The sequence below is a fragment of the Peribacillus sp. RS7 genome (assembly GCF_041956845.1).
Taxonomy (GTDB): Bacteria; Bacillota; Bacilli; order Bacillales; family DSM-1321; genus Peribacillus.
The window spans coordinates 4,151,541-4,209,211 of record NZ_CP168135.1; the positions used below are offsets into that span (position 1 = coordinate 4,151,541).

At 37.5% G+C, this 57,671-nt stretch carries 46 protein-coding genes and 5 pseudogenes (1 of these 51 only partly in view); 37 read left to right on the plus strand and 14 right to left on the minus strand.

Annotated features, from left to right (window positions below):
- The first annotated feature begins 651 nt into the window (after positions 1-651).
- Complete coding sequence (gene sigH, locus ACDZ29_RS20870; RefSeq protein ID WP_289324656.1) at positions 652-1,320, plus strand: RNA polymerase sporulation sigma factor SigH; 669 nt, start codon at positions 652-654, stop codon at positions 1,318-1,320.
- A gap of 269 nt (positions 1,321-1,589) precedes the next feature.
- A pseudogene (locus tag ACDZ29_RS20875) lies at positions 1,590-1,739 on the plus strand (IS110 family transposase); the annotation flags it as partial.
- 617 nt (positions 1,740-2,356) lie between these two features.
- Here the strand turns inward: ACDZ29_RS20875 and ACDZ29_RS20880 are convergent.
- The 3 genes from ACDZ29_RS20880 to ACDZ29_RS20890 form a co-directional block, all read right to left on the minus strand.
- The gene (locus ACDZ29_RS20880; RefSeq protein WP_289324658.1) at positions 2,357-2,650 is read right to left on the minus strand and encodes a putative quinol monooxygenase; all 294 of its coding nucleotides are present in this window, start codon (positions 2,648-2,650) and stop codon (positions 2,357-2,359) included.
- 102 nt (positions 2,651-2,752) lie between these two features.
- Positions 2,753-3,394: a nitroreductase family protein gene (locus tag ACDZ29_RS20885; RefSeq protein WP_375088543.1), complete on the minus strand. Its 642-nt coding sequence runs from the start codon at positions 3,392-3,394 to the stop codon at positions 2,753-2,755.
- A 77-nt stretch (positions 3,395-3,471) separates the two neighbouring features.
- Positions 3,472-3,900 carry a MarR family winged helix-turn-helix transcriptional regulator gene (locus ACDZ29_RS20890; protein WP_056529680.1) on the minus strand — a complete coding sequence of 143 codons (429 nt, stop codon included), beginning with the start codon at positions 3,898-3,900 and terminating at the stop codon, positions 3,472-3,474.
- A 937-nt stretch (positions 3,901-4,837) separates the two neighbouring features.
- On the opposite strand from ACDZ29_RS20890, the gene ACDZ29_RS20895 reads away from it, so the two are divergent.
- The 4 genes and pseudogenes from ACDZ29_RS20895 to ACDZ29_RS20910 all read left to right on the plus strand — a co-directional run.
- Entirely contained in the window at positions 4,838-5,110 is a 273-nt protein-coding gene (locus tag ACDZ29_RS20895; RefSeq protein WP_207441015.1) for an HU family DNA-binding protein, read from the plus strand.
- Between the two features lie 291 nt (positions 5,111-5,401).
- Positions 5,402-6,084 (plus strand): annotated as a pseudogene (locus ACDZ29_RS20900) (transposase); the annotation flags it as partial.
- Between the two features lie 89 nt (positions 6,085-6,173).
- Positions 6,174-6,383, plus strand: coding sequence for a hypothetical protein (locus tag ACDZ29_RS20905; RefSeq protein ID WP_370014651.1), 210 nt, complete (start codon positions 6,174-6,176; stop codon positions 6,381-6,383).
- Positions 6,344-6,481 (plus strand): annotated as a pseudogene (locus ACDZ29_RS20910) (IS3 family transposase); the annotation flags it as partial. The gene ACDZ29_RS20905 and the pseudogene ACDZ29_RS20910, both read left to right, overlap by 40 nt.
- Before the next feature lie 401 nt (positions 6,482-6,882).
- Here ACDZ29_RS20910 and ACDZ29_RS20915 read toward each other — a convergent pair.
- The gene (locus ACDZ29_RS20915) at positions 6,883-7,656 is read right to left on the minus strand and encodes a DeoR/GlpR family DNA-binding transcription regulator (protein WP_370014652.1); all 774 of its coding nucleotides are present in this window, start codon (positions 7,654-7,656) and stop codon (positions 6,883-6,885) included.
- 269 nt (positions 7,657-7,925) lie between these two features.
- Between ACDZ29_RS20915 and ACDZ29_RS20920 the strand changes: the two genes are divergently transcribed.
- From ACDZ29_RS20920 to ACDZ29_RS20950, 7 genes and pseudogenes are all read left to right on the plus strand, one after another.
- Positions 7,926-8,912 carry an ABC transporter substrate-binding protein gene (locus ACDZ29_RS20920; protein WP_375088544.1) on the plus strand — a complete coding sequence of 329 codons (987 nt, stop codon included), beginning with the start codon at positions 7,926-7,928 and terminating at the stop codon, positions 8,910-8,912.
- A 144-nt stretch (positions 8,913-9,056) separates the two neighbouring features.
- Positions 9,057-10,553 (plus strand): sugar ABC transporter ATP-binding protein, encoded by a 1,497-nt coding sequence (locus ACDZ29_RS20925; protein WP_375091185.1) that lies wholly within the window; start codon positions 9,057-9,059, stop codon positions 10,551-10,553.
- 2 nt (positions 10,554-10,555) lie between these two features.
- Complete coding sequence (locus tag ACDZ29_RS20930) at positions 10,556-11,542, plus strand: ABC transporter permease (RefSeq protein ID WP_375088545.1); 987 nt, start codon at positions 10,556-10,558, stop codon at positions 11,540-11,542.
- 30 nt (positions 11,543-11,572) lie between these two features.
- Positions 11,573-15,109, plus strand: a complete 3,537-nt coding sequence (locus ACDZ29_RS20935; protein ID WP_375088546.1) for a GH32 C-terminal domain-containing protein — start codon at positions 11,573-11,575, stop codon at positions 15,107-15,109.
- Between the two features lie 89 nt (positions 15,110-15,198).
- Positions 15,199-15,407: pseudogene (locus ACDZ29_RS20940) on the plus strand (IS110 family transposase); the annotation flags it as partial.
- A gap of 540 nt (positions 15,408-15,947) precedes the next feature.
- Positions 15,948-16,145 carry an IDEAL domain-containing protein gene (locus ACDZ29_RS20945; protein ID WP_289316812.1) on the plus strand — a complete coding sequence of 66 codons (198 nt, stop codon included), beginning with the start codon at positions 15,948-15,950 and terminating at the stop codon, positions 16,143-16,145.
- Between the two features lie 91 nt (positions 16,146-16,236).
- A pseudogene (locus ACDZ29_RS20950) lies at positions 16,237-16,778 on the plus strand (recombinase family protein).
- Positions 16,779-17,041: 263 nt separating this feature from the next.
- On the opposite strand, the gene ACDZ29_RS20955 reads toward ACDZ29_RS20950, so the two are convergent.
- Positions 17,042-17,524, minus strand: coding sequence for a DUF456 domain-containing protein (locus ACDZ29_RS20955; RefSeq protein WP_375088547.1), 483 nt, complete (start codon positions 17,522-17,524; stop codon positions 17,042-17,044).
- Between the two features lie 551 nt (positions 17,525-18,075).
- Here ACDZ29_RS20955 and ACDZ29_RS20960 point away from each other — a divergent pair.
- Both ACDZ29_RS20960 and ACDZ29_RS20965 read left to right on the plus strand, forming a co-directional pair.
- On the plus strand, positions 18,076-18,315 hold the full coding sequence (locus ACDZ29_RS20960; RefSeq protein WP_375088548.1) for a hypothetical protein: 240 nt from the start codon (positions 18,076-18,078) through the stop codon (positions 18,313-18,315).
- Positions 18,316-18,558: 243 nt separating this feature from the next.
- Positions 18,559-18,975, plus strand: a complete 417-nt coding sequence (locus tag ACDZ29_RS20965; protein ID WP_370014657.1) for a hypothetical protein — start codon at positions 18,559-18,561, stop codon at positions 18,973-18,975.
- Positions 18,976-19,308: 333 nt separating this feature from the next.
- Here the strand turns inward: ACDZ29_RS20965 and ACDZ29_RS20970 are convergent, their stop codons facing one another.
- Positions 19,309-20,376: a site-2 protease family protein gene (locus ACDZ29_RS20970; RefSeq protein ID WP_375091186.1), complete on the minus strand. Its 1,068-nt coding sequence runs from the start codon at positions 20,374-20,376 to the stop codon at positions 19,309-19,311.
- Between the two features lie 810 nt (positions 20,377-21,186).
- Here ACDZ29_RS20970 and ACDZ29_RS20975 point away from each other — a divergent pair.
- A complete protein-coding gene (locus ACDZ29_RS20975) occupies positions 21,187-22,170 on the plus strand; it encodes a tRNA dihydrouridine synthase (RefSeq protein WP_375091187.1) in 984 nt (327 codons plus the stop codon).
- A gap of 60 nt (positions 22,171-22,230) precedes the next feature.
- Here ACDZ29_RS20975 and ACDZ29_RS20980 read toward each other — a convergent pair whose 3' ends face one another.
- The 4 genes from ACDZ29_RS20980 to ACDZ29_RS20995 form a co-directional block, all read right to left on the minus strand.
- Positions 22,231-22,491, minus strand: coding sequence for an IS3 family transposase (locus ACDZ29_RS20980; protein WP_375088549.1), 261 nt, complete (start codon positions 22,489-22,491; stop codon positions 22,231-22,233).
- A 369-nt stretch (positions 22,492-22,860) separates the two neighbouring features.
- Positions 22,861-24,183, minus strand: coding sequence for a CitMHS family transporter (locus ACDZ29_RS20985; RefSeq protein ID WP_375088550.1), 1,323 nt, complete (start codon positions 24,181-24,183; stop codon positions 22,861-22,863).
- A 395-nt stretch (positions 24,184-24,578) separates the two neighbouring features.
- Positions 24,579-25,706, minus strand: a complete 1,128-nt coding sequence (locus ACDZ29_RS20990; protein WP_375088551.1) for an AbrB family transcriptional regulator — start codon at positions 25,704-25,706, stop codon at positions 24,579-24,581.
- A gap of 47 nt (positions 25,707-25,753) precedes the next feature.
- Complete coding sequence (locus tag ACDZ29_RS20995) at positions 25,754-26,614, minus strand: LysR family transcriptional regulator (RefSeq protein WP_144478282.1); 861 nt, start codon at positions 26,612-26,614, stop codon at positions 25,754-25,756.
- Between the two features lie 268 nt (positions 26,615-26,882).
- On the opposite strand from ACDZ29_RS20995, the gene tcuA reads away from it, so the two are divergent.
- Positions 26,883-28,394, plus strand: coding sequence for an FAD-dependent tricarballylate dehydrogenase TcuA (gene tcuA / locus ACDZ29_RS21000; RefSeq protein ID WP_375088552.1), 1,512 nt, complete (start codon positions 26,883-26,885; stop codon positions 28,392-28,394).
- A gap of 651 nt (positions 28,395-29,045) precedes the next feature.
- On the opposite strand, the gene ACDZ29_RS21005 is transcribed toward tcuA, so the two are convergent.
- Both ACDZ29_RS21005 and ACDZ29_RS21010 read right to left on the minus strand, forming a co-directional pair.
- A complete protein-coding gene (locus ACDZ29_RS21005) occupies positions 29,046-29,192 on the minus strand; it encodes a hypothetical protein (protein WP_169803979.1) in 147 nt (48 codons plus the stop codon).
- A 58-nt stretch (positions 29,193-29,250) separates the two neighbouring features.
- Positions 29,251-30,378: a 2-methylaconitate cis-trans isomerase PrpF family protein gene (locus ACDZ29_RS21010; RefSeq protein ID WP_375088553.1), complete on the minus strand. Its 1,128-nt coding sequence runs from the start codon at positions 30,376-30,378 to the stop codon at positions 29,251-29,253.
- A gap of 148 nt (positions 30,379-30,526) precedes the next feature.
- Here ACDZ29_RS21010 and ACDZ29_RS21015 point away from each other — a divergent pair, with 148 nt between their 5' ends.
- Together ACDZ29_RS21015 and ACDZ29_RS21020 are read left to right on the plus strand one after the other, a co-directional pair.
- Positions 30,527-31,390, plus strand: coding sequence for a LysR family transcriptional regulator (locus ACDZ29_RS21015; protein ID WP_034313052.1), 864 nt, complete (start codon positions 30,527-30,529; stop codon positions 31,388-31,390).
- A 241-nt stretch (positions 31,391-31,631) separates the two neighbouring features.
- Positions 31,632-32,942, plus strand: coding sequence for a CitMHS family transporter (locus ACDZ29_RS21020; protein ID WP_375091188.1), 1,311 nt, complete (start codon positions 31,632-31,634; stop codon positions 32,940-32,942).
- A gap of 94 nt (positions 32,943-33,036) precedes the next feature.
- Here the strand turns inward: ACDZ29_RS21020 and yyaC are convergent, their stop codons facing one another.
- Positions 33,037-33,609, minus strand: a complete 573-nt coding sequence (yyaC, locus tag ACDZ29_RS21025) for a spore protease YyaC (RefSeq protein WP_375088554.1) — start codon at positions 33,607-33,609, stop codon at positions 33,037-33,039.
- A gap of 563 nt (positions 33,610-34,172) precedes the next feature.
- On the opposite strand from yyaC, the gene ACDZ29_RS21030 reads away from it, so the two are divergent.
- The 4 genes from ACDZ29_RS21030 (at position 34,173) to ACDZ29_RS21045 (ending at position 38,325) form a co-directional block, all read left to right on the plus strand.
- Positions 34,173-35,618, plus strand: coding sequence for an alkaline phosphatase PhoX (locus ACDZ29_RS21030; protein WP_375088555.1), 1,446 nt, complete (start codon positions 34,173-34,175; stop codon positions 35,616-35,618).
- A 57-nt stretch (positions 35,619-35,675) separates the two neighbouring features.
- The gene (tatA, locus tag ACDZ29_RS21035; RefSeq protein ID WP_289324668.1) at positions 35,676-35,903 is read left to right on the plus strand and encodes a twin-arginine translocase TatA/TatE family subunit; all 228 of its coding nucleotides are present in this window, start codon (positions 35,676-35,678) and stop codon (positions 35,901-35,903) included.
- A 47-nt stretch (positions 35,904-35,950) separates the two neighbouring features.
- Positions 35,951-36,931 (plus strand): bifunctional metallophosphatase/5'-nucleotidase, encoded by a 981-nt coding sequence (locus ACDZ29_RS21040; protein ID WP_375088556.1) that lies wholly within the window; start codon positions 35,951-35,953, stop codon positions 36,929-36,931.
- A 1,166-nt stretch (positions 36,932-38,097) separates the two neighbouring features.
- Positions 38,098-38,325 carry a hypothetical protein gene (locus tag ACDZ29_RS21045; RefSeq protein WP_289316792.1) on the plus strand — a complete coding sequence of 76 codons (228 nt, stop codon included), beginning with the start codon at positions 38,098-38,100 and terminating at the stop codon, positions 38,323-38,325.
- A 573-nt stretch (positions 38,326-38,898) separates the two neighbouring features.
- On the opposite strand, the gene ACDZ29_RS21050 is transcribed toward ACDZ29_RS21045, so the two are convergent.
- The gene (locus tag ACDZ29_RS21050) at positions 38,899-39,657 is read right to left on the minus strand and encodes a GTP cyclohydrolase II (RefSeq protein ID WP_375088557.1); all 759 of its coding nucleotides are present in this window, start codon (positions 39,655-39,657) and stop codon (positions 38,899-38,901) included.
- 659 nt (positions 39,658-40,316) lie between these two features.
- Between ACDZ29_RS21050 and ACDZ29_RS21055 the strand changes: the two genes are divergently transcribed.
- The 14 genes from ACDZ29_RS21055 to rhaB all read left to right on the plus strand — a co-directional run.
- A complete protein-coding gene (locus ACDZ29_RS21055) occupies positions 40,317-42,386 on the plus strand; it encodes a bifunctional aldolase/short-chain dehydrogenase (RefSeq protein WP_375088558.1) in 2,070 nt (689 codons plus the stop codon).
- 190 nt (positions 42,387-42,576) lie between these two features.
- Positions 42,577-43,830, plus strand: a complete 1,254-nt coding sequence (rhaA, locus tag ACDZ29_RS21060; protein ID WP_375088559.1) for an L-rhamnose isomerase — start codon at positions 42,577-42,579, stop codon at positions 43,828-43,830.
- A 934-nt stretch (positions 43,831-44,764) separates the two neighbouring features.
- Positions 44,765-45,802, plus strand: coding sequence for an autoinducer 2 ABC transporter substrate-binding protein (locus tag ACDZ29_RS21065; RefSeq protein ID WP_375088560.1), 1,038 nt, complete (start codon positions 44,765-44,767; stop codon positions 45,800-45,802).
- Entirely contained in the window at positions 45,792-47,663 is a 1,872-nt protein-coding gene (locus ACDZ29_RS21070; protein ID WP_375088561.1) for a sensor histidine kinase, read from the plus strand. Before ACDZ29_RS21065 ends, ACDZ29_RS21070 begins: the two co-directional genes overlap by 11 nt.
- Positions 47,629-48,945: a response regulator gene (locus tag ACDZ29_RS21075; protein ID WP_375088562.1), complete on the plus strand. Its 1,317-nt coding sequence runs from the start codon at positions 47,629-47,631 to the stop codon at positions 48,943-48,945. Before ACDZ29_RS21070 ends, ACDZ29_RS21075 begins: the two co-directional genes overlap by 35 nt.
- 32 nt (positions 48,946-48,977) lie before the next feature.
- Positions 48,978-49,241 (plus strand): helix-turn-helix domain-containing protein, encoded by a 264-nt coding sequence (locus tag ACDZ29_RS21080; RefSeq protein WP_375091189.1) that lies wholly within the window; start codon positions 48,978-48,980, stop codon positions 49,239-49,241.
- Positions 49,242-49,432: 191 nt separating this feature from the next.
- A complete protein-coding gene (gene rpe, locus ACDZ29_RS21085; RefSeq protein WP_375088563.1) occupies positions 49,433-50,122 on the plus strand; it encodes a ribulose-phosphate 3-epimerase in 690 nt (229 codons plus the stop codon).
- Complete coding sequence (gene rbsK, locus ACDZ29_RS21090) at positions 50,119-51,087, plus strand: ribokinase (protein WP_375088564.1); 969 nt, start codon at positions 50,119-50,121, stop codon at positions 51,085-51,087. Before rpe ends, rbsK begins: the two co-directional genes overlap by 4 nt.
- A gap of 23 nt (positions 51,088-51,110) precedes the next feature.
- On the plus strand, positions 51,111-52,658 hold the full coding sequence (locus ACDZ29_RS21095; protein ID WP_375088565.1) for a sugar ABC transporter ATP-binding protein: 1,548 nt from the start codon (positions 51,111-51,113) through the stop codon (positions 52,656-52,658).
- Positions 52,655-53,638, plus strand: a complete 984-nt coding sequence (locus ACDZ29_RS21100) for an ABC transporter permease (RefSeq protein WP_098373089.1) — start codon at positions 52,655-52,657, stop codon at positions 53,636-53,638. The genes ACDZ29_RS21095 and ACDZ29_RS21100 overlap by 4 nt, the downstream gene beginning before the upstream one ends.
- 15 nt (positions 53,639-53,653) lie before the next feature.
- Positions 53,654-54,628 carry an ABC transporter permease gene (locus ACDZ29_RS21105; protein ID WP_375088566.1) on the plus strand — a complete coding sequence of 325 codons (975 nt, stop codon included), beginning with the start codon at positions 53,654-53,656 and terminating at the stop codon, positions 54,626-54,628.
- A 66-nt stretch (positions 54,629-54,694) separates the two neighbouring features.
- Positions 54,695-55,732, plus strand: coding sequence for an autoinducer 2 ABC transporter substrate-binding protein (locus ACDZ29_RS21110; RefSeq protein WP_098373087.1), 1,038 nt, complete (start codon positions 54,695-54,697; stop codon positions 55,730-55,732).
- A 94-nt stretch (positions 55,733-55,826) separates the two neighbouring features.
- A complete protein-coding gene (locus ACDZ29_RS21115; RefSeq protein WP_375091190.1) occupies positions 55,827-57,491 on the plus strand; it encodes a ribulokinase in 1,665 nt (554 codons plus the stop codon).
- Positions 57,491-57,671, plus strand: the 5' end (the start) of a protein-coding gene (rhaB, locus tag ACDZ29_RS21120) for a rhamnulokinase (protein WP_375088567.1). 1,277 nt of this gene lie beyond the right edge of the window; only the first 181 of its 1,458 coding nucleotides appear in the window; the start codon lies at positions 57,491-57,493; its stop codon lies beyond the right edge, outside the window. The genes ACDZ29_RS21115 and rhaB overlap by 1 nt, the downstream gene beginning before the upstream one ends.

Consider the following 57,671-nt stretch of genomic DNA (forward strand, 5'->3'; position numbering starts at 1 on the left):
GGAGGTTAGTTCGAGAAGCGTAGTGTATTCCAACTGTGACACAAAAAAAGGAAACGAATTAAAAACACCACATATAATACTATTGAAGGAGTTGATAACTATGGAACTTGTTGTCGGACTACTATCTTTTGTTGGTGAAATAACAACGGCGTGGGCAATTTCAGCTTGGAGTTATTACCAAGAAAAACTTGGCAACAATTAATTCCTTCTTCATAAGGACTAATCAATTTGGTTAGTCCTTATTATTTTTCAAGGGAGCAGTTTGTGTTCACCGTTTATACTACGCGGTAAAGACTTTTAATCGATAATTACTTTCTTCTTGTAAAAAATAAGATAATAATTAATAAGAATGCAACTCCATTAAACTGCCCGTTATTGAATAAGGTCACTTATATTTTACCATAAAATTCAAGTTGTTAGTTTTTTATCCTTAGAGCAACGATCTTTTAGAAAACAGCCTAAAAAAAGGTGTAAACGGTTCCTTCAAACTAAACGAAGGTGTATAGGAATGTAGTTAATTGTCGAAATAATCTAATATCATCAGAGGTTGCTATAGGTTATTATTAAATAAACTGGTAATTTATCGCATATAAAATGGTCGTCTGTTTAAACAACAAGGCTCAACTGAATGCAGCCGCTGGAGGGATTTGAGTGAGTATAGCTATCGAAGTAAAGCCGTCATTCCTATGTGCTAATTTAGAAGATGGAGTATTAATAGAAAAAGTCCGACAAGGAAATATGGAGGCATTAGAAGTTCTCTTGAAGAAATACCAATCATTTGTAAAGGTTAAGGCTAACAAGTACTTCCTAATTGGGGCAGATAAAGAAGATATTATCCAAGAGGGGATGATAGGATTGTTCAAAGCCATTAGGGATTATAATGGCGAGAAACAATCTTATTTTAAAGCGTTTGCAGAACTATGTATCACGAGGCAAATTATTACAGCCATCAAGGCAGCTACTCGTCAAAAACATACTCCGTTAAATTCTTCTATTTCGCTTGATATGCCTATATATGAAGAAAATCCGGGCCATACTCTTATGGAAGTAACGACAGACACCGTTATTTCTGATCCCGTTGCGATATTGATTGATAAAGAATCTGCTGATGATTTGGAATTAAAATTATCTGAGGTTCTAAGTCCGTTAGAAAAGAAGGTTTTGGCTTTTTACTTAGAGGACCTTACCTATATAGAAATGTCTAATAAATTAAATACTCACGCCAAGTCTATAGATAATGCGTTGCAGAGAGTGAAGAGAAAATTGGAGAGTTTATTGGAACTTAGAAATAGCCAAGCAATAGAAGGTCACCTTCGATAGATAAAAGAGTCGTCTTTTTTTAACGTCTTTTACAAAGGGTACAGTTTATTTTACTGGTTGACCTTTTTTTAATAGAATCTATTATATCAGTAGCCAGGGTAGGACGTACGGGTGCGTGGGGCTTGATCCCGTGAACTAAACTGTCCGCCCCCTACTTGTAGAAACATGTTTGAGGCTGGTTGGGAGGCAGATCTCGTATAACAAGCGAAGCTATGACACTACATGGAGGACTAGGGGTAAATGGTTAATAAGTAGAGGAAGTAAAGATAATGAATCCAGTTGTTGATCTGGATGTGGCAAAAGGAGAGAGTCAAGTACAGGCATTCTTAGATCAATCTAAACCGTATGGGAAGAGCTTTTCAATGAAGCATATCAAAGAGGAGTTAGAGCATTTTTTAGAATTTCTAAAAGAAATTGAAGGTGTGCCTTTCGGGCGTCCGAAAGCTCAAGTAACGGAAGAGTTTAAAGAAGTCTATGATTTATGGAAAGTAGGAGAGATGACAGCTGTTAAAGCCATGTCGGAATTAGGGGTTAAAAAGACGTCTTTTTATAAACTAGTTAAAGAGTATGAAAATGACTTTAAAAAGATTATTTTATAATAGAAGAAAATCGTCAAAAAATTAGCCGGCCATCCCTAGATATTTCGCTTCATGGTGGATGATACCCATCCTGGGTGAATGAAGCATATACACTTTCAGCCCTCCTTTTAGAATTCGCATGAACATCAAAATAATTAACAACAAAAATCAAAAAGTGTCAAACAACGAAATCTCCAATTTAATGGAGAAGCAAAATAAAGAAGAACCGAGAAATACAACATTGGCGGATGCTTTGGAAAACTGAATTCGATAAATAAATGGAACTATTTGCATTCCTCTTTCCATGGAAATTGTCACACAGATTATGTACGCCGAATAAGCGCGTGATGTTCGAGAAAATGGAATAGAAATAAACAAGAGTTGCAGCTTGTTTTACCGAAGCAGCAACTCTTTGTTTTATAAGATGGGATATAGGAAATCCCATACATTTTAACTCATTATTTTAATGGTTGTCCTTCAAATGCGTTAACATTTAAAGGTGAAGAGAGGAATTCTTTAGCTTTACCAACAAACGAGGTGAAGTGCTCACTTGAATTATGGCTTTCAACCGCTAGATGATCTTGCCAAACTTCAACCATTGTAAATTCATTGTCTTTTTCTGTAGCTTTGTGAAGAGTGTAAGAAACATTTCCACTTTCCGCTCTTGAAGCTACGATTAGCGGTTGAATCTCCTCTAGAAATGCATCTTGTTTTGCTGGATTAATATTGAATACGGCATGAATGATAATCATTAAACGTCATCCTCTCTTTTGTTAAGCATAATAAACTTAATATATAATTATAGTAAAAATAACATACTCGGTTGAAATTTAATGAATGGATTCTTTATTACATTACTTCCATTGTGCGACTTTATCAATTGGAAGACGAACTGATTGATGGCCATTATCTGCTGCTTTACCGATTGAAATTAGCATAACTGGTACGTATCGATCTTTATCTAATCCAAAAGCTTCTGCGATTTGGTCTTTTTCATAGCCACCGATTGGATTTGTATCATAGCCATAAGCACGAGCGGCAAGCATTAGTTGCATGGATACAAGACCACCATCAACTAGAACGACCTCTTTCATTTCTTCACTAGTGATTTTTTCGAAATATCCAGCAAATGAGGCTAATATGTTTTCTTTTACTTCTAAAGGCATAAGCCCTAAATCTACAGCTTTACCGTAGATTTCTTCGCCGTTATCAAAATTGTTCATATCACCAAATACGGCAATTACTGCGGAAGATGTTTCGACTTGATTTTGGTTAAAGCGAGCAAGAGGTGCAAGTGTTGCTTTTCCCTCAGGACTATCAATTACAAGGAAGCGCCATGGTTGCATATTAACTGAAGAAGGAGCAAGTGTCGCTAAGGTAAGTATTTCCTCCATTTCTTCCCTACTGATTGTTACGGATTTGTCGTAATTTTTTATGGAGCGGCGTCCAGTGACAATTTCTTTGAAATCATTTGTTAATTGTGCTGTAGTAGTCATAGTTGTTAGTCTCCTCTTTTTAACTTTAGTAGTTTAATTTATAGTTATTCTCATTTCAAATTGTAACGAATCAAGTGTTAGACTTGGCTTATATTTTTTTGAATGCGTGTCAGCATATCTGTTAACTCTTGACGTTCTTCTTCTTTAAAATCTTTAAGCATCAAAGTGACAAAACGAGCCTTTTCAGCTTGGTAGAGAATAATTTGTTTGCGACCATGATCTGAAAGACAGACAAGAGTAAATCGATTATCCTCCGGATCTTTGCGTCTTAAAATCATCCCAGTCGCTTCAAGTTGTTTTAAATGCCGGGTAATCGCTGCACCGTCAATGTTAACCTCTTTTTGAAGTGCTGTTTGACTAATTTCATCAACTTGATAAAGCTGATATAAGATATCATGTCTTGATTGACTAATGCCGGTACAACTTTCAAATTTTGAACTTATCTGTTTGTTAAGGCAGTTCATTATATATAAAATAAAAGATTCATTAGAACATGAATTCGTCAAGAAACACCCTCTTTTCATACGTTAGACAAAATAATTGATAGCTCAATAGTTGATGTGTCAATTAATATACTATACCCTAAATAATAAAGCAAGTATTTTAGTACTGCAACTTTTGCTTAAATATGATCTAGACCAAAATGTTGCTCTATCTCCTTTTTGATTAGGCAATCTTTTCAAGAAAGCTCAGTAAACCTTTGGAGCTTTTAGCCAAGGTATAAGTATAATAAAACTGCCCTTAAATAAAGTGGAAAAGTTCATCTGAGAGTCTTAGACCAAGACTATTCTTCGATTTATGTGCCATAATACAGAAAGTGAAGGAGCGAATGCTCCATCACTTTCTGTATGCTACTTCAATCAATTAAATTTCATTGAGTATGATGCCTGTAAATGATATTCAAGTTCTTTGTATGTTATGTGTGTGGAGATTTAAATCTAATGGTCTAAGTGCACTGAATGGGCTCCTATCATCAATAAATCCAGCTAGACATAAAACAGAAGGGTTAAGTTTAGAACCATACTTTTCACATCTCATCATACATAAGGAAACACATGGGGATAAAGTATTCGTACCAATAGATTTAAAGAGAATTTGGAATCGTTTATAGCAATGAAAAAAAGCAACCGTTTGGATATAAAACGGTTGCTTTTTTATAAACTGTGGTCTAGGAGTATTATAATAGTCGTTTCGGGATTCCTTCGCAGGATGCAATAATGAATATGAATTGAATTTACAGGTCCAAGTACGGAAGTTCAACATTTGTGGTTTGCTCTGTTTACTATGCTCAATATAAGGTTACAGAAAAGTGAGCTCATTTTAGTTTACATAATACTGATTATTAACAGTCAGTCCAGTTTCTTTCCTTCCTTGAAGTGGAAAACAAAGGGGATATATGTTATGTTTGGGTCTATAGTATATTTATAAAATTGAGGTGTCTAAATGAATAAAACTGAATTAGTGAAAGCTGTATCAACACAAGCTGAACTGACACAAAAAGATGCTGCAAAAGCAGTTGATGCGTTATTTGAAACGATTTCTAACACCCTTGCTAAGGAAGAAAAAATCCAATTAATTGGATTTGGTACGTTTGAAGTACGTGAACGTGCAGCAAGAACTGGCCGAAACCCACAAACTGGTGAAGAAATAAGCATTGCTGCTTCTAAAGTTCCAGCTTTTAAACCAGGTAAGGAATTAAAAGAAGCCGTTAAATAAATATATATATTTATAATAGTGTGAAAATACTCTGGAGATGAGTCCCCAGAGTATTTTCTATTTAAACGTTGGTTATTGAAATAGTAGAAAGCTAGAGCAGCATACCGACAATCTACACCAGTAACTTGATGGATAGACTTACACCCTGCAATGGGAAAAGAGTTTTTAGGCGTGTGGATTTGATATAAAGTCGAAGGTTTTACAGCAGAAAATTGAGGTGAAAAAATAGCGAGAGGACTAGAACATCAAATGCTATTGCAAGATTTTAATAAAAGTAACGGAACAAATTAGGATATATATTCAGAGGTTTCTTTATCGATGTTAAAGCAATATCCTACCTCAGAGGCGATATTAACAGCCGGAGAAAGTAAACTAGCAGAGAGAGTTATGGAGTTCTGTCCTAGCCGATCTGGTCACTGGGCGTGGGGGAAAGCCAAAAACTAATGGAATCAGCATCTAGAAAATCCATTCCAAAAAAACGTGTATGAAAGTCACGTAATCAATCTTTGTATGTATATGGAGTTGCTTTTTCATTATCAGGGAAACCTTTCTGATTTAGAAGATCGAATAGTGGCCCTGGCAAATGAACTGGAAGAATATAAGATCATCCAATCGATTCCCGGTATCGGAGAAAAAATCGCAGACACGATTATCTCTGAAATTGGTGAAATCGATCGGTTTAATCATCCGAAAAAACTGGTTGCCTTCTCTGGAGTAGATCCAAGTGTTCACTCATTGGGTAAGTTTACGGCAACCATTAAAAAAGAGGTTCGAGCAGACTACGTCATTCTCTGTATCTTGCCGTACTATGCGGCATAAGAAGTTCAAGGAACAAAAAGCTTAAAGCATTCTATGATAAGAAAAAAACAGAAGGAAAACCTGCCAAAGTGTCAATCGTTGCCTGTATGAATAAGTTGCTTCATTGGATTTACGCTCATTTAAAGAGAAAAGAAACATTCCTAGATTTAGCCTAATTAACGGTTTTGTGAAACGGAGGAAAATCCTTTCAAAAGGGTTTTGGAGGGTTATTTGGCATGGTCAAAAATAGTATATCATAAGGGAAATGGAAATTTTAGAGAAAGATATTGACATCATATTAGCTGGTTTAGTTGAGATTCGGAGCTGCCATTTGTTGGCTTTTTTACTTAATGAACTAAATGGGCAGGTTAATGGAGTAACAAAACAGGATATTGGGAAAATTATGGAAGGTTTAATTTATGAAAAAGGAGGAAGTATTTGGTACACCCAAAAACAGCAGAGCAAGCTTATATAGCTATTCAGGAGTATATAGACTTCTACAATACCGATCGCTTCCAAGAAAGATTTAACGGCCTTTCCCCGATTGAATACCAGGAAAAGGCCGCAGCTTGAACTACTCTTTTTTTATTGTCTACTTGACAGGGTTGTGTGCAGACGTTTTCTTTTTTATTTAACAAACCATTCTACTGATAGGAAGATATTAAATTTATCCCTTTTTTAATAATGAATTGGAATTCTGTAATTCACTTAATCCTTGTCTGTAATTCCTCTTATGAGTAACTTGTTAAACACTCCAGCCGAAGGTAGAACAAATTGTGCAAGTTTATTTTTCTTTTGGATAGAAATATTTAGAAAATGACTATTTTCTTTTGTAAAATCCTTATTCTAAATTTATGCCGTTATGATAAATGATTCGATATAAAAATGAATTTTTTTCAATTTCAATCACTGTCTAAGGGTCAATCGTCAGTCACTTCTTAGATTAAGGAGTGTTTTTTTTCTGTTAAATAGCTTCAAGGTCGAGTATGAACAGAAATAACCTCAACCCCAAGGTCTTCCAATGATTTTTTAAAGGAAGGGTGGAGTCGATCATCCACAATAAATTTGTCAATTTCATGCAAGTCTGCAACCTTTGCAAAAGAGACCTTTCCCATTTTGCTAGAGTCGCTTAATAGGAAAACTTGCTGTGCATTCTGGATCATCAATTTTTTTATCCTAGCTTCAATTAAATTTGGTGTTGTCAAACCTTCAGTTAAATGAACACCATTTATTGCCACAAAAGCTTTGTCCACACGGATCATTTCCAAGTTGTTTTCAGCAAATGATCCTACCGATGCAAGCGTTTCATTTCGCAGGCTTCCGCCTAAAAACAATATTTCTATACCTGCAGTGGGTTTGAAATTTCTCATAATCAGTATGGAATTGGTGACTATTGTTAACTGGGAAAACTGTTGAAGATCTTCGAGGATTGGCAGAGTAGTTGTTCCAGCATCTAAAAGAATTGTATCTCCATCGTCTATAAATTCAACAGCTTTTTTTGCAATGGCTTTTTTTTCTTGTACATATTCAACTTCTTTATCCATAATCTTTGGTTCAAAATTAACAGCTTGTAAAGAAACAGCTCCCCCATGAGTTCTTTGAATCTGGTTAGTTGTTTGAAGTTCTTTCAAATCTCTTCGAATCGTTGATTGCGATACTTTTAGAAAATCACTTAAATCTTGGACTGAGGCTCTAGAATAGTTAGTAATAAAATCAATAATTTTTAATTTTCTCTCTTCACTGTACAAAAAAATCTACCTCCATCACAGTGTACATCGTAATTGTACACGATTAAGCAGAGCAATACATTATTTTTAAAAGAATTCTAAATTTTTAGAAAACATTGACAATTATTTAAGATTCTCATAAAATGGTCATATATAATCATAGTTGGTCAAAAAAAATCATAAATGATCAATTATGAAAGCGATTCCAAATGTATAGTGGGGAGGTGATACATTTTTTAACTAAGAATCTAACTCAATAACAGGCGAAATTCAAAAAACAGGAGGATTTTATGAAAACTTATCTAAAATCGTCATTTATTCTGATTATCATGTTGTTTCTGGTTGTTTTGACTGCTTGTAGCGTAATTGATACAGGATCAGATTCACAATCAAACAGTGCGAGAGGTGTTGAAAAAAATAAAAGTGACCAAAAATTAAAAATAGGGTTAACACTAGGAACGCTCTCTAATCCTTTCTTTGTTTCTATGTCAAAAGGAGCGAAAGAAGCGACAAAAGAAATGGGGGCTGAGTTAATTACGGTGAGTGCAGACTATGATTTGGCGAAGCAAACTTCTCAAATTGAAGATTTCATTACAAAAGAAGTTGATTTAATTCTTTTAAATGCAGTCGATTCAAAAGGAATTGCTGCGGCAGTACAACAAGCCAAATCAGCGGGTATCCCGGTTATTGCAGTTGATGTAGCTGCAGAAGGCGGAGTGGACAGTGTCGTTACATCTGACAATTACCAAGCAGGCAAAATTGCAGGTGAGTATATGATCAAACAATTAAAAGGGAAAGGAAATATAGCAATAATTGAAGGACCACCGGTATCTGCAGTTACTGATCGTATAAATGGTTTTGAAGAAGCGATTAAGAAATCAGAGATTAAGGTGATTGCTAAACAAAATGGAGAAGGAAATAGAGAAAAAGCGTTATCTGCAACAGAAAATATCTTGCAAGCACATTCGAAAGGCTCTATTGATGCAATTTTTGCTATTAATGATCCTGAAGCACTTGGAGTAAAGATTGCTCAAGAACAAGCAGAACGTGAGAAGGAATTTTTTATAGTGGGTGTAGATGGTGCTCCAGAAGCAGTCGAAGCTTTAAAAGAGAAAAAAAGTTTTACAGCTACTTCTGCACAGCATCCAGATGAGATGATGAGAAAAGCATTGGAAATTGGGAAAAATGTGTTGGATGGAAAGAAAGTAGACAAGTTAGTCAAAGTTCCTGTTGAATTAGTTACTCAAGAGAATGTGAACAACTATAAAGGTTGGTAATGAGATGCTGAATAAGATCTTCCTTAGAAGATCTTATCTTTTTTAAGAAATTAATTCATTAAGGGGGACAATAATGTGAACAGTGTACAATTAATTGAGAATGATGTTGTTTCGGTATCTGACTCTCCCACTCCCATTCTCAAAATGAAAGGGACCAGTAAGACATTTTCAGGAGTTACTGTTTTAAAAAATATTAATCTTGAACTCTATAAGGGGGAAGTTCATGCATTAATGGGGGAGAATGGAGCAGGGAAATCTACACTTATTAAAATATTATCAGGTATCTATCAGCCTGATGCAAATGGTGGCAGCATCATATATAAGAATAATTCTGTCACTTGGAGTGGTCCAGTGGAAGCGAAGAAACAAGGAATTAGTGTGATTCACCAAGAACTGAAGCTATCTCCAAATTTGACAATAAGTGAAAATATTTTAATGGGTACTAAATTTCCTGAAAATAAATTTGGCATGGTTAAATGGGATGATGTTTATCATAAAGCAAAAGAAATTTTACATTCAATGGGATCTGAATTAAATCCCAAAACGATAGTAGCCACATTAAGTGTGGCACAGCAACAAGTTGTAGAAATTGCTCGTGCTCTTTCATATAAGGCAGACGTGTTAATTATGGATGAGCCGACCGCGTCGTTAACTGATAAAGAAATTGAAAAGTTATTTGAGATAATTGAGGATTTAAAAAAGAAAGGTGTTGCTATTGTTTATATCTCTCATCGAATGGATGAAATTTTTCGAATTTCAAACAGGTATACCGTTCTAAGAGATGGCGAGTGGATAAATAGTGGACCAATCAAGGAAACAAATCCTGAGCATCTTGTAAAGTTAATGGTCGGAAGGGAATTAAACTCCCTTTTTAAGAGGCACACAAAAGTAGCTACTTCTCGTGTCGATGACACGAAGCCCGCCCTCGAAATAAATGGAATATCTGATAAAAGGGTTGTGAAAAATGTTTCGTTTAAAATATATCCTGGAGAAATTGTAGGACTTGCTGGTCTCGTAGGGGCAGGTAGAACCGAATTAATTCGAACTATCTTTGGAGCTTCTCAAAAAACAGGTGGTGAAATTCTGGTTAATGGAGAAAAAGTGAATATTACCTCTCCGAATGATGCAATCCGACATGGAATTGCCCATGTGCCGGAAAGTCGAAAGGAGCAAGGATTGTTTCTGAACATGAGTGTCAAAGAAAATATTATTATGAATGAATTAAAAAAATTTCGCAAAGCTGGTAAATTGAACTGGAAAGAAATTGGTCAAAAAGCAGATTACCTTATAAAAGAATTAGGAGTAAAGGTTTCTTCGTCTGAACAGCTTGTTGCCAATTTAAGCGGTGGAAACCAGCAAAAGGTTGTCATCGCACGGTGGCTCTCGATTGGTCCAAAGGTGCTACTTCTCGATGAACCAACTAGAGGTGTGGACATTGGGGCAAAAACAGAGATTCATAAAATTGTATCAAAGTTAGCTGAAGCTGGATTGGCAGTGTTAGTAGTTTCCTCCGAGCTGCCTGAAATTTTGGGAATTAGTGATCGAATTCTGGTAATGCATGAAGGTAAATTACAAAGGCATTTAACAAGGCAAGAAGCAACACAAGAAAAAATCATGTTTTTTGCTACAGGGGGGCAATGAAAATGAAAGCGAATACAACGGTTGTGACCACTGATAAAGCCCGATATGGAAAGGAAGCTCTACAAATTTGGAATCGCTTAGGAATGCTCATTATTTTAGTATTATTATGTGTTGTGCTGGCTTTTACTGCACCAAATTTCCTGGAGATGTCGAACTTGTTAAATGTACTTAAACAAGTGTCCATAAATGGTGTACTGGCAGCTGGAATGACGCTTGTCATTTTAACAGGCGGAATTGATTTATCTGTAGGTGCCATTGTTGCTTTATCAGGTGTTGTTTCCGTAATGATTTCCCAAGCGGGAGTACATCCGTTGGTGTCAATCTCTGCAGGACTTTTAGTGGGGGCTTTCTTTGGACTTGTAAATGGATTTTTTACAGCAAAAACTAAATTGCCAGCCTTTATTGTCACCCTTGGAAGTTTCACATATGTAAGAGGGCTTGCATACGTGATTAGCGGTGGCTACCCTATTGTTGTGGAGTCAGATTTGTTTAAATTTTTAGGAGCTGGTCGGCTGTTTTTAATCCCCACTCCTATCTATATCATGGTTATTGTGTATATTGGTATGTTCTTTGTCTTGAAATATACTATGTTTGGTCGTCATGTATTCGCAATTGGTGGAAGTGAGGAAGCGGCACGTCTTACAGGTATTAAAGTAGAGCGTACTTTAATGAAAGTTTATTCGTTAAGCGGGCTATTAGCGGGTCTTGCGGGTGTTGTTCTGGCAGGTCGATTATTTTCTGGACAGCCAACAGCAGGTTTAGGGTATGAACTTGATGCTATTGCCGCAGTAATATTAGGCGGCACGAGTTTAACGGGTGGTGTTGGGAGAATACAAGGGACCATTATAGGAGTTTTAATAATGGGTGTAATAAGCAATGGACTAACGTTAATGGATGTTGGATATTACTGGCAACTTGTTGTTAAAGGCGGTGTGATCATTGCTGCTGTTCTTATTGACCGATTAAGAAGCCAGTCTCAATCATTATAAAGTAAAACAAATTGCAAAGGTGTGAGGCCGTTGAAAAAAGCAATAGAAAAACTTTTAGCATGTGGTGTAATTTGTACTCTAGCATTAATCCTAGTTGTTCCGACATTTGCAGCCGATTCAAACTATTATAATGAAAGTAACCGAAATCAATTTCATTTTTCACCTGAAGCAAGTTGGATGAATGACCCGAATGGGATGGTCTATTATGATGGGGAATACCACCTTTTTTATCAAAACGATCCTTATAGTTCTAAATGGGGTCCTATGCATTGGGGACATGCGGTCAGTAAAGACTTAGTTCACTGGGAGCATTTGCCTGTTGCTCTGTATCCAGATGAAAATGGAATGATATTCTCAGGAAGCGCAGTGATTGATTATAACAATACTGCAGGATTTGGAAAAGAAGCAATGGTGGCGATTTTTACTCATGCTGATGGGGCAAAGCAAGTGCAAAGTCTTGCTTATAGCAATGATAAAGGAAGAACATGGAAAAAATATGAAGGGAACCCGGTTATGCCGAATCCTCCTATTTCAGATTGGCGGGATCCAAAGGTTTTTTGGCATGATCAATCAAAAAAGTGGGTGATGACGCTTGCAGCGAAAAACGATGTTATGATTTACACTTCACCCAATTTAAAGGACTGGAGCTACGGGAGTTCATTTGGTGTTGATCCTACATCGGTGCAAGCCACAAGCCTAGATAAGGATGGATCAGTGTTATCCAAACAAACAGGCAGTGACTTTGTTTATGAAGCGGATATAAGTGTACGAGAAAAAAATGGTCGAAAAGGTTCCGGGGAACTGGTCTTTCGTTCTGATTCTACCTTAAAAAATGCTTATCTTGCTGGATTGGATGCCAAATCCGGGAAAGTGACTTTAAGCAAATTGGTTGATGGAAAGAAAATCGTCCTTCAGGAAAAGAAAATTAAAGTGAGGGATGAAGACTCAACTAAGTTGAGAGTGGAAACTAAAAAGGATTTCATAAAACTTTCTATAGGAAACAACCCGGTTATAAAAATAACGGATAATTCGTATGAAAGTGGGAATTTTGGCTTATATAATAGAAATGCTGTTTCTGTTTTTAGGAATGTTTTCTTTAAAAATGCGACAAACTTTAAAACAAATATCCTTAGCTGGAAAGCTATAGATGGAAAATGGGAAAGTACGTTGGAAGGGAAGGTAGGGAATTCTAAAACAAACGGTAATTACGTATCTTCACAGGTTGGTGATCAATTTGGATATAGAGCGAACGTTATACTAAATGGGAAAAGTGCGAGAGGTGGACTTCTTTTCAGAGCTGACAAAAACGGTGAAAATGGATACATTGCCCAATTGGATGCTGGGAAGGGTAAGGTTAGTCTTTTAAAAATTGAAAACGATAGACCTACTATCTTAGCTGAAAAATCCATAAGTATTGATTCAAATCAAGTGTATGATGTTTCTGTTTATACTAATGGCAGCAAGATAAAGGTATTGATAGATAATAAAGAAATCATAGAACAGGTTGATACAACGTATGAGAGCGGGCATTTTGGTTTAACTGTCAGTAATTCAAATGTAACCTTTCAAGACGTGAATAAAGAAAATTACATTGTGGCAAAGGAACAAAATATTGCTAATCCTGATTTCGAGTCAGGAAGTCTAGAGGGATGGAACGTACTTGACGGTGATGCTTTTGGGGCAGCAAATGTTACAAAAGCTACTTCTTATTGGGGTGGTTCATTCGGACAACAGAATAAATATCATTTATGGGGATATACAGCAGAAAAAGGTGATGATGCAACCGGTTCGATTCGATCTTCCCATTTTACACTGGGGGGAAGCGGCGAAATTAATTTCTTGATAGGTGGGGGATATGATAAAAACCTTTATGTAGCGCTCGTCCGCGCCTCTGATAATAAGGAATTAATTCGTGCAGAAAACACCAAGTGGGCGGAGGATGAAAAGTATCGCCGTGTGACATGGGATGCTTCAAAATATATTGGAGAGACCGTCTATATGAAAGTGGTGGACAATAAAACTGGAGGTTGGGGACACATTAATGTGGACGATTTTCATGTATACAATCAGGGGTCACTGCCTATTGTTGTTGACAATGATCCAACTAAGACTGATACACCATTCGTAGGTAAGCAAAAGGGCTTGATTAAAGAATGGGACTTTATAAATGGTGAATGGACAGAAGGGACACAAGGATCTTATAGCGGAGTGTGGGAATGTCCAGAATTAATTCAGGTGCCGGTTGAAGGGAATCCGAATAAGAAAAAGTGGGTGTTGTCTGTAAGTATAAATGATGGAGCAGCAGCCGGGGGTTCAGGAATGCAATACTTTGTGGGTGACTTTGATGGAAAAAAATTCACGAATAATAATTCGTCAGACAAGGTTCTATGGACGGATTATGGGGCAGACTTTTATGCAGGTGTGACATGGAGTAATACTGGGAATGAAGGCAACCCATTATGGTTGGGATGGATGAGTAACTGGCAATATGCGAACGACACCCCAACTTCCCCATGGAGAAGCTCAACCACTGTTCCACGTGAATTATCGTTAGTGCAGACAAAGAAGGGGTTACAATTGAAACAAACACCTGTACAACAATTATTAACCTTACGAGATAAAGGTCTTAAGTTAAGCAACCAATCTATTATCCCTGGTGAAAATCTATTGAAAAATATTAAGGGAGATACGTTAGAAATCGAAGCGGAATTTTCAGCAAATAAAGCAAGTGAAGTTGGATTTAAAGTAAGAAATGGTAATGGACAATATACGACCATTGGATACAACCCTAGCAATGAAACAGTGTTTATTGACCGAACCCATTCAGGATATGATTTTGGTCCAAATGTTAAAAAAATACATGAAGCCCCCGTACAAAATACAAATGGAAAAGTGAAATTGAAAGTTCTTCTAGATCGTTCGTCCATCGAAGTGTTTGTTAATGAAGGGAAACAAGTGATAACTGATCAAATTTTCTCATCACCAGAGAATCAGGGTGTCGAACTTTATAGTCTTGGCGGTACTGCTCATTTACACTCTCTTGATATGTATACATTAAAAAGTATATGGGGAAGCAGTCCGATTGTTTCCAATCTATCTGGATGGACTACAATCAATGGTGAATGGGGAGACACTAGGGAAGGGAAACAAGGCCGCAGCGATGCTGACAGCTTTATAGTTGCCTCTCAAACCGCAAGTGATTTCACATACAAAACCGAGGTGAAGGTATTAAACGAGGGAGCTGGAGCTCTTTTATTCCGAGCAGATGAAAAAGCCGAAAATGGTTATATAGCTACAGTGGATGTACGTAATGATATATTGAAATTGTTTAAAATTGTAGATGGGAAGATTGAAGTTCTACAGGAAGAACATATGGTACTTAATCCTAATCAAACATACAAATTAAAAGTTACAGCAAAAGGCAGTATCATCCAAACTTATTTGGATGATAATCTGATCCTAGAAAAGTCTGATACGACTTTTAACAATGGGCGTGTAGGGTTAAATGTATGGAATTCAACTACTGTCTTTAATCATCTTTCTTTAGAGACACAAAATAAAAAATGATAAGTAAGGGCTGTTGGCATAGCCAGCAGCTCTTTTATCATGGAATATAAGCATTAGTACCGTTGATATAAGTACACGTTCACTAAGGGCGGCGTTTTACCAGACTACGTCATTCTCTGTATCTTGCCGTACTATGCGGCATAAGAAGTTCAAGGAACATAAAGCTTAAAGAATTCTATGATAAGAAAAAATCAGAAGGAAGACCGGCCAAAGTGTCAATCGTTGCCTGTATGAATAAGTTCTTCATTGGATTTACGCTCTATTAAAGAGAAAAGAAACGTTCCTAGATTTAGCCTAATTAACGGTTTTGTGAAACAGAGAAAAATCCTTCCAAAAGGGTTTTGGAGGGGTATTTGGCGTGGCCAAAAATAGTATATCATAAGGGAAATGAAAATTTTAGAGAAAGATATTGACATCCTATTAGCTGGTTTAGTTCAAGAAGGAGTATAAAAAAAGCCTGTATCAATGATTACTCGGTAATCTAAGATACAGGCTTTATATTTAGGCAACTAATTGTTCTTATATATATTTAAAGAATATAGGCTTTTCAACTGGATAATTGGAAAGTAACAACCAGAAGTATCAGCCTACCGGGATGTAGGCTTTATTTGTACTTTGTAATTCTAACACAACTACACAATTGTACAATTACACAAATTCATATTTTCTTCTTAATATTATAGATAGTCATTCTTGTTACCTGTTTTTTCAATTATATTTTTCACTTACTCATTTTCATTGAGCAAACGGATTATTTCATTGGAACTACTCGTTTAATTATTTGAATAATCTGAAAACTTTTGGTATAATAGAAAAAAGGTTAAGGAGTTGGTTTCCTATGGAAAAGAATTTGGCTAATACACCACCACAACCTGAAATAAACGTCAAGGATTCTGAATTTGCTGAAATGGTGATAAACAAAGCCCTTCTTGATTTCCGAAAAGAGCAAATCCGAAAAGAGATTGACCAGTCATTACAGGATCAAAACAAAGAAGAATTCCTACGATTAACAGAGGAATTGAAAAACATTTCTTGAAATGTTGTTTATAAAATGAACTTAACATATTTGTAACTTTAAGAAGTACGCCAAAACGCCAATCCCATATCTATAAGGGATTGGCGTTTGAGTGTTAATTGGATATGCACGTGTGTCGACGGGATTACAAAATTTACATTTACAGATGGACTTACGCAATATGGCTGTTCCAAAATTTTTCATGATAAAATGAGTGGGGCAAAAAGACAGCGTTCTGGTTTAGAGGAAGCACTTCAGTATGCACGTGAAGGCGATACGATTGTAGTTTGGCGATAGGATCGATTAGGACGCAATATGCAAGATTTAATTCAAATTGTGAATAACTTAAATGAACGTGGTGTGGGCTTCCACAGTCTACAAGAAAATTTAACAATGGAAAAAAGCAATGCCACTGGTCAATTGATGTTTCATTTATTTGCGGAATTTGAACGTAATTTAATTGAGGAACGTTCGGCTGCCGGACTAGCTGCAGCTAGAGCACGTGGTCGTCTTGGTGGACGTCCTGAAAAATTTGGACCGAAAGATATTGAAATGATGAAGTCCCTAATTGAAAATGGTACACCGATTAAAGACGTCGCAGAAAAATGGGGCGTATCTCGAACAACGATTTATCGATATTTAGAAAAGCAGTAATAATGAAGAAACCCTGCTAATCTTCTCTTATGAAGGTAGCTGGGTTTTAAAGTTGCATGTGTAAAATGGCACTTAAAATAAGTGCAAATTATCGCCTAAAGTGACATCCTTTCAATCTACTTATCTCACTAATAGTTCCTTTTCCTCCATCACTTTTTTCTCTTATTATCTTGTACCGGATAAGTCAATCCGGACTTCTGTTCATAGAAAAAGCTGACTGTTGAAAGTCAGCTTTTTCCTAATTTGAAGCCGTTGATAAGTAATTAAAAAATTACCGCTAAAATAAAAAAAACGATCATCAATAATTGAATTAATACTTTGGCTAAACTGCCGCCTAAAAAACCGATTATAGTAGCAAACCCAACTTTAGTAGCCTTCCTTATATCTTTTTGAATGATTAATTCCGAAAGGAGGACTGCTAAAAATGGTACGAGAATTATTCCAAAAGGAGGGAAGACAAATGACCCAACAATCGTGGCAATAGCTGCTATTGTCTCGGATTTTTTTGACCCCCCATACTTTTTAACGAAATAACTATTTGCGATAATGTCGGCCGCGATTAATACACCGCTCAACACAACCATACTGATCCAGAACCATAAGGATAACTCATCAGAATCAATGAGGAATTGATAAACTGCAAATCCTCCCCAAATGGCAACAACCGAGGGAATAATAGGATAGACAATTCCTACAAAACTTAAAGCAAATAAGACGATTGTTAATCCCCACCATAAAATATCCAATAAAACTCCACCTTTTCATACTTACTTATCATATATCTACTAAATTATATTTCTATTTAGGGACAAAAACCATTTATTCTTTTTTTGTATATAAAAAGAAGCAGACTTAATACTTCAACTTCAACCTTTTTTAAACAAAAGCACTTACCAGTTTTTATTGAAACAAAATTGACAGGGAAGGGGTCGTGGGTTCGAATCCCTCACAGGTCATCAACTAACAAAGGCTCAAATCCTTGATATAACAAGGATTTGGGTCTTTTTTTGTTTTTAAAGATATAGTTCATTATGTATTATTTACTCAATTGGTGGCGGATAGAGAAGGATTAAAACGTATTACAGGACAATTATTTGTAATAATTAATATTTCAAGGAACTGTAGGTAAAGCCTTTTGCTTATTCTGCTCACGATGGATGTTAAAAATAAGACCGTATTTTTGGCTTTTCTAAGGTCCATAATCATATTCTTAGGTAGACTCCACTTTATTATAATGTGTTGGATTACCTTTACTACCAAATACCATGCACGGGAATACTTCTTGGAAGCTCTGAACATGACGCATGAAGACTATGCAAAATATTGGCAAACGATGAAAGACTTCAGAGATAAATTTTCAGCTCACAGAGAGAGTGGTTACAACGAACCTGTCCACTACTTTGATATTGCGCATAATGTAGCACTTCATTACGTTTCTTGGCTTGAAAAGTATAATACAATGCCTTCACTTGAAATGATGGTAGAACAATATCAAGAAGAATTAAAACCAATGATGGTAAGCTTTAAAGCGAAATAAGTAGAAGGAGGAAAGTATGGAAGAGTAATTAAAAGCAAATTCCTTTCCTATTAGGGGTTCTTTTAGGGGATTAATCACACCTCTCGTAGGACTTACCCTCCACTTCAGTATATATAGTAAATATTTCCTTTGTTTTTAACTGTGTGATTTTAATATCTCAACAGTTTATTATATTGATAATGGAAGAATAACTTAATCTACAACTATAATGAAGTAAGTCTTTAAAAGGGAAGTGATAGTTAAATGCTTTATATAAGCGATATCGAAAAGATAATTAATAACACATTAAATGAGCACAATTTGGATATTATTTATGAATTTGACAATAATCTAAGTGCACCTATGAGTTATAACGTATCGACCAATACTATAAAATTCAATTACCTTCAAGTTAACGGTTATAAAGGGAAAATTAGAATTAAAGAGACAGAGGAAGACTTTGTTAAAATTATTCTTTATCGTATGATTGGTTATTATTTAGATTTTAAGAAAAACAAACATGATTTAAGGATTTTAATGTATGGTCACGAAGAAGAAAAAGAAAAGCTAAAATCTGAAATAGAAACTAATGCTTGGGATTATGGGAGAACATTAATACCTGAACAACTATTGGAGTCATATGATAAAGTTCGTGATTTAGATAAAATGCTAATAAATTAATGTACTCTAAGAAAATGGAGACCCGACTTTAAAACAAGAAAAAGAAGCCTCCTTGGAGAATCTCTCTGGAGCTGACTTTTGAGTTTGACTTGCCAAATGTAAAGAAATATCAATTTACTACTATACCAACAAAAATAAAGCAACAAATTTATATATTAAATCGGTGCTAATACTTATGCGAATTCTCTTGTTGTACTCGAAAACTGAACCCGTTAAACACAAGCGGTCTCTTTTATGTGTACACAATCAATATTAATGATTTACAATGCCTAAACAACAATAAATCGTATAAGTTAAAAGGGGACCATCATAATAGGTCCCCTTAGTAATAAATTAAGGCAAAAACGTTTTGTATTGTTCCATTAAATCACCAGCATAAAAGCTTGTTAACATTAAGAAAATTGCGAGTCCAATATATAATGAGAACCAGATGATTTTTGTTTTTAGACTCGATGAGTAATAAGATTGTTCTTTATCCCTGATTTCTGTTTGTTCTTGCACTTCTTTAAAGAAAGTTGCAACCGTTCGTTCATACGTGCCTATATTTTCAAAATCGGTCGGTCCGTACTGATATTCATTCGAATTAGCAGCATCAACTAATGACTTATATATATTTTCTTTTAACTCGTTCACTTGGCTTTCTTTTAGCTTATTATCTTCTAGGAGTGGGATATGCCAAGTCTTCGTTTTGTTTAGCTTCTGACTTAGTTGATTTAATTCCACATTCCAAATATTAAACAGGCGAATTTTTTCTTCTTCTGTCGCACCTGCATATTCCTCTAGCTGCTCTAAACCAAATTGATTGAATTCGATTACGCTATCTCTTTGATTTCTAGTTATCTCGCTGCGGAATTCTTTCCACCACTTTGTAATACCTAATAACAAGAAAAGAATTAAAAATGGATTTGGATGGAAGAACATATATACGACCATTCCGATAATCCCTAATACCCAAATCTTAGTAGAGATGACTCCTACTATACGTCCTCCATCTAGAGGATGTACAGGCATTAGATTAAATAGATTAATCATTGCCCCCAGTGTAATAACCAATAGCCAAAACGGATTTTCGGTCATAATAAATAGGGGAATGGCTGGTAGAAAAGCTAATGTACCTAATAAAGGACCTCCGAAGGCAAGATAAGCTTCTTGATTTGCGTTCTTTGGTTCTTCTTTGAGGGAAATTAAAGCTCCAACAAACGGTATAAAAATAGCATTAGATGTTTTGATTCCTTTTCTCTTAGCAGCAAGTAAATGACCCATTTCATGGATGTAAATTAAATAGATAAGAGCTACAGCGAATTTCCAACCGTAAACCAGTGCATACGCTCCTAATGAGATAAAAATAGAAATCAACGAACCTACTTTTGCTATTTTTAATAATGCAAACAACCATTTCATTTTCCCAAGAAAAAATAAACCGATTGCCCCAAGACTTAACCAACCTTTATTCGATTTAGTTTGTTTCAAATATGTACCTCCTAGAGATAATGGGAATTCAGATAATCCTAGTTATTCAACTAAGTATTTCTATCTGATGTCCTGATTGATTTTACTTCAACTTGCTAATATCCTTATTATATCGTAATCGTTGAAATTCTTGCGTAACCTATCATCATTGAAAACAACCCCTTTTTTTCGTAATGTAGCACTTGCAGCGGTGTACGAATATTTATCAGGATGATTTATTAATCAAAAATTATCTCCCGAGCACCCCATGTGTTGCCAAATAGACTCTGGACATGTAGAAGTCGTGACGGATTTGGAATTGAAGATGTCTAATTAAGATGTCTAATAAAAAAACGCTCTTGTTAGTTAAAATAAACATTTGCCAGTCCGACCCTGATTTCGTTAAAAAATACTTTTGCGATTTCGGGGTCTTTATCCTTTTAACCCCTTGTCAATCCAGTTTTCTTCCAATTTTCTTTTCAGTCTTTTTAGCAAACCTTTATTTTAACTCGAACAGTGGAATGCTGGTTGATGGGGTGGATTTCAGCAGGAGATATTTTGGTTGTGGTACAGAGTTTGTGAAGTTATAATAAATATTTCCGATACAAACCCCGATTTCGTGAAAATAAACATTTTTGATCAGTTTGATAAAATGCGTTTAAGCATGGTATAAGTGTAAAAGAAGCAGGTACATTTTGCTTTTTTAATTTTGGGATAAGGGGTTGGCCTGGTATCCCATTATGAGAGGATTTGAATTTGAATATGATAGATAATTTTTGGCGTGATTTACCACGACCTTTTTTTATACTGGCACCAATGGAAGAAGTGACGGATGTTGTTTTTCGCCATGTAGTGAGTGAAGCAGCCAGACCTGATGTGTTTTTTACAGAGTTTACAAACACGGAGAGTTATTGTCACCCAGAGGGCATCCATAGTGTGCGTGGGCGTTTGACTTTTACAGAGGATGAACAACCAATTGTAGCTCATATATGGGGGGATAAGCCTGAATACTTTCGGCAAATGAGTATTGGTATGGCGAAACTAGGCTATCGGGGTGTGGATATCAATATGGGCTGTCCTGTACCTAATGTGGCACAGAATGGGAAGGGAAGTGGCCTTATCCGTCGTCCAGAAGTTGCGGCAGAAATAATACAAGCAGCAAAAGCAGGAGGATTGCCCGTAAGTGTAAAGACAAGGATTGGTTACACGGATGTAGACGAATGGCACGACTGGCTAACACACATATTGAAACAAGACATTGTTAATCTTTCCATTCATCTGCGTACAAGAAAGGAAATGAGCAAAGTAGATGCTCATTGGGAACTAATCCCGGAGATTAAGAAACTTCGTGACCAGGTGGCACCAGATACACTCTTGACGATCAATGGGGATATTCCTGACCGTCAAACTGGCTTAAAACTCGCTCATCAATACGGTATTGATGGGATTATGATTGGGCGTGGTATTTTCAATAATCCATTTGCCTTTGAAAAGCAGCCGAAAGATCATAGTAGTAAGGAATTGCTTGATCTCTTAAGGTTGCATCTGGATCTCCATGATAAATATTCAAAATTAGGGCTACGCCCGTTCAAGGCTCTTCATCGCTTTTTTAAGATATATGTCCGTGGGTTTCGAGGGGCAAGTGAATTAAGAAATCAATTAATGAGCACAGAGTCAACAGATGAAGTGCGTGCATTGCTCGATAACTTTGGGTCAAAGAATCTTGATGGAATGGGTGAACAGTAGAAGTGTCCCAATTCAAGGTAAAAGCGAAGTAGGACGTTAAACTGGTGTGACCCCAAAAAGTTAGAGTTTATACAAAGCAGTTAATTGGCTGGTGTGAAGGCGGTATTGAACCGGACTCATTCCCGCCAATTTTTGCTTTATATGTTTGTTATTATAGTAATCTATATTAGGTTGGACTGTAATTGACAACACAAGGGGTGTTGGTGATTCTTGATCGAGTAGCTGTAAAAGATTTTTTATTTCTTCATGCTCAATATCCCCTATTGATACTTCAATTTTTTCTTCACTAAAAATTTCTTTAGGAATTAAAAATAGTAACAAGAGCAATTGGTCATAAGCATCAAAGAACCAATTTTACCTTTTGCGTATTCATTCGTACGATCCCAAAGCTTCTCCATTAATTTATTTAAAACCTCCATAGGTAGTAACCCCAAACATTATCAGATGCAACATCTATTTAGGCTATTTTACTTAAGAGCGGTTTAATTTCATCTTCTTCTTCATTGTCTTTCAAATGGGATATTAGAGAGTGACATGTGAAGAATATGTATTTTTCTGTTAATGATATCAGCCATCGAGTTTTTCTTTCAAGAGTTGTTAGTTCAATTGGTCAAAAGTCCTTAGTAGTCTCTTTTGGAAAGGATCCTGCGGTTATTTCCTTGCAAAAAAGTATACAAGGACTTTTATAATTTACATAAAAGAAATAGCACCACTAATTATAGCTAATACGGTTAAGATTAACGATGTCAAGATGGCCCATTTGTATGCGAATTTCTGATATTCGCCAAGGTCTTTATCAACCATACCAACTAATAGAATGGTTGATGCAACAAGTGGACTCATTAAATGAGCGGGTTGTCCCAATATAGAAGCCCGAGCAATTTCTAACGGACTAATACCATAGGCTGAAGCTGCTTCTGCAAGAATAGGGAGAACTCCAAAATAATAGGCATCATTCGATAAAACGAAAGTGAATGGCATACTCGTAATGCCAACAATGACAGGGAAAAACTGTCCTAATGAAGCAGGTATTATCGCAACCAGTCCATTAGCAATAGCATCGACCATTTTTGTACCGGAAAAGATTCCTGCAAATACTCCAGCCGCAAAGACTAATAGAACAACAATTAGAGCATTTCCAGAATGTGCTAAGATACGTCTTTTTTGCATTTCCAGATTAGGGTAGTTAATCATTAAAGCAATAGCGAAACCGACCAAAAATAAAATAGGGGAAGGTACCAATCCCATAATAAGAATGACCATAATGCCTACCACAATTAATAAGTTAACCCACAAAAAACCTGGACGTTTAATGTCAATATGAGGAAATGCTTCAGTGGCTTCATTTTCTACAGTAGCAGCTATTTCATTTTTCAACTCTTCTATGTGTATTACACCCAGTCGTTTACGTTCTTTTTTCCCTAAAATAAATGCGACGAAAATAACCCAAATAGCACCACCGATCATGGTAGGAATAAGTGGAACAAAAAATTCAGATGCATCAAGTCCCAATACTGCTATTGCTCGGGTAGCAGGTCCACCCCAGGGGGTCATACCACTCATAACACTTAAAGCTAGCATGGCTACTGTGGCTAAAACCAATGGATTCATACCGATTCGTTTATAAAGTGGATACATAGCTGAAACAGTAATGATATACGTTGTTGTACCGTCTCCATCTAGGGCCACGAGTAGTGCAAGAATTGTGGTACCTATCGAAATTTTGACAGGATCTCCCTTGACAACTTCTAATAACTTTTTGATAAGTGGGTCAAATAAGCCCGTGTCTATCATAATACCAAAAAACAATATGGCGAATAATAATAGAGCTGCAGAAGGAGCGACTAGCTTAATGCCATCCATCATCATCGTGCCAATTTTACTTCCAAAACCACCAACTACTGCAAAAACGATCGGAACTAAAGTTAAAGCAACAATGGGTGATAAACGTTTGGACATAATTAAATAGGTAAAAACGGTAACCATGGAGATGCCTAAAATTGTAAGAAACATTATTAAATCCCCTCCTAAATTTTGAATGCGCTTTCAATTGATTTCTGGATGACTAAGAAATAATTTAGTGACTCTTCAGAAAAATTAACTGGTAGATTAATAAGTTTTACACTAGTCTTATGCGCTTTTCTTTATTAAAGGTAATACAGAGAGAACAATAAGTTAAATACATATTTTTTTTGTATTGGTATCAAAATAATTTATTCTTTAAAAAAGAATGGGGAGGAGAGCAAATAAAGCCATAGGATAAGTGATTCAATAACGAAATTTTTTTAATATTTAATGCTACTTTTAGTATCAAAAAAGAAGGTCATCATCTAAATATTGTGGATGATAACCTTCTTTTCTTTATAAATCAGACTTTTCAGTGTCCTTGAGCAAAGCTTCCTCCTTTTTTATTTAACATTTAGTTTTACATTACTGTTCTTGTCTTTTTTTCTTAAACTTAATTTTAATACCAATTTTAGTAATGGAGGCACTGCGGCATAAATAAAAGCCATCCGAAATAGTTGATAGCTGGTAACAGTGGATACATCAGCATTTACTTCTTGTGCGATGATTCCCATTTGATCCATTCCACCAGGGGCTAAACTTAAAAAACCCGTAATAGTCGATAAATCATAATACTGGGTCAGTAGAAAACTAAAAAACATTGTTGCGCAGATCAAAATTAGTCCGTTCATCAAAGCGAATAATAAGGTTTTTCTTTTGTTGTCAAGTTGTTCCGGTTTTAATAGTAAACCGATATGACCGCCAACCATAAATTGAGATATATCAAGAAGTGAAAGAGGAAGTGGTGGTCCCTGCAAACCAAAAAGGCCTATTGCAGCAGCAACGATTACTGGTCCTAAAAAGTAAGGAGCTGGTAATTTAAATATTTTACCTATTCTTGCTGCAAGAAAACAAATAAGCGCGAACAGAAAGATAAGAGGAAATAAATCACTCCACTCTGGAATAACGTTATCCATTATTTTAGATGAGTCATTAGTACTTTTCGCTGCAAAAATGGGACTGAAAATTAAAAGGGGAACTAAGAAAACAACCATTATCACTCTTGTAACATGGAAAAAGGTTACTGTAGTAATATCAATACCTTTCATTTCTTCTGCAAACACAACGATTTGTGACAAACCTCCAGGAATACTACTCGTTAAGGAGGTAGGATAGTCAATGCCGGAACATTTTGACATAACAAAAGCCGAACATGCACACACAAGGACAATTAAGGTTGTAAGGATCAACATTGAGGGAAGGTGACTAATCATATCAGACAGTGAGCTCTTGGTAAAGGAGATGCCTATTGAATAACCTACAATAATTAATCCAGTATTTCTCATCGAAACGGGCCAAATTAATTTAACGTTTTTGAAACGTGATGCAATTAATAGGGCTATCATAGGACCTAGAAGCCAGGGGATTGGCAACCTGATAAGAGAGAAAAGGCCGCCTCCAATAAGAGCAGTTAGAAGTGCAGCTGAAAATTGGGTTGTCTTGCTTGCATTATTTAAATCCCACTTTTTCATATCCATTCTCTTCCTTTGTATTAGTTTTACTTCGTTTCGTCTTGTTTCTATTGCTTAGAATCATTAAGAAAATCAATAAATGCTTTTACTTGTGCCAAATCCATAGTCACATCCCGATAAAAAACCCAAGTTTCTCTAAGCAAATAGCTATTATCGCTTAATACAATGGGGAAAGTATACAGTGGTTCATCATTTTTAATACAGATTTCTGGTAAAATGGCATATCCTAAACCATTAAGAACCAGTTCTTTACATGTTTCAATCCGATCTACCTCCATTGAAATCTTAGGTGGTACCGCAAATGTTTCCTGCCACCAGTTTTCAATAGTATTCCTTAACGATTGGTCTGTCTGATAATTAACTCTAGGAAGAAAAGGAAGTTCTTTTAATTCAATTTTTTTACTGGAGGCAATACAAATCTTTTCTTCTTGAAATAACACTTTATTTTCCTGCCATTTGTAAGGACCTCTAACTATCCCGAGGTGTGCTTCTTCTTTTTGAAGCATTTGATGAATTTGAGAACTCCATCCAGTTTTCAAACTGATTTCAACCTCTGGATATAGGGTTAGAAATTCTTTTAATAATACTGGTAGTTTATATCGGGCAAACAAGCCAGATACACCCAATCGCAAAGTTCCTTTTACTTTTTTATCCAAATTTGAAATGTGTTCTTTTGCAGCTCCTAATTGCTTACGCATATTTTTCGAATATTGAACGAGGTATTCCCCTTCAACTGTAAACTCGACACCTCTTTTGCCTCTAGAGATTAAATTTGTTTTGAACTCTTTTTCCAGCTGTTTTATACGATAGGATAAAGCTGGCTGAGAAATAAATAGTCGTTGTGCTGCCTTTGTTATATTTCTTTCTTCGTAAAGAGTAATTAATATAAGCCAGTCTTTCTCATCCATAAAATTTTTCTCCTTTAACCATAAAAAATATTTATGGGTAATTATAAATAATGATAATTTATTTGATTTCTAAAAGTATAATACAACTAATGAAAAAAGAAATCTATCTTTTTATGTAAATCAATAGACTCACTATAGTTTTGCGTTTCCAGTATTCTTTCATAAAATTTTTCTATGGCAATGAATAAAAAAACAATATTATTTTTATTCATTATTTTCACTTATTATTTACATGAAGAGTTATCACTACTTAACAGGAGGGGTAAAAATGTCAAATACACAAAATTATGATGTAGTTGTAGTAGGGGCAGGAAACGCAGCTTTATGTGCCGCAATCTCAGCAAAAGAGGGAGGTGCTAGAGTTCTTGTATTAGAACGGGGACCAGTGGAAAAGCGTGGAGGGAACTCTTTCTTCACGGATGGAGCCATTCGTGTTGCATACAATAATTTAGACGCAATCAGAAATATAATACCTGAATTAACAGATGAAGAATCCGAGTTAATTGTAATGCCTGAATACACGGAATCCGATTTTTACAATGATCTAATGCGAGTAACAGGTGGACAAAGTAATCCTGAGTTAGCAAAACAGCTGGTTTCTAGATCGTATGAAACAATAGCGTGGATGCGTGATCAGGGAATAAAATTTGAATTGAATTATGAAAATCAATCTTTCGTACAAGATGGCAAGCGCAATTTCTGGGGAGGACTGCCTATCAAAACGGAGGATAAAGGCGTTGGCTTAATGAGACAGCTCTTTGCGCGTACAGAAGAAATTGGCATCGACATTTGGTACGATTCACGTGCTGTGGAGCTTGTATCAGAGCATAACACAATAACCGGTGTCGTTGTTGAGAAGGATCATACAATGGTAACTGTTCAGACATCCGGTGTGATTTTGGCTTGTGGCGGCTTTGAAGCCAATAAGAAAATGAGAAGTGAAAATATTGGTGAAGAATGGGAAGCGGCTATTGTTCGTGGAACCGAGTTCAACACTGGAGACGGCATTTCCATGGCTATGGCAGTCGGGGCTCAAAAATTTGGGCAGTGGTCTGGATGTCATTCTATTGGGACAGATTATAATGCGCCAAAAGTAGGGGACTTCACGAAGCCGGGAGATATTTTTAAAAAGCATTCTTATCCGTACAGCGTCATGTTTAATAATGAAGGGAAACGGTTTGTTGATGAAGGAGCAGATTTGCGAAATTACACCTATGCCAAATACGGCCGTGAGGTATTAAAACAGCCTGGACATGTGGCATATCAAATTTATGATGCACAGGTACGCCCGATGCTGCGTAAAGAATATGACCTTGAAGAAGCGACTATTTATAAGGCAGATACGCTTGAAGAGCTGGCTAGTTTACTGCCGGTCAATCAAACACAATTTCTGAAAACGATCGAAGAGTATAACAGTGCCGTACAAGATGGCGAGTATAGACCCGCAGAGAAAGATGGCAAAGGAACGAAGGGAATTACCCCTCCTAAATCCAATTGGGCCCTTCGAATTGAGCAAGGGCCATTCTATGCTTTCCCTGTAACGTGCGGAATCACCTTCTCGTTCGGTGGCTTGCGTGTAGATACAACGGGTCATGTGTTAGACAAAGAAGAACAACCGATAAAAGGTCTCTTTGCGGCTGGTGAAATGATTGGGGGGATTTTTTATGAAAACTATCCTGGTGGATCCGGGTTAATGTCTGGAGCTGTCTTTGGAAAATTAGCTGGTTCATCCGCAGCCCGCTATACTCAAGAAAAGGTTGAAACGATCAATAATCACTGAGTCTTTTCCTTGAATGGTTTATTAGATAAGAATGTGTCCAAAAAATAATAGAGATACGTGAAGTAGAAGAATGAAAAATAGCCAAGGCTTAAAAAAGTCCTTGGCTGTTTGGTATTTTAACATATTAAAAGTCTTTATGCTTTGACTAAAACTCATATCATATAGGTATATAAAAGGTCAAATTTAGTAACAGTTTATCTATTGGAGTTTTTTCAGGTGGAGTGATTGTATAGCTTTAAGCGTCCTGATGGCCAAACAATAAGATTCTTCATTACTAGCTTTTCGAGTTCAGCACCAGCTTGAATGGATCAGATGGGCATAAACGAGTATGAAGTCAGTTCTAACTTATCAAGATTTACCAGTTATATTGCTATTTATCACTCCGATGCTAAAATTCAGCATGAAAAAGGGTTTTGGATTTGTATATTGGTATTTTTCTCTAAACAAGATGATAGATAGCAATTAGCTTTTTTTAAATACTATAGTAACCATAAAAATCTGGTTTCAGTATCTGTACCCTAATTTGTATAGGGATTTTAGCTTATCTGGGGAAATTCACTTATATTATATTCTCAATCCTAGTTTATTATTAAATTTGAAGACATGGTTTAGGTGAAATACATTAGAGTTTGGGCTCTTTTGAAGTCTCACTTATACAAAACAAGGATCATTGAAGTAAACAATTTCGGAAAGAATTTTAGTGCCTTTCATATTTTTGAATAGTTCTTTCGCTTCTTTTTCTGTGTCAAATTCAAATATTTTAATATTTTCTTTTAAAAAGACAGTGATGACCCACATTTGACAAGCCCCCAAGTGATAGAAAATTTTTTTGCTGTAATTTGCAGATCAATTCGAATCAAGCTAATTGAGAGGAAAGCTCGTAATTTTTTTTCGTGTACACGTATCCCTCCAAAATGATTCTTGCTGTGCGTACCACTTTAATAGCACGTATGTGTCCTGCCAAGAAATCAACCTTTGTTTCCATTATCCCCGCAGGATGGGCTAATCGGAAAATTTCGTGTTTAATGTTCACCATCTCAGATAAAACCGTTTCCTGTAAGTAAGCCCCTGCTGTAGCACAGATGGCTCCTGTAATAGCAAGCGCTTGATGAGGCTTTTGCATCGACATCATTCGGATCATCAAATCCATCTCTGACGCTTTTCTTTCCGATCCGTTTAGATCGACGTAATCCATAGGAGGAGCAATTAGGGTCATTTTAGGTACAGCAGGAGATTTGACAGTAGCTGATTTCTTATCGGAAAATTGACACATTTCAGCTGCAATTGACCGAATTTCTTCCAGTTCATTTAATTTTTCCTGTGAATAATCAGTGGGTAATTCGGTTCCGCTTAGACCAATATCCTGTGCCTTTACAAAAACGAGTGGATTGGCAACATCAATAATTGAAACTTGAATTAGTCGATCCTTGGTCTTAATCATGTCAATCGGATTTCCTGTAGGGAAAAGTTTTCCTGTAACTGCTCCTTCTGCACGAGTAAAAGAAAGATAAATAGGTGATCCTTTACCAGGCACCCCAGGTATTGAGCAGCATCCTTCTGATTTCACTTGTCCATTTTCAACCTCTACTTCTGCAATAATCAATTTTTGTGTATTCACGTTAAAAATTTTCACCGTTGTAACAGGTTCTTTTACAGGGACTAATCCTTGCTCAATTGCGTAAGGTCCTACAGCAGATGAAATATTTCCACAATTTCCTTTAAAATCAACCATTTGATTATCGATGCTGATCTGAGCAAATGTATATTCCACATCGAATTCGGGTGAATCTGATTTTTTAATAATCGCTGCTTTACTTGTCAATGAATTCGCTCCTCCAAGACCATCAATCTGTCTCCGATCCGGACTGCCCATCACGTCAAGTAAGAAACCTTCCCAGTGTGAGTGATTCGAAGGCATATGTTCAAAGTTAAGGAACACACCTTTACTTGTCCCGCCGCGCATTACAACTACTGGTACTTTCATTGTATAACCACCTTTTCTCAACCAATATTTATAGCACTACCGGTTCCTTTGAAAATATAGTATGATAAGTTCATTCATAAGTAAAATACATATTTTTTTAGTAAAAATGATAAAAAAACTTATAATCCAAAAAGTGGGAGATGGTTAAGTGGACGAAAAAGATTGGATTGCGATAAGGGTACTATATGAAGAAAAAAACATTAGCCGTGCCGCAGAGCGTTTATATATATCGCAGCCGGCGTTAACGTACCGGCTTAAAAATTTAGAAAAAGAATTTAGCACGAACCTATTTTTCAAAATAAAAGGAGGCATTGAGTTCACTTCAGAAGGGATACATTTAGCGGGCTATGCGGAAGAAATGGTGAAAAAGTTGCAAAAAACGAAAGATTATATGCTGAATATGAAAAATGAGGTAAGGGGAACGTTAAGGCTTGGCGTTTCCAGCAACTTTGCCCAATATAAACTACCAGAAATATTGAAAAAGTTTTCAACACAATATCCTCATGTACAATTTAATGTGAATACAGGCTGGAGTACTGAAATCATGCATCTTCTGGATTCCTCTAGTGTTCAATTAGGCATTCTGCGTGGAAACTATGAATGGTATGGAATCAAATCGTTACTGCATAAAGAAAGACTTTGTTTAATTTCTAAGAAAGAGGTAGACTTGGATAATTTGCCAGAACTTCCATTCATAAATTATAAAACCGACAGTTCTTTAAAAAACTTAATAAATGGCTGGTGGCATGATAGATTCCCGGAGCCACCATTTGTAACTATGGAAACAGATCGGCAGGAGACGTGCAAAGAGATGGTCAAAAATGATCTTGGTGTTTCTATTCTGCCAGAAATATGCCTGCAGCCTTCAGATAACTTGCATACATACGGGTTATCCTACAAAAATGGGAAGCCGGTGTTAAGAAATACCTGGTTAATGTATAACCAGGATTCATTAAAACTCTCTACCGTGAAAAACTTTATTGATTTCTTGAATAAAAATTCCAATCTTTAACGAAAAAGCACAATGAAATTATTGACAATTTCATTGTGCTTTTTTGATTTCTTAATTTAATATAAAATGGATTATAAGTTTTTTTTTCGAAAAAGTACAAAAAATATGTATTTCACTTATTTAATGATATGAATTATTCTAAAAATAGAAAACGAAGCAACAGAGAAACAGAAAATAATATGTAACTATTCAAACTTTTTATCTGATTTGTAAGCGGTTTCTTTAATAGGAGGGGATTCATATTCTAACGTTACTTGGAATTTCAATGGTCGTTGTCTTTACTTATTTAATCATGTCTAAACGGTTATCACCTGTTACTTCTCTTGTAGTCATTCCAATTATCTTTGCATTAATTGGCGGATTTGGTCCAGAGCTTGGAGATATGATGCTCGATGGAATAAAGGTTGTCGCACCTTCAGCCGCTTTGCTATTGTTCGCTATTTTGTTTTTTGGAGTTCTGATTGACGCTGGATTATTTGATCCACTTATTAAAACTATGTTGAAAATCGTAAAAGGGGATCCGGTTAAAATAGCGATAGGAACAGCAGTAATCGCAATGACCGTTGCCTTAGATGGTGATGGTACCACGACTCATATGATTACGATTTCCGCTATGCTGCCTCTTTACTTACGACTTGGTATGAATCCACTTATTCTTGCCACTATTTCTATGCTGGCTGTCAGTATTATGAGTGGTATGACTCCTTGGGGAGGACCTGCAACTAGAGCAATAGCATCTTTAGGTCTGGATGCAAATGAATTCTTTGTCCCGATTATCCCAACACTATTCTCAGGAATAGCAGCTATTCTTTTTACCGCTTATGTACTTGGTAAAAAAGAGCGCAAAAGGCTTGGCGTTGTTTATATCAAATCTGCACCTGAAATGAAAGGGGCTCTTGCTGAAGCAGCGGTAGCTTCCGCCATACAAGACGATTTAAAGCGCCCTAAATTAATATGGGTCAATCTTTTGTTGACGCTCACAGTCATGGTTGTTCTTGTAATGGGCTTAGTACCGATACCGGTGTTGTTTCTAATCGGGTTTGTGCTTGCTTCGATCATTAATTACCCTAATTTAGAACAGCAAAAAGAGCGAATCGTGTCACATGCTGGAAACGCTATAACCGTTGTCACATTAGTATTTGCGGCTGGTATTTTCACAGGGATCTTTTCCGGAACCAAAATGGTAGACGCCATTGCAAATTCATTAGTGGCCATCATTCCGGATTCTTTAGGCTCTTTTTTACCAATGGTCGTTGCGTTCACAAGTATGCCATTTACGTTCGTTTTATCCAATGATGCTTACTACTTTGGTGTTTTGCCAATTCTTGCCGAAGCAGGAGAAGCTTATGGGGTGAGTCCTTTAGAAATTGCTAGAGCTTCCGTACTGGGCCAGCCTGTACATTTCTTAAGTCCACTCGTGGCCTCGACTCTATTACTGGTAGGGATGGTAAAGACAGATATCGGGGAACTACAGCGGTATGCATTTAAATGGGCTCTAATTTGTTCATTAGTCCTTATCATTGTTGCTATCTTGACAGGGGCTATTATTTAAGTATAACGTTATCTAATAAATTCTTCGAACTTAAACAAATTAGGGCTGTGCCAAAACCAATTATTATTAGTGGTTTTTGGGACAGCCCATTCTTTTAATAAGGTCTAGATGTCTCGCCGGTCGCTTGAGTAATGATTTTTACGATTTTATTCGCCAGGTTCATAACCGTGTATAGACGAGTATCATTTAAAAATTGTATTGTTGGCAGCGGATCTATATAATTGACCATTCCTATAATATGATAGTCTCCCACTTCAGGTAATACTTTTTTTAAAGCTTTCCCCGGGACAAGAGGTCCATCCTTCAAGAAAACATAACCGACCTGGTTTTGATCCCCTAAACAAGCATCCACACTAAAAATAAGAGGCTTTTTGAATTGTTTTTTAATTTCTTTCAACGTGTCTTTTAAATTAAATGCATGAACGGGATTTTCCAAGGTACCGTAAACACGATAAGGCACCGTATGTTCTTTAAGCATCGTCCCGACTAAAGGGCCCAATGAATCCCCAACTGATCGGTCTGAACCAATGCACAGAAAGATTACATCTTCATTTTGGCATCCTGAAGATTGAATAATCTCTTTGACTTTTAATGCTAAACTGTTTATTTCTTCGCCTTTTGGTTCCACAGAACAAATCTGCTCCCTCTTTTTGTAAATTAGACTCATTTTGATTCCACTTTATTCTATTATACGAATTAAAAAGATATCATGCATGTAAATATGAGCATATGCTTGAGACTGATGGCTATTTTAAAATTATTAGTATTTAACACTTTGAAAAATGGCAGTAATTCAAAATATGCCCTTTAATTTATTTGGCGATGAAGTGGGAGTAGGTTTACAACTAGAATTTTTCTAGATCAATTATATAGCATGTCTTTAACCGATTCCTTTTTCAAAAATTCATTAGATTTGGGTAGAACTAGTTTGTCAAAGTGTATCTCTTATATTTACAAACTATTAATAAGCTTTAATAATCTGCATCGGTCTTTTTATGACAAAATCCTTAGTTTTTCTCCAATTTGGACTCATACCACCTATTTTATGTGAAAATTTGGTTATAACCATCTTCTTTATTCATATAAACCGTGACTTTTGGTTTATTTTTCATGCGAAGGAATAAAATCACATGGGATTAACAGAGCATTTAAAAAGGTCTGTTAATTTTGAGGGTAGAGTTTGCTATTAGGAATATAGCATTCCTCAAAAAAAATTTGGAGGTAATGTTGATGATATCTAGCAATAGCGGTTTAAACAGACGTAATTTCTTAAAAGTCGGCGGAATGAGTACTTTAGCATTAACACTTGGTTCAACGGGGCTATTTTCTCTTGCAGGAACTACAAAAGGATTTGCAGCGAAATCTAACAATCCAACAAGCGGATTTGGTGGATATGGCCCACTAGTAAAGGATCCAAATGGAGTTCTTGATCTACCAAGGGGATTTCATTACAAAATGCTTTCACGAACTGGTGATATCATGCCTAATGGTGACCTTGTCCCTTCTGCTCACGATGGAATGGCTGCCTATAAAGGAGAGAAGGGTACAACCATTCTTGTAAGAAACCATGAAAATGGAACAAATTCAGATTACCCTGTAAACGGAAAAAAACCTTGGAGCGCTGGTGCTGCCGGCGGCACAACCACGTTAATCGTTGGACAAAATAACAAAGTCATTGATCAGTATGTATCAAGTTCAGGTACAATCCGTAACTGTGCGGGTGGAGCTACGACTTGGGGTACTTGGTTAACAATGGAAGAAACTCGTGATATGGGACATGGCTTTGTATTTGAAGTAAATCCGCTTGATCCTGAAAACGAAATGTCAAGAACACCGATCCGTGATATGGGTTATTTCTCCCATGAAGCTGGGCATGTCGACCCTTCAACAGGAATTTGGTATTTAACGGAAGACGCAAGTCCAAGCTTCTTGTACCGTTTTACACCACATGACCGAAGCCAAAAGCTAGGTTCCCTTCAAAAGGGCGGTACCCTTGAAGCAGCAGCGATTGATGAATTACCAGCTGCAGCTGCAAGTCAATTTAGTACTAGACAAAAATTCGGGATCGTTTGGAAAAAATTAAATCCTGAAATCGCACAGCAAGATGCTAAGGATAAAGGCTGTATTCAGTTTAGCCGCTTAGAAGGGGCTTATTTTTCAGAAGGTACTTTATGGTTTGATGATACAAGTGCAGGTTCAGCACGCCTTGGCCGGGTTTATCGCTACACGCCAGCGACAAACACCTTAGAACTATTCTATGAGTCTACTGATAAAAATGATTTAGAAGCACCAGATAACATTACAATCACACCTTGGGGAGATCTTTGGATCGCCGAAGATGGTGGCGGTAATGACCGTATTGTTGGATTAACTCCTGACGGAAAAATTTATACTTTCGCTGAAAATATGATGAATGGTTCTGAATTTGCTGGCCCTACATTTTCTCCAGATGGAAATACTTTCTTTGTAAATATGCAAACACCAGGTATCACCTTTGCGATTTGGGGACCATTTGCACGCAGAAATTCTACCCGTAGACGAGCTATGAACCAGGCTCTACCGCCAGCTAGTCTTGCTCCTGTTGTTTCGGATAAACTTACTGCATTCGCAGAAGAACAAGGCATGTCTTTATTAGAAGCAGCAGCTTTAGAACGTCATGGTATGCCAATTTTATAAGTAATGATCACATTTTTTTAGTACTAACAAACCATCATTGGATAGGAGGTGAGACGTTTGTTATCTAGCATTGGCATTCCTGGCCTAATTCTCATTCTAGTCATTGCGTTAATCATTTTTGGTCCTTCTAAATTACCAGAAATTGGAAAGGCTTTTGGAAACACTTTAAAAGAATTTAAAAAAGCAACAAATGATGTGATTAGCAATGACAAAGAAGAAAAAACTAACTCTGAAGAAAAAAATAAACTAGTAGCTCTTGAAAAATCCGAAAAGACTGGAAACTAAATAACTTGTTTTACAATTTAATAGAGTCATTGCTTGGAGGAAATAGTATGAATAAAATGAAAAATGATTTATTGACGGGCTGCTTTTCGCTGGCGATGGCTGCCGCTTTCGTCGCAATGCCCGTTATGGCAGATGCGGAGGAAAAGCTCAAGGAGGGGGAGAAGTTTGAACTCACCATTCTCCAGACGAATGACTTTCATGGTCATTTGGATGACATCGTCACGCTGGATGATGGAACCGTTCATCACAATTCTATTGCGAAGTATGCCACCATCATTGAAAATGTGCGCAATGAAGAGGAGAATGTGCTTCTTGTTGATGGCGGGGATGTCTTCCTACGCGGCGAGTTTCAAGCGGGGCAAGGTGAGTTGGAGACGTCTCTTTTGAAAGCTTTGAACTATGATGCGATGGCTCTCGGAAACAACGACTTCCGCGTTTACCCTGCCGGAGAGGGCACACCGGACAGCCGTTATGAACAGTTAAAGGATTACCACCGCAACGTGAATTTCCCCATCCTTACTGGTAATGTCATTGTCAGGGAAACAGGAAAGTACATACAGAATGTAAAGCCTTGGAAGAGTTATACCTTCACTGGCGTAAAAGTCGGCATGATCGGCCTTACTTCGATGAAGCCGGAAATTCGCGGTTGGGATGATGTAGCAGATCTCGATTTCATCGAACCGGTTGAAGCGTTGAATGCGTTGCTTCCTGAAGTGAGTGAAAAGTCGGACATTAACATTGTCCTTTCGCATGCCGGAAACCCTGAAGACCATAAGCTGACTCAGGTTCCCGGAGTTTCGGCGGTAATCGGCGCAGATACACACAAGGTCATCAAAACTCCCGAATACGAATTCAACGGAGAGGTGATGGTGCCAATTACTCAAGCCGGCGGAGAACAAGAACATTATTTGGGCCGCCTGGATTTGGCTTTTGAAGTCGTTGACGGCAAAATGACGTTGGTCGAATCCGATGGATTCCTCTACGACGTCACAAATGTTCCGGCAGATCCGAGATACAAGCGATTATAGACGATTATCGTGCAGAGTTGAATGCGCAATAATCCAAATGATGTCTTCATAATTGAGGTATGGACAGAGCGAGGTTATTCGCTTTGTCGTTTCTTTATTAATTATGAAATAAGAATGCAAGGGGTTGTCCAGAAAGTCAGTGAAAACTAACTGACTGGCGGCCTTTTTATTTCTGCTCTTTTCCCGCCCTTTCCACGGTCGAGCGTCGAGCTTAGTGTAGATTTTATCTGTGTCCTTTAGCTTAATTCCGCTACTTAATTAACAAGGTTCGTTAGTTTTTTTATGCCATTTATAGAAATTGCGAAGGATTTTAATTAAATACCATGAAAATAAACTTCTGTAACTGATAAAAAAGACAATACCAAAGAAGACCCATTCCATTCCGTAAATAATGGAACCAATAAAAATACCCTTAACTAATGAATCACTATAGGATTTTATTCATCTACAAAAGTTCCTAAATAATCGCAGAGAAAAATAATTTATTCCTTTTTGATTTGTGTAGACGGTGCAGCCTTTTTTATTTGCTGAAAATCGATTGAAATAGTACTAATGAGTTCATTGACCAAGTTTCATTCATATAGAGATAACCTGATTTTAAACAATTCTCGATATTCATTAACAACCAAGTATATTTTGCCCGCTGATGGTCATTATAAATAAAGAAGAAGGGGCTAGTGATTACGTATGATTCACATCATATAGTAAATGAGGTGTCGGTTAAAGACGTTTAACTTAACTACTGGAAGCTTCATTAAAAAATCGATTCGAGCAAGGAGATGGTTCTCTTGCACGTAAAAGCAGAAAACTCATTCAATAATTGTCATTTATGCTTTGAAAGTTGATAATACTTTTAAGATATAGGGGATGGTTGCTTTGGATGGTAAACTCTAGTCAGATACCAGTATTTACTCTAATGTAGATGAGGTGTTTATCGCAGAGAATTTATGCTGATTCGAAATGAAGCAAACCCCTTTTTCAGACAGGGTGCAACTTTCCGTTGCATCCTGTTTTTATGTATTTTCTTTTCTTGTTATCACTAGGGTGAGCCATTTTATGTTATAAAAAGAACACAATAAGGAAAAGCATATGTGTAACAAGATGATAAAAAAATAATACACTAATATCGGAGAAGGCATAAATCAAACAAGAAGGATGGGATCCTGATGGTTGATGAAAATAAACAAAAAAACAAACGGGAACAATGGAAAAAGCAATTTATGAATAATCTGAAGAAGGAAGCTGTCAAAAATATCATAGCAGGAATGGGAGACCTAGCAAGATTAGATGCTAAAGTCAATAATACTTACACTGTATACATCAAGGATGGAAGGATGATAAAGCAACCTACAAATGGGAAGCGTGTTGTCATTAATGGAAAAGTACAAAATTAACAGAGAAGAGTTAGGAAAAACATTAAGGATTTCTTTATTAATTTAACTCAAGCTCCTCTTCAATTAAAAGATTTCTACAATCCAATTTTTAATAAAGAAATAATGACAAGGAATCACTGCGATGGCTGGACCACCACAATTGTTATAGGGATGATTCCCATTCCTGAGCAGCATAAGCAAATAAGGAAGGTAAGGTCATCAAACTTGTAGCTATTTGGACATAGGGTATATAACAACAACATATAATATGATATAAAAAGAGGAGGGATATGCCCTCTTTTTTTTTAATTCATCCAAAAATTTGCGATTGAATTAAATGACATTGTGAGGAACTCTGTATTAGATATGTCTTTATGGAATAAATTTCTTCTTCAACAACTAGTTTGGTCGAATCGAAAATCTTTTCTTACTTTTTATCAAATAATCTTTTACACATTTGATTTCCATGACAAATGATTTTTTTAAAGGATATTTACAGGATAATACATTCAACAATTCTTGTGGTTCCCCTGGTTATTCCAACAATTCGGATTCGTATAAACCTATTCAGGGGTATAACCAATTTCAAATCAGTCATTCATTTTTAATATCTTTTAAATGACCGGAACGTACGACTTTAGTTTTTAAATATTTTTCATTAAACTCGGAAATATCTCCCCATAACGGAACTCTGCCTGCAACATTGGCACCTGAGTTTTGAAGGGCTTCTAATTTTCTCGGATTGTTGGTGATAAGAGTCACTGGATTAGAACGCAGGTTTTTTAACACTCGAATGGCGTCATCATAGTTACGTGCATCATCCACAAATCCAAGCTCCAAATTCGCTTCCACCGTATCCAAGCCTTTTTCTTGCAGAACATAAGCCATGGCTTTACTAAATAATCCGATGCCTCTTCCTTCGTGATTCGCTAAATAAAATAAAGCACCAGATCCATGAGTCGCAATCATTTTCATAGCCTGCTTTAATTGAAAGCCACAATCACAGCGTTTGCTGCCAAATATATCCCCAGTATGACAAATACTATGCATACGGATAAGGGCATCGGAGGAGCTTTGAAAATCTCCATACAGTAACACACTTGATTGCTGCATTTCCGCTAAGTTTGAAGAGGCTAAAGTTTCAATGATGTTTTCTATATTATAAGTGCCGTCACCACAAAAATGACCTGCCATATTCTCACATCGTAACCAGCAATACCATTGGAATATAATTGTTTCGCCCTCTAAGTTAACTGGTAATTTGATGGGGCCGACTAAATAAATGGATGTTTCATCACTTTTAATAACGTTAATTTTATCTTCTAATATCATCGCCACTTTTTCATTAATCATATAAACTTCCTCCCGAAACTTCTAATACTAGGATAACGTTTACTAGTTCATTTCATATTGTACCCAATCCACTCTTTTGTGAATCTTTGATAAATAGAAACAAAAGCTCCAAATGTACAAAAACGAAAGACAACAGCAAAAGGTTAACTCCATCTTTGGTGTGAAACCCCATGTCCATTTCTTATTTGAACAGTAACTCATATAACCTCAATAAAGCCACAGCACCGATTTTTCAAATGGAATTCGATTAAAAACACTGTATCCCTTAATTTCAGTAAAAAGGATTGAGAGGCATTATTGCATCATCGATGGTATTTGGGTTAGCAAGAAGTTTGTCTGCAGCTGCCTGTTTACCCGGGAAAATGATGTCTTTCCGTAGGAAATGTCCTGAGAAGTCTTTGGGAAGTTTTGCATCTGTCTTTTTCTAAGATGGAAGGGACATGGTGTTTACATTCATGGTCATTTGTTGTTCTTACGTTTATTTTACCTTGCAGAATGATTTGGATTGTCGAAAATGCGGATACATCCTTTGTCTTTCACGCTCAATGATTTTAATTTTTTTTGTAAAATTGGAACGATTAAAAAAACTTCTTCAAATGGAAACAAAAGTGTTATACAATAAAACAAAGATAAATAAAGATAAACGGGGGTAAAACAAATTGGTTAATAATTTATGGGATGATAAAGAGGCCTCAAAAGTAACATCTGGAGTAGAAGAACTGGTTTATCGGTCTAATTTAATCGGTACAGATCGAGCCGTCTGCAACTGGGGAGGCGGCAATACATCCATGAAAACAATGGAAAAAGATTTTCGTGGCCGGGAAATTGAAGTCATGTGGGTTAAAGGAAGCGGTTCCGACCTTGCGACAATGAAAGCGGGCAATTTTACAGGTTTGAATCTAGCGGATATTCACCCTTTAATCGAGCGTGATGAAATGCCTGATGCAGATATGGTTGAATATTTGTCACACTGCATGATCGACAGTAAGCATCCACGTATGTCGATTGAAACTTTACTTCATGCCTTCCTTCCCTTTAAACATGTTGACCATACACATCCAGATGCAATTATTAGTCTTTGCTGTGCAGACAATGGAAAAGAAGTCGCCAATGAAATTTTCGGTGATCGTTTTGTCTGGGTACCATATGAGCGCCCTGGCTTCACTTTGTCTAAAATGATTGCAAAAGGTGTGAAAAATAACCCGCAAGCCGAGCTTGTTTTAATGGAAAAACACGGATTGGTTACTTGGGGTGAAACATCGAAAGAAGCCTATGAAAAAACCATTTCGATCATAACGGAAGCAGAAGAGTTTATTAAAAGCCGCCAGCATGAAGAAGATGCATTTGGTGGACAGGCATTTGACTCTTTACCTGAAGCAGGGCGCAAAAAGGTACTTGCTTCGATTATGCCGGTTATCCGCGGTGCTGTGGGCGAGGAGAAAAAAATGCTTTTAACCTTTGATGATGGATATGATGTCCTGCAATTTTTGAACAGCAAAAATGCGGCAGCCTTATCACAAGTCGGTGCCGCTTGCCCGGATCACCTTGTACATACAAAAATGAAGCCGCTTTACATTAACTGGGATCCTCAAAATGAACGGACTGAATCCTTGGTGGAAAAAGTTAAAGCGGGTATTCAACAATATAAGGAAGAATATAAGCAATACTTCGAGCGCAATAAAAACGAAGGAGATGTGATGTTTGAGGCGGCACCACGAGTTATTTTGATTCCAGGTGTCGGAATGGTCAACACAGGCAGAAACGTAGCCATGGCAAACGTGAGCGGAGCACTTTACCATCGAGCGATTTCGGTTATGAAAGGGGCAACAGCACTTGGCGAGTTCGTATCTCTCAGTGAAAATGAGTCATATAACGTTGAATACTGGCCACTCGAGCTTTATAAATTGTCTCTTTCGCCGGCAGAAGCCGAGTTCTCACGCAAAGTAGCCTTCATTACAGGCGGGGCGGGCGGTATTGGCAGCGCAACAGCACGGCGTTTAGTTTCTGAAGGTGCCCATGTAGTTCTAGCTGATTTAAATATTGAAGGTGCTGAAAAAGTTGCGGATGAAATCAATAAAGAATACAGGGAAATACGTGCTGCAGCTTTTAAAATGGATGTCATCAGTGAAGAGCAGGTACAGGCTGCCTTTGAGAAATCAGCTCTTACATTTGGCGGAATTGATATTATCGTCAACAATGCCGGCCTTGCCACATCCAGTCCGTTTGATGAAACAACCTTAAAAGAATGGAACCTAAACATGAATGTACTGGGGACAGGCTATTTCCTTGTAGCACGTGAAGCTTTTAAGCAAATGAAACAACAGGGAACAGGAGGAAATATGGTATTTGTCGGATCGAAAAACTCTGTTTACGCTGGAAAAAATGCTTCTGCTTACAGTTCAGTCAAAGCACTTGAAACACATCTAGCACGTTGCATTGCAGTGGAAGGCGGGGATTTCGGAATCCGTGTTAATTCTGTTTTGCCAGACGCCGTATTACAGGGATCTTCCATTTGGGGATCGGGTTGGCGTCAAGAGCGTGCCGCTGCATACGGAATAGAGCCAGACCAGCTTGAAGATCACTACAAAAAACGTACGACATTGCTAGTAAATATATTCCCGGAAGACATTGCTGAGTCCATAGCGTTTTTCGCTTCATCAAAATCAGACAAAACAACGGGTTGCATGGTCACTGTAGACGGCGGTGTACCTGGAGCTTTTAATCGCTGAATAGGTTTTGGCTGTTTTCTTGGATTTTGTTGCTTTAAGTGGAGGGTTTGTCAGAGGTGAAATCAATCTATCCAAAAATAATAGATTAAGTATGTACTGCCCATTGTGATAAGTGAAGAATATATGATAAGGAAAAGGTAGTAGGAATCATGGAGTGAACTATTCAATCCGTTAAAAAGGATGGGACGATATGACAATTAAAGAACAGTACGAAGCGGCGAAACAAGCGTATGCGAATTGGGGAATTGATGTGGATGCGGCACTCGAAACTCTGAAAAAAGTGCCTATTTCGATTCATTGCTGGCAGGGCGATGATATTGGTGGATTTGAGTTGAACAAAAGTGAATTATCGGGCGGAATTGATGTGACGGGCAATTATCCAGGAAAAGCCACTACGCCGGAAGAGCTACGCATGGATCTTGAAAAAGCGTTATCGCTTATACCGGGGAAACATCGGGTCAATTTGCATGCCATTTATGCGGAAACAAATGGAGAAGCAGTCGAACGCGATCAGCTTGAGCCAAAGCACTTCGAAAACTGGTTGAATTGGGCTAAAGCAAACGGTCTTGGTTTGGATTTTAACCCGACACTGTTTTCCCATGAAAAAGCAGCAGACGGCTTGACACTTTCTCATCCAGATGAAGAAATACGTGAATTCTGGATTGATCATTGCATCGCCAGCCGAAAAATCGGAGAGTACTTTGGTCGTGAACTCGGCATGCCCTGCTTAACAAATATATGGATTCCAGACGGCTACAAAGATATTCCGAGCGACCGTTTGACACCGAGAAAGAGATTAAAAGAATCCCTTGATCGAATTTTTACAGCAGAAGTGGATGAAACATGTAATTGGGATGCAGTGGAAAGTAAAGTATTCGGTATCGGTTCCGAGTCATATGTCGTGGGATCGCATGAATTCTACCTTGGCTACGCACTGAAAAATAACAAAATTTGCTTAGTGGATACAGGTCATTATCATCCGACTGAAACTGTATCGAACAAAATTTCTTCGATGCTATTATACGCTGATAAACTGGCACTTCATGTTTCGCGCCCGGTTCGATGGGACAGTGACCACGTCGTAATTTTAGACGATGAGCTTCGTGAAATTGCGCTTGAAATTGTTCGCAATGATGCATTAAACCAGGTGATCATTGGTCTTGATTTCTTTGATGCCAGCATCAACCGTGTTGCTGCCTGGACGATTGGTACGCGTAATATGATTAAAGCCCTCTTATATGCCTTACTTGTACCGAACGATCATTTGAAAGAACTGCAAGAAAAAGGGGATTTTACTGAGCGACTGGCATTAATGGAGGAATTTAAAACCTATCCATTTGGTGCAATTTGGGATTATTATTGTGAGAAAATGAATGTGCCGGTAAAGGAAAGATGGCTGACGCAAGTGAAAGAATATGAACGTGATGTTTTAGCAAAGCGTTAAATTAACGGGTTATCCTGAATCCGCAAACCGATGTGTGACTAATTCCGCTGAATTATATCGGGTCTATCGATTCGTCCCGGGTGAATGGTCTGGAATTTCCGAAGTATAACGATGAAATGGAGAAAAAGTAAAAAAGTTTTTGTTTAAATTAGAAAATTAATATAGTTAAAAGGAAAACTTATGAGAAAGGTAATTCCTTTATAAAATATACCTATAACGATCTATGACACAGGTCTTTCTATGGGTATATTTTATTTTTTTGATTGCACGTAAATGAATAGACATGAAAGCTAGTCAATTTGTACTCGAAATGTTAAATCCGGAATGAGAGTATCGTACTCCATATTGATTTAATCAGTTGAAAATTAGACTGAGGATTGAGGAAGAATAATTATGGTAACCTTTTCTATAGACTGCTTTCTAATTTTCCAATACAACTAAAATTGAAACACTATGAGCAAGTGAAACTATATAAAAATATTATTTGAATTTTATAAATGTTTGTATAATTTGAATTGACAAACCTTTCAAAAACAGTAAAAATCAATAATAAAAAGAAAAAAATGATGGGATTCAAATGTACAATAGAGGTTTTTTTATACATAAAGAGAAAGACCTCCACTCTTGATGCTAAAACACGATTTTTCCTGTTTCCATTCCACTTTTCGTGTAAGTTAGTAGCTGAACATTACAGAGAAGGTCATAGCTGGACAATAAATTGTAGGGAAACCTGAAAGTATATAAAGGTTTTCCTATTTTAGTAATGAAAGTAAGGTAGTACTCCCGGTAAGATCTATTATTTATGAAACCGTTTTCTTGGATAGTAAGCAGTAGTGAACTTACCCGCATGAGAAAAGATCTCTCAAGTCATTCCTTATTACTGTATCTATGATACGAGCTAATGTTTAGAATTTAAGAAAGCAGGTAGCTAATCATGTTAAGGAAGCCCATCTTTTTTATTTTGTTTTTATTTATACTAACCGGCTGTGATCATTCTTCAGAATACGAGGTTATTTACAATGATGAAGAAAGTATCGATGTCACTACAAAACCTGTAGAGAATAAAAAAGATCCATATACGATAGCTGTTATACCTAAAATTGACGGAATTCCTTATTTTAACGCGGTAGAAGAGGGGGCGTTGGAGGCGGGAAAAGACTTAGGTGTTAAGGTCTTATATACAGGCCCACCTACCCCAAGCTCTGAAAAGCAGGAAGAGATTATAACAAATTTAATTGAAAAAAAAGTGGACGTAATTGCGGTATCTGCAAATGATCCATATAAATTAGGCAGGGTACTGCAAGAAGCAAAGCGTAAAGGAATCAAGGTGATCACCTGGGATTCTGATACTAATGCATCATACAGAAGCTTTTTTGTGAACATGATAGATCCTGAGATAATCGGCAGGCATGTAATGGATACTCTCGCAATGGAAATGGAAGAAAAAGGGGAGTTTGCGATTATGACGGGATCACCTACCGCTGCCAATCTTAATACATGGATTGATTGGATTCAAATCCAACAAAAAGAATATTATCCAACTATGAAACTAGTTGAAGTGGAATATACAAACGAAGATATTCATAAGGCGTATAAGGTAACACAAAATTTATTTAAGAAATACCCGGACCTAAAAGGAATTATTGGCATTTCAACGGTTAACCCTCCTGCTGCGGCTCAGGCTGTGAAAGATGCAGGGAAAATCGGCAAGGTTGCCGTAGTCGGTACATCGACTCCTAATTTAATGAATGAGTATTTACATGAAGGGGCTGCCCAGACCATTACGTTATGGAGTCCACAAAAGTTGGGTTACTTGACTGTTAGCCTAGCAAAAAACTTATTGAATGATGAATTTCCTTATGAGGGACAGAACATTAAGAACATAGGTAAGATTCAATTCAACGGTGATATGGTCATTATGGGAGAGCCCATCGATTTTACAAAGGAAAATGTGAACCAGTATGATTTTTAAAGGGAAAAAGCCGATCCAGATAAAAAACCTGCGTTTAACGACAAAACTAGTTACAACCTATACATTATTAACGGTTCTACCTATGGCCTTCCTCGGGTTCATTGCATACTGGCAATACACTAAATCAATAGAAGAAGAAGTCGGCGAATATATTCCCCGTCTGGTCAAACAGGTTAATGGCAACATTGAAAATGACATTCAAAAACTAGAGGCCTTACCTAATTTAATTTATAATTCCGGTGATGTTATGGCTATTTTAAGAGACAGCCAATCAAAAAAAAAATCGGTTTTGCTACACGATGAATATATCATGAAGAGTTATTTGACAAGGACCTATTTAAATAACAATTCATCTCATATTTTGGGTGCGTTTCTTGTTTCCAAGAATCGTACATTTGCAAGTACAAGTCTGCATTATGACAGTTTTGGGTTTGAAGATGGTTCCTTACCATATGCAGAGGACCTAGGATTGTTAGGCGAGATGCAGTTGCTCCTTCCTAATCAGACTAATTTAACGTTTGAAGGGAATCCCTCCTATTTTATGCTGGTCAAACCAATTACTGATTTCGATAATAGAAAAAATCTAGGAACGCTCTATATAGCCATCGATGTAGCCTTTTTTGAGCAATCACTTCAGGATTTACAGAAGGAAGAGAATGTAACGATGTGGATCATGAATAAGCAGGGGAAGATAATTTATCATAAGGATCATTCAAAAATTGGTTCTGTGGAAAAAGGGATACATGATTACCCATTACTGAATGGTAGTTTTCGTACAGAAATCGATGGGAAACGGAATTTAATCAGTATAAGTGAATCAAATGAGCTGCCATGGGTACTCGTACATAGCATGCCAATCAAAAACATGACGGAAAAAACGGATGTTATCCGAAATGTGACAATTTTCGTTTTTCTCCTGTTCACACTCATTACTACATTGATCTCTATCTTTTTTGCCTGGACCGTTACACGTCCACTAAACGAATTAGGAGATATCATGAAGCGGGTGGAAAAAGGGGATTTATTAGTAGATATACCCATCCATTCCAAGGATGAAGTCGGGATGCTTGCGAACAGTTTTCGATCAATGCTTGCGGAGATAAGAGAGCTGATTCAAAAAAACTACCACATTGAACTGCGAAAAAAAACAGCTGAATTATACGCCCTTCAATCTCAAATAAATCCTCACTTTATGTATAATACGCTGGAAACCATAGGCATGGCTGTGGAAGAAGGAGAGAGCGAGGAAGTCGTGAAGATGGTGACACTGCTTGGCAGAATGATGCGCTTTTCAATCAGTAATAAAGAAAGCTTGGTTCCAATAAACAGTGAAGTTCAGCACATTGAAGATTATTTAAGCATCCAACAATTCCGTTTTGAAGATCGTTTGCATTTTATGATAGAAAAAGGGGCAGATACGGTTAATTATTATATACCCAAGTTTGTTTTACAGCCAATCGTTGAAAATTCCATTAAGTATGGACTGGAAAAAAGAAAGGAAATAGACATTCAAATACATATTTCTGAAGAGGAAACTCAGACGGGTGAGGAAGGTCTTTTGCTGATAGTCAGTGATAACGGACCAGGGATAACAGAAAACAAATTAATTGAATTAAATGAAAAGTTACGTTTGGATCCAATGATGAAAAGAGACTCTGGTTTTGGGATTATCAATGTAAATGCAAGAATTGGCATGATGTTCGGGGAACAATATAACCTTCAAATTAATAGCGAATACGGAAAGGGAACGAGTGTGGTTATACGACTTCCCAAAATAAATGCCCAACAAGTAAGCATGTATGTTCAAGGAGAGGAGAAGACCAGAGATGAAACAAAGGGTCAAGACGGTCATTGTAGATGATGAACCAAGGATAAGAAGAGGCATAGAAAGACTAGTACAATCTTGTGGGGATGAGTGGCAGGTTGTAGGTGTTTACTCCGATGGCCAAGAGGCCTACGATGCAATTATCAATCAGGTAGAAGAAGTTGATGTATTAATAACAGATGTACAAATGCCAGTCATGGACGGGTTAACGTTAATCCAACAGTTGAAAAAAACTAAACCAACGCTATTTCCTTTCATTATAAGCGGGTATGATGATTTTCTCTATGTACAAACTGCCCTAAGGGAAGGTGCTGTCGATTATATATTGAAACCGATTGATCGAGAAAAGTTTAAACTGCAATTGAAGAATGTGCAGGAAAAAGTAATTGAGGCGCGAAAGGAAAGGGAAAAGATAGGAGAAATAGAAGAAAGAGCCTTGATATTAACCCATGAAAAGCAGCTTCAACTGCTGATGGAAATAACGTGGAAAGATGCAATGGACTTATCATTACTTGAATGGACGCGGCAATTTCCAGAAGGAGCCTATTCCCTGATCCATATTGGAATCGATCAAACATCTGCCAAAACCCAAAGTTTTTCTCCAGAAGATTGGGGGAGATGGAATGATGTTATAAAAAAGCTGATAAAAGAATTACTAGATGATCATTCAACGCATTGGATGTGGAAAGATAGTCTACATGCCAGTTGGTTATTGATTAAGGATACTCCCGCTACAGCTTTGGAGCAATTGTGTATAACATTAAAAACAACTGTCCAACGGCAAACCCCTTTTACGGTTTCTATTGCCCTTGGGAATGAGTTTAATGACCTTACTCTGTTAGTTAATATGAAAGATGAATTACGATCTATCTTGCAATATCGAATGATACAAGGAGGCAATAAAATTTTCAAAACTGAAATGCTTAAACATGTATCCTATAATAAAGTGATCGAAGTGCCGCCATCCATCTATAAATGGGCAGAAGAGACAGTGGAGGCGATGGAGCATGGGGAAGAAGCTGCCATTCGTTCTCTCAGGCAATTTTTTAACGAATTGAAAGATGTCACTTCCCCTTTCGTAATACAAGAATCGGTTCGTTATTTGTCTATTAGAATTATTAATAGATGGATCAAAAGTGATGGGTTTAAAGAGCTTCCGCTTTTACTTGAGGAAGCATTTAGCATTGCCGAGGATTCTTCTCATTTTAATCATTTAAAAAAGGAGACGGAGCGCTGGGTCATGAATATGTTAAAAAGCAAGCAGCCTTTCAAAATGACCAAACAGATCCCATACGGCAGGCAAAAGAATGGATTCTAAAACATTTAGGCGACAACGTCACAATAAAAAAAATTGCTAATCATGTCCATTTAAATTCAACCTATTTTTGTGAGTATTTTAAAAATCAGACAGGTGAAACCGTGCTTGACTATGTAACAAATGAACGGTTAAAAGTGGCGAAGGAATTATTAAGTCATACAGATTTAAAGATTTACGATATTGCTTCAAAAGTAGGCTATCAAGATACCAAATATTTTAGTCGGCTGTTTAAACAATGGACAGGACAACTGCCGTCTCAATATCGAGATACTCATGAGTTTTTTGTGAAAAAGTAGAAGCTTCCATTCCGGAGCTTTTTTTTATGTCTACATTGAAAATGTCCCGAAGAAAATCCCCCCTACCCGAATTTTATCACCTACCAGCTTATGCCAATTCCCTTTATAGTGAAAGTATCAACAAAGAAAGCGCTTCCTTTATAAAGAAAACGCTTTCTTGATAAAAGACGAAATGGAACGGGAGTGTTTATATGACCTTAATTGGACCCTCACTTATGTGTGCAGATATGGGGAATTTACAAGAATCAGTAATGAGATTAGACCGTGCAGGTGTTGATTTCTTTCATCTAGATATAATGGATGGATCGTTTGTTCCTAATTTTACAATGGGCCCGGATCTAATTAAACGTATTAGGCAATTCTCGGATAAACCATTTGATGTTCACTTAATGGTTGAAAGACCGGAAGACCATTTAGATCTTTTCATTCAGTCGGGGGCAGATATGATTTCCATTCATGCAGAGGCAACTGCCCATTTACAGAGATCATTACAAAATCTGAAGAATGATGGGATTAAGGCAGGGGTAGCCTTAAATCCATCAACCCCCATCACAGAGCTTGAACATGTATTGGATGTAGTCGATTATGTAACGGTGATGACGGTGAATCCTGGTTTTGCCGGGCAGTCTTTTGTACCGCTTATGTATAAGAAAATAAAAAAGATAAAAGAATTAATTCAATCGGAAGGCTACCAAATTGATATTCAGGTAGATGGAAATATTGGGTTCGAAACCATTCCGGGTGTATTGCAAAATGGAGCCGACATGTTGGTTTGCGGTACGTCCTGTTTATTTAAAAAGGATGTATTACTGGAAGATGCCGTTGGCCAACTCCGGGCATTCTTAGAGCAAATGAAAATGAAAAACGAGGGTTGTGCATGAAAGGGATTGTAGTGGTAGGGAGTATTAATATGGATATTGTCGCAGTCACTAATCAGTATCCAGCCCATGGGGAAACGATCTTCGGAGAAAATATGAAACTATTAAGTGGTGGAAAAGGCGCAAATCAAGCAACGACGTGCGCTAAACTTGGAAAGCCAGTAAAGCTAATCGGTGCGGTTGGCGAGGACGCATTCGGACATGAAATAGAACGTTCTCTTCTTCAAAATAACGTGAACATATCCTCCCTGAAACATGTTGCAGAACATCCAACTGGTTGCGCAGTCATTACAGTAGATGCTACAGCAGAAAACACGATGCTTGTCATTAAAGGGGCCAATGACGATTTGAAAAGAAGAGATATTGACCATTGTTTTTCTACCATCAGTGATGACTATGCTGTTCTACTTGTACAGATGGAAATTCCTAGTGATGCTGTTTTGCATGCCATGAAAAGGGCTAAAGAAAAAAATATGTTTATTATCCTAGACCCTGCCCCTGCAGAAGGGGTAACGACTGAAGCACTGACGTATGCCAATTTAATTACGCCGAATTGGCAGGAAACAAAAGTGTTGACTGGGATCGACGTCAACTCGAAGGAAAGTGCATGCAAAGCGGGTGTTTTCTTTAAGAATCATTTTGGCGTGGACAGCATTATTAAGTTGGGCCACAAAGGAGCATTGGTGTATCAAAACGGTGAAACAACCTTTATCGAGCCCATTGCTGTAAAGGCTATAGATACAGTGGGGGCAGGAGACTCATTCGCAGGCGCCCTTGCCTGTGCCATTGCAGATGGGGAGGCGATCGAATCTGCAGCTGAGTTTGCTTCAATTGTAGCAGCGATGAAGGTAACGAAAATGGGGGCCCAAGATGGTGTGCCCACGCTAGCAGAAGTGGAACATTTTTGTGAAACCAATAACATTAATTACTATGGAAAAAAACAAAAGTTGAATCAAATTTATGACTGATTAAGGTTGGAAAGGAGAGAAATATGTCTGATTTCTTATTGCAAATGACGAATGTCAGTAAAACCTTCCCTGGTGTAAAAGCACTGGATAGTGTTCAGCTTGAAGTGAAAAAAGGAGAAGTTCATGCACTAATAGGTGAGAATGGTGCCGGGAAATCAACGCTCATTAAAATATTAGCTGGTATTTATCGACCGGACCCTGGCGCCAAGTTTTACTTTGAAGGAAAAGAAGCAGAAATTCAAAAACCGATTGATGCTACGTTAAAAGGTATTTCAATCATTTATCAGGATTTAAGTTTATTTTCAAACCTATCTGTAGCTGAAAATATCTATATTGGCCGGGATAGTGACAAAAAACCATGGAAAAAGATTAGATGGAAGGAGATGGAAGATACAGCAAAACGGGCACTTAAAGAACTAGAATTTGAGATTGATGTTCAAACACCCGTTGAAAAATTAAGCATTGCTCAACAGCAGCTGATTGAAATCGCCAGAGCCCTCGCTTTTGATTCAAAGTTGATTGTAATGGACGAACCGACTTCCTCCCTATCCACTGGGGAAGTTGAAAAGCTTTATAAAGTTATACAAAAATTAAAGGATCGCGGAATTTCCATAATCTTTGTCAGCCACAAGTTAAAAGAGTTATTTACTGTTTCCGATCGATTTACAATATTGCGCGATGGAAAATATGTAGGTACTTACGAAACCGAAGAACTTGAAGAAGATAAATTAATCACACTAATGGTGGGACGTCAGATTTTATATAAAAAGAATATGGTAAAAGGAAAAACGGGAAAAACTCTTTTGGAACTGAATGGATTATCAAAAGAAGGTAACTTTAAAGATATTTCTTTTGAATTGAAAGCTGGAGAAGTCCTTGGGATTACTGGACTTGTCGGATCTGGAAGAACAGAGCTTGCACAGGCAATATTTGGGGTCAACAGTCCCTACGATGGAATTATGAAAATAAATGGGGTTTCTACTAAAATCAAGTCTTCTGAACATGCTGTAAAACAAGGGATTGCGTATATTCCAGAAAGCAGAAAAACGCAAGGACTCATCCTTCGCCAGTCCATAATCAATAATATTTCATTACCTGTTTTGAAACAATTGAGAAATAAATTCAAATTAATTAAGCGACAGGAAGAAGTTAAGCTGGCTGATCACTATATGAAAACGCTAGATGTTAGACCGGCTTTGCCTAAAAGAGCAGCGGGTGACCTGTCAGGAGGAAATCAGCAGAAAGTCGTGATCGGCAAGTGGCTTTCTACCAAACCACAAATCCTAATTATTGACGAACCGACGAATGGGATTGATATTGGGGCGAAGTCTGAAATTCATAAGTTAATGAGGGAACTGGCGGCTGAAGGAATGGGCATTATTGTGATTTCTTCAGAGCTTCCAGAAGTACTTGCTGTCAGTGATCGAATTTTGGTCATGAGACATGGAAGAATAGCCGGAGAACTTGGTATAGAAGAAGCGACACAGGAAAATATCATGAATTATGCTCTGCTTGGTTCCCAATCGCCTTCCAAAAAAGGGCTTCCGCTAAAAGAGGAGGTACGTGCATGAACGCCATTTTGAAGTCGAAGGAAATCAGCATCGCTATGATTGTATTGCTTCTATGTATTACATTGACATTCTTAAGCCCGTATTTTTTAACTGTAGACAATTTGCTGGATGTACTAAAAGGGAATGCTGTCCTTGGAATTCTGGCGGTGGGTATGACACTTGTCATCATCACTGGCGGGATTGACGTATCTGTCGCCGCTGTTACAAGCGCTGTCTGTGTCATCGTTGGGAAGGTAATGATGCTCATGCCAGACCATCCCATCTCTATCCTATTACTCTTTTTGATTGGGCCATTTCTTGGGGTTTGTTTAGGTGCACTGAATGGACTGCTTGTTGCAAAGATTCAAATTCCAGCTATTGTCGTGACACTTGGAATGATGAGTATCATTAATGGTCTCGTGTTGTACATTACGAATGGACAGTATTTGAACAGCAGCAGTTTTCCAACCGTATTCATCAAGTTTGCTAGTTTTGAGGTGTTTGGTGTATCTATCATCATTCTTATTTTTATCGCCGTTGCCCTGTTTACTTGGTATATTTTGAAATACACATTAATCGGTCGCGAAGTATTGGCGATTGGCGGTAATAAAGATTCAGCCATTCGGGTTGGGATAAATTTTGACAAAGTTCAAATCTTTGTCTTCTCCTATATGGGCTTTCTCGCAGGAATAGCAGCCATAGCTCAAACAGCTTATACAAAGGCTGTGGATCCAAATGGAATGCTTGGTCTTGAGCTGATGGTCATAGCAGCCGTTGTTTTGGGCGGTGCGAACATCATGGGGGGGCGCGGTACCATTTTGGGAACGGTTTTGGGCGTTCTTCTGCTAGGCATTGTACAAAATGGTCTTATCTTGGCAAAAATTGATACCTTTTGGCAAAAAGTATTCACTGGATTGATTATATTACTGGCGGTGTCATACGACCACATTCAATATAAGCGCTCAAAAGATAAGTTAGCAAAAATTGAAGTGGAAGCGTAAGAAAGAGGTGAAAAAATGAAACGGCTTTCAATATCAAAAGAAAATACTTTAGGTGTAATTACAGCAGGCTTGTTTGTGTTAATGAGTTTTTCGATACCTGGATTCTTTTCTTCAAATAATTTAACCAATATGATGTTCCAGCTTCCGGAGTTTGGTTTAATCGCTTTAGCTATGATGGTGGTGATTGTAACTGGAGGGATTGACCTTTCGATTACGTATACGGCTGCCTTGTCTGGCGTGACGATCGCACTTATGGCAAGCAGCGGATACCCAATGCTCGCCGCAATCTTAATCGGTGTTTTAGTCGGACTGAGCTGCGGATTGATTAACGGCGTACTCATCTCAAAAATCGGTGTTTCGCCAATACTGGTGACACTCGGAACGATGGTCCTTTTTGAAGGTGTGATCCTAAGCATTACGAAAGGAAATTCGATTTCAGGATTCAGTGAGGGTTATAGCTTAATTGGAAACGGTTACTATATGGGGATTGTTCCTCTTTCCATCATTATTTTTGTACTATTTGCCATATTAACAGCTATATTGCTGTCAAAAACCAAATGGGGCAGAAGCGTTTATATGGTGGGAAGCAATCCGATCGCCACATTATTTTCAGGGGTAAATAATAGTACGGTATTAATGAGGGTTTACTTATATGCAGCACTTCTTGCCACAATTGCTTCTATTATTATGACATCCCGTTATAATACAGCAAAAGTGGATCTGGGATCTTCTTATTTATTACAAAGTGTAGCGGCAGCCGTGCTTGGCGGAACAGAAATTCAAGGTGGTTATGGCAAAGTTATCGGCACAGTTTACGCAGTGATCATTTTCCAAATGTTATCAAGCGGATTGAACTTAATGGGTGTACCACGTTCGATCGTGACTGTAATGATGGGGGTTATTTTAATCACGGTATTGGTCATAAACTTCGTGAAAACGAAATTAGATGAAAAAAGTCAAAAGAATGTACCTTCAAACTCTGTAGCGTAATGTACAGGACCATGTAATCTTTGAAAATACTTTAGAAAAAATAAGAAAAATTCAAGGGGGATCATTATGAAGAAAATGACGGGGATCTTAGCAACAGCTATTTTAGCTGGGGGACTGTTAGCAGGCTGTGTATCACAAGAAGGAGCAACGGGAAACAGTGAAAAAGGAACTAGTGGCGGAGGTGGTAATGAGAAGTTGAAAATTGCCGTAGTTCCAAAGTTAATGGGGATACCATATTTCAATGCTTCTGAAAAAGGAGCGATTCAAGCAGGTAAAGACCTTGGTGTGGAAACCATTTACACAGGACCTACGGAACCGGATGCTGCACAGCAAGTAAAAGTCATTGAAGATTTAATTAGTCAAGATGTGGATGTAATCGCGGTAGCTCCAAATGACGCAGCATCACTCTCACCAGTCCTTCAAAAAGCGAAGGATGAAGGAATAATTGTAATGGACTGGGATACACCAGCTGATCAATCCCTTGTAGAATTATCCGTCCACCAAATAGACGATGAGGCATACGGTCGCCATATCGCTAAATCCCTCGTAAAACAAATGGGTGTTGAAAAAGGGCAAATCGCGATATTAACAGGGGGGCTTTCAGCTGCAAACTTAAACACCTGGATTGATGCAGCAAAGAAAGAACTGGAAGAGAATTATCCTGGTATTGAATTAGTTTCGGATAAAATCGCGACGGATGAAAAACAACAGGTGGCATACCAAAAAACATTGGATTTAATAAAATCAAATCCTGAATTAAAAGGAATCATGGCTTTTTCTACTCCGGCACCTCTTGGGGCAGCCCAAGCTGTTCAGGAAAAAGGACTGCAAGATGATATTACAGTCGTTGGAACGGCTCTACCGAAAGACTCTTCACCATATTTAGAAGATGGATCTCTAGATGTCGCCATTCTTTGGGAGCCAGACAAACTAGGTTATTTAACCGTTGCCCTTGCCAAACGTTTAGCTGAAGGGGAAAAACCAGAAGATGGTTTGAAAGTTGAAAATGTAGGTGAAATTGATGTGTGGGAAGATGGAAAAACAATCATCATGGGACCACCGACAGATTTTACGAAAGACAATGCAGCTGATTTTAATTTTTAGTGTTTGATAGACCAAAATGTCCCCTCTCAACAATCTAGAGGGGGCTTTTTATTAAAATCATTTAGTGACTTGCATGTTAGGAGATGTTGAAGGGATGAATGAGAGATATACAATTGGAATTGATTATGGAACTGAATCTGGCAGAGTGTTGTTAGTAGATATAGCGAACGGAAATGAATTGGCAACACATGTTACACCATATCGTCATGGAGTAATGTCTAATAGGCTTCCAGACGGTCGTAAACTTGAAAAAGATTGGGCTCTCCAGCATCCAGGTGATTATTTGGACGTTTTATACACTTCTGTTCCTGAAGTGATTCGGTTAAGTGGAGTAGATACAAATGATGTGATTGGCATTGGAATCGATTTTACCTCATGTACCATTTTGCCAATTGATAAGAAGGGAAATCCCCTTTGTTTTGATGAGAAATGGAAAAGGGACCCTCACAGTTGGGTGAAATTATGGAAACATCATGCCGCACAAAAAGAAGCGGATGATATTACACGCATTGCACAGGCAACGAATCAGCCATTCCTGCAACGATATGGCGGGAAAATTTCTTCTGAATGGATGTTTCCTAAGATATTGCAAGTGTTGCGAGAAACACCAGATATCTATGAAGAAACGGATCTATTTATGGAAGCCGGGGATTGGATTACCTTCCGACTGACGAATGAGCTGGTACGCAGCAGTAATATGAGCGGTTATAAAGCACTTTGGGATAAAGAAGATGGATATCCGGACCCTGCTTTTTTAGCGGCTCTTGATGAACGCCTTCTGGATATTCTGGATACAAAATTGCGTGGTGAAGTGTTACCCATAGCTGGGCGGTCGGGTGGTTTAACAGAAGAGATGGCTAAGAAGATTGGGTTGAAACCTGGTACGGCTGTTTCTGTAGCCATAATCGATGCCCATGCAGGTGTTCCAGCTGTGGGAGCCGTCCATCCAGGTCAATTTGTGATGACGATGGGAACCTCTACTTGCCATATGTTAATTGCTGAGAAAAAACAAACAATAGAGGGTATTTGCGGAGTAGTGGAAGATGGAATCATTCCCGGATCATTCAGTTATGAAACGGGACAGGTGGCTGTTGGCGATTCGTTTGCCTGGTATATTGAGCAAGCTGTTCCGGAGTATGTAAAGAAAGAAGCTGAGCAAGAAGGTGTCAATCTACATGACTTATTGGAAAAAAAGGCTTCCTGCTTAATGCCTGGTCAATCAGGGTTAGTGTCGTTAGATTGGTGGAATGGCAACCGAACAGTCCTTGTCGATGCGAACTTGTCAGGTGTCATTGCAGGGATTACTCTTTCTACGAAGCCGGAAGAAATATACCGTGCACTTTTAGAATCAACAGCTTTTGGAACAAGGAAAATCCTTGAAACATTTGAGAATGATGGTATAGAGATAACCGATTTGTTTGCCTGTGGCGGATTACCTCAAAAAAATAAACTATTAATGCAGATATATGCCGATATTTTAAATCGCGAAATTAAAATCGCGGATGGGGAACAAGTGGTTGCATTAGGAGCAGCCATATACGCAGCCACAGCTGCCGGCCGTATAAATGGTGGGTATGATTCCATAGAGGAGGCTGCCTCTAAAATGGCAAAAGTAAAAGAAGAGTCTTTTATACCGGTTAAAGAAAATGTAAGGATCTATAAACAACTCTATGCCTATTATTTAGAGCTGCATGACTTCTTTGGCCGTGATCACAATTCCATAATGCATGGTTTAAAGAAATTGAGGAGTGTGGACTAATGATACATATAGCGGTGGATATTGGTGCTTCAAGTGGCCGGCTGGTCTTAGGGAAGATGGAGAACGGGAAATTAGTAATTGAAGAAATTCATCGATTTGCGAATGGCTTCACCAAACAAAATGAAACATGTTTTTGGGATATTGATCATTTATTGAATGAAATCTTAAAGGGGTTAGAAT

Coding starts and splice junctions, on each gene's coding strand:
- ACDZ29_RS20895 (WP_207441015.1), top strand. CDS start 4,838: ATGAATAAAACTGAATTAGTGAAAGCTGTATCAACACAAGCTGAACTG.
- ACDZ29_RS20920 (WP_375088544.1), top strand. CDS start 7,926: ATGAAAACTTATCTAAAATCGTCATTTATTCTGATTATCATGTTGTTT.
- ACDZ29_RS20930 (WP_375088545.1), top strand. CDS start 10,556: ATGAAAGCGAATACAACGGTTGTGACCACTGATAAAGCCCGATATGGA.
- ACDZ29_RS21070 (WP_375088561.1), top strand. CDS start 45,792: ATGATTTTTAAAGGGAAAAAGCCGATCCAGATAAAAAACCTGCGTTTA.
- ACDZ29_RS20965 (WP_370014657.1), top strand. CDS start 18,559: ATGCTTTATATAAGCGATATCGAAAAGATAATTAATAACACATTAAAT.
- ACDZ29_RS20925 (WP_375091185.1), top strand. CDS start 9,057: ATGAAAGGGACCAGTAAGACATTTTCAGGAGTTACTGTTTTAAAAAAT.
- ACDZ29_RS21040 (WP_375088556.1), top strand. CDS start 35,951: ATGAATAAAATGAAAAATGATTTATTGACGGGCTGCTTTTCGCTGGCG.
- ACDZ29_RS20985 (WP_375088550.1), bottom strand. CDS start 24,183: ATGTTTCTTACAATTTTAGGCATCTCCATGGTTACCGTTTTTACCTAT.
- rpe (WP_375088563.1), top strand. CDS start 49,433: ATGACCTTAATTGGACCCTCACTTATGTGTGCAGATATGGGGAATTTA.
- ACDZ29_RS20945 (WP_289316812.1), top strand. CDS start 15,948: ATGGAAAAGAATTTGGCTAATACACCACCACAACCTGAAATAAACGTC.
- ACDZ29_RS20880 (WP_289324658.1), bottom strand. CDS start 2,650: ATGATTATCATTCATGCCGTATTCAATATTAATCCAGCAAAACAAGAT.
- ACDZ29_RS20885 (WP_375088543.1), bottom strand. CDS start 3,394: ATGACTACTACAGCACAATTAACAAATGATTTCAAAGAAATTGTCACT.
- ACDZ29_RS21030 (WP_375088555.1), top strand. CDS start 34,173: ATGATATCTAGCAATAGCGGTTTAAACAGACGTAATTTCTTAAAAGTC.
- yyaC (WP_375088554.1), bottom strand. CDS start 33,609: ATGAGTCTAATTTACAAAAAGAGGGAGCAGATTTGTTCTGTGGAACCA.
- tcuA (WP_375088552.1), top strand. CDS start 26,883: ATGTCAAATACACAAAATTATGATGTAGTTGTAGTAGGGGCAGGAAAC.
- ACDZ29_RS21115 (WP_375091190.1), top strand. CDS start 55,827: ATGAATGAGAGATATACAATTGGAATTGATTATGGAACTGAATCTGGC.
- rbsK (WP_375088564.1), top strand. CDS start 50,119: ATGAAAGGGATTGTAGTGGTAGGGAGTATTAATATGGATATTGTCGCA.
- ACDZ29_RS20960 (WP_375088548.1), top strand. CDS start 18,076: ATGACGCATGAAGACTATGCAAAATATTGGCAAACGATGAAAGACTTC.
- ACDZ29_RS21110 (WP_098373087.1), top strand. CDS start 54,695: ATGAAGAAAATGACGGGGATCTTAGCAACAGCTATTTTAGCTGGGGGA.
- ACDZ29_RS20970 (WP_375091186.1), bottom strand. CDS start 20,376: ATGAAATGGTTGTTTGCATTATTAAAAATAGCAAAAGTAGGTTCGTTG.
- ACDZ29_RS21010 (WP_375088553.1), bottom strand. CDS start 30,378: ATGAAAGTACCAGTAGTTGTAATGCGCGGCGGGACAAGTAAAGGTGTG.
- rhaA (WP_375088559.1), top strand. CDS start 42,577: ATGACAATTAAAGAACAGTACGAAGCGGCGAAACAAGCGTATGCGAAT.
- ACDZ29_RS20990 (WP_375088551.1), bottom strand. CDS start 25,706: ATGAAAAAGTGGGATTTAAATAATGCAAGCAAGACAACCCAATTTTCA.
- ACDZ29_RS21100 (WP_098373089.1), top strand. CDS start 52,655: ATGAACGCCATTTTGAAGTCGAAGGAAATCAGCATCGCTATGATTGTA.
- ACDZ29_RS20905 (WP_370014651.1), top strand. CDS start 6,174: ATGGAAATTTTAGAGAAAGATATTGACATCATATTAGCTGGTTTAGTT.
- ACDZ29_RS21045 (WP_289316792.1), top strand. CDS start 38,098: ATGGTTGATGAAAATAAACAAAAAAACAAACGGGAACAATGGAAAAAG.
- ACDZ29_RS21105 (WP_375088566.1), top strand. CDS start 53,654: ATGAAACGGCTTTCAATATCAAAAGAAAATACTTTAGGTGTAATTACA.
- ACDZ29_RS21095 (WP_375088565.1), top strand. CDS start 51,111: ATGTCTGATTTCTTATTGCAAATGACGAATGTCAGTAAAACCTTCCCT.
- ACDZ29_RS20995 (WP_144478282.1), bottom strand. CDS start 26,614: ATGGATGAGAAAGACTGGCTTATATTAATTACTCTTTACGAAGAAAGA.
- ACDZ29_RS20975 (WP_375091187.1), top strand. CDS start 21,187: ATGATAGATAATTTTTGGCGTGATTTACCACGACCTTTTTTTATACTG.
- ACDZ29_RS21005 (WP_169803979.1), bottom strand. CDS start 29,192: ATGTGGGTCATCACTGTCTTTTTAAAAGAAAATATTAAAATATTTGAA.
- ACDZ29_RS21050 (WP_375088557.1), bottom strand. CDS start 39,657: ATGATTAATGAAAAAGTGGCGATGATATTAGAAGATAAAATTAACGTT.
- ACDZ29_RS21065 (WP_375088560.1), top strand. CDS start 44,765: ATGTTAAGGAAGCCCATCTTTTTTATTTTGTTTTTATTTATACTAACC.
- ACDZ29_RS21075 (WP_375088562.1), top strand. CDS start 47,629: ATGAAACAAAGGGTCAAGACGGTCATTGTAGATGATGAACCAAGGATA.